This window comes from Streptomyces sp. TAA204, from assembly GCF_000424965.1.
Window position 1 is genome coordinate 288,358 of the sequence record NZ_AUKW01000001.1, and the last position, 57,671, is coordinate 346,028.

Annotated in this window: 48 protein-coding genes, 1 tRNA gene and 3 riboswitches (2 of these 52 only partly in view); of the genes, 36 read left to right on the plus strand and 13 right to left on the minus strand. The window is 72.0% G+C overall.

Annotated features, from left to right (window positions below):
• From H343_RS0101240 to H343_RS0101280, 9 genes are all read left to right on the plus strand, one after another.
• Window positions 1-926, plus strand: partial view of a universal stress protein gene (locus H343_RS0101240; RefSeq protein ID WP_028429655.1) — the 3' portion only. It extends 28 nt beyond the left edge of the window; 926 of the gene's 954 nt are visible here — the last part of the coding sequence; the start codon falls outside the window, past its left edge; the stop codon is at window positions 924-926.
• Between the two features lie 59 nt (window positions 927-985).
• Window positions 986-2,335: a nicotinate phosphoribosyltransferase gene (locus tag H343_RS0101245; protein ID WP_028429656.1), complete on the plus strand. Its 1,350-nt coding sequence runs from the start codon at window positions 986-988 to the stop codon at window positions 2,333-2,335.
• 75 nt (window positions 2,336-2,410) lie between these two features.
• A complete protein-coding gene (locus tag H343_RS0101250) occupies window positions 2,411-2,710 on the plus strand; it encodes a DUF1876 domain-containing protein (protein WP_028429657.1) in 300 nt (99 codons plus the stop codon).
• A gap of 189 nt (window positions 2,711-2,899) precedes the next feature.
• The gene (locus tag H343_RS0101255; RefSeq protein ID WP_028429658.1) at window positions 2,900-4,789 is read left to right on the plus strand and encodes a methylmalonyl-CoA mutase subunit beta; all 1,890 of its coding nucleotides are present in this window, start codon (window positions 2,900-2,902) and stop codon (window positions 4,787-4,789) included.
• Window positions 4,789-7,038, plus strand: coding sequence for a methylmalonyl-CoA mutase (gene scpA, locus H343_RS0101260; RefSeq protein WP_028429659.1), 2,250 nt, complete (start codon window positions 4,789-4,791; stop codon window positions 7,036-7,038). The genes H343_RS0101255 and scpA overlap by 1 nt, the downstream gene beginning before the upstream one ends.
• A 4-nt stretch (window positions 7,039-7,042) precedes the next feature.
• Window positions 7,043-8,044: a methylmalonyl Co-A mutase-associated GTPase MeaB gene (gene meaB / locus H343_RS0101265; protein WP_028429660.1), complete on the plus strand. Its 1,002-nt coding sequence runs from the start codon at window positions 7,043-7,045 to the stop codon at window positions 8,042-8,044.
• Window positions 8,045-8,279: 235 nt separating this feature from the next.
• Window positions 8,280-9,251, plus strand: coding sequence for a universal stress protein (locus tag H343_RS0101270; RefSeq protein WP_486586740.1), 972 nt, complete (start codon window positions 8,280-8,282; stop codon window positions 9,249-9,251).
• 162 nt (window positions 9,252-9,413) lie between these two features.
• Window positions 9,414-9,926 (plus strand): flavodoxin domain-containing protein, encoded by a 513-nt coding sequence (locus H343_RS0101275; protein ID WP_028429662.1) that lies wholly within the window; start codon window positions 9,414-9,416, stop codon window positions 9,924-9,926.
• Entirely contained in the window at window positions 9,923-10,594 is a 672-nt protein-coding gene (locus tag H343_RS0101280) for a CBS domain-containing protein (protein ID WP_028429663.1), read from the plus strand. Before H343_RS0101275 ends, H343_RS0101280 begins: the two co-directional genes overlap by 4 nt.
• A gap of 15 nt (window positions 10,595-10,609) precedes the next feature.
• Here the strand turns inward: H343_RS0101280 and H343_RS0101285 are convergent, their stop codons facing one another.
• Window positions 10,610-11,464 carry a (2Fe-2S)-binding protein gene (locus H343_RS0101285; RefSeq protein WP_028429664.1) on the minus strand — a complete coding sequence of 285 codons (855 nt, stop codon included), beginning with the start codon at window positions 11,462-11,464 and terminating at the stop codon, window positions 10,610-10,612.
• A gap of 190 nt (window positions 11,465-11,654) precedes the next feature.
• Between H343_RS0101285 and H343_RS0101290 the strand changes: the two genes are divergently transcribed.
• From H343_RS0101290 to H343_RS0101305, 4 genes are read left to right on the plus strand one after another with little or no spacing between them, the layout of a single operon-like run.
• Window positions 11,655-12,866 carry an ATP-grasp domain-containing protein gene (locus H343_RS0101290; RefSeq protein WP_028429665.1) on the plus strand — a complete coding sequence of 404 codons (1,212 nt, stop codon included), beginning with the start codon at window positions 11,655-11,657 and terminating at the stop codon, window positions 12,864-12,866.
• Complete coding sequence (locus tag H343_RS0101295; protein WP_037901816.1) at window positions 12,863-14,701, plus strand: IucA/IucC family protein; 1,839 nt, start codon at window positions 12,863-12,865, stop codon at window positions 14,699-14,701. Before H343_RS0101290 ends, H343_RS0101295 begins: the two co-directional genes overlap by 4 nt.
• Window positions 14,702-14,707: 6 nt before the next feature.
• Window positions 14,708-16,450: an IucA/IucC family protein gene (locus H343_RS0101300; protein WP_028429667.1), complete on the plus strand. Its 1,743-nt coding sequence runs from the start codon at window positions 14,708-14,710 to the stop codon at window positions 16,448-16,450.
• Window positions 16,447-17,673, plus strand: coding sequence for a type III PLP-dependent enzyme (locus tag H343_RS0101305; protein ID WP_028429668.1), 1,227 nt, complete (start codon window positions 16,447-16,449; stop codon window positions 17,671-17,673). Before H343_RS0101300 ends, H343_RS0101305 begins: the two co-directional genes overlap by 4 nt.
• On the opposite strand, the gene H343_RS28205 is transcribed toward H343_RS0101305, so the two are convergent.
• Entirely contained in the window at window positions 17,649-19,094 is a 1,446-nt protein-coding gene (locus H343_RS28205) for a PepSY-associated TM helix domain-containing protein (protein ID WP_037901819.1), read from the minus strand. The two genes, H343_RS0101305 and H343_RS28205, sit on opposite strands and share 25 nt — an antisense overlap.
• A gap of 245 nt (window positions 19,095-19,339) precedes the next feature.
• Window positions 19,340-19,524: riboswitch (cobalamin riboswitch) on the plus strand.
• Window positions 19,525-19,614: 90 nt separating this feature from the next.
• Between H343_RS28205 and H343_RS0101315 the strand changes: the two genes are divergently transcribed.
• From H343_RS0101315 to H343_RS0101335, 5 genes are all read left to right on the plus strand, one after another.
• Window positions 19,615-21,105: an ABC transporter substrate-binding protein gene (locus H343_RS0101315; RefSeq protein WP_028429669.1), complete on the plus strand. Its 1,491-nt coding sequence runs from the start codon at window positions 19,615-19,617 to the stop codon at window positions 21,103-21,105.
• 17 nt (window positions 21,106-21,122) lie between these two features.
• On the plus strand, window positions 21,123-22,055 hold the full coding sequence (locus H343_RS0101320; RefSeq protein ID WP_486586741.1) for an ABC transporter permease: 933 nt from the start codon (window positions 21,123-21,125) through the stop codon (window positions 22,053-22,055).
• A complete protein-coding gene (locus H343_RS0101325; RefSeq protein WP_078504907.1) occupies window positions 22,052-22,912 on the plus strand; it encodes an ABC transporter permease subunit in 861 nt (286 codons plus the stop codon). Before H343_RS0101320 ends, H343_RS0101325 begins: the two co-directional genes overlap by 4 nt.
• Complete coding sequence (locus tag H343_RS28210) at window positions 22,909-24,534, plus strand: ATP-binding cassette domain-containing protein (RefSeq protein WP_051264438.1); 1,626 nt, start codon at window positions 22,909-22,911, stop codon at window positions 24,532-24,534. The genes H343_RS0101325 and H343_RS28210 overlap by 4 nt, the downstream gene beginning before the upstream one ends.
• A 151-nt stretch (window positions 24,535-24,685) precedes the next feature.
• The gene (locus H343_RS0101335; RefSeq protein WP_028429672.1) at window positions 24,686-25,387 is read left to right on the plus strand and encodes a DUF2470 domain-containing protein; all 702 of its coding nucleotides are present in this window, start codon (window positions 24,686-24,688) and stop codon (window positions 25,385-25,387) included.
• 110 nt (window positions 25,388-25,497) lie between these two features.
• Here the strand turns inward: H343_RS0101335 and H343_RS28215 are convergent, their stop codons facing one another.
• A complete protein-coding gene (locus H343_RS28215) occupies window positions 25,498-25,866 on the minus strand; it encodes a hypothetical protein (RefSeq protein WP_051264500.1) in 369 nt (122 codons plus the stop codon).
• A gap of 114 nt (window positions 25,867-25,980) precedes the next feature.
• Window positions 25,981-26,168: riboswitch (cobalamin riboswitch) on the minus strand.
• Between the two features lie 91 nt (window positions 26,169-26,259).
• Window positions 26,260-26,478, plus strand: a riboswitch (cobalamin riboswitch).
• A 169-nt stretch (window positions 26,479-26,647) separates the two neighbouring features.
• Here H343_RS28215 and metE point away from each other — a divergent pair.
• The 4 genes from metE to H343_RS0101365 all read left to right on the plus strand — a co-directional run bounded on the left by metE (window position 26,648) and on the right by H343_RS0101365 (window position 30,373).
• Window positions 26,648-28,966 (plus strand): 5-methyltetrahydropteroyltriglutamate--homocysteine S-methyltransferase, encoded by a 2,319-nt coding sequence (gene metE / locus H343_RS0101345; RefSeq protein ID WP_028429673.1) that lies wholly within the window; start codon window positions 26,648-26,650, stop codon window positions 28,964-28,966.
• A 166-nt stretch (window positions 28,967-29,132) separates the two neighbouring features.
• On the plus strand, window positions 29,133-29,315 hold the full coding sequence (locus H343_RS0101350; RefSeq protein WP_158679492.1) for a hypothetical protein: 183 nt from the start codon (window positions 29,133-29,135) through the stop codon (window positions 29,313-29,315).
• 389 nt (window positions 29,316-29,704) lie between these two features.
• Window positions 29,705-29,780 (plus strand) — tRNA-Arg (locus tag H343_RS0101360).
• An 80-nt stretch (window positions 29,781-29,860) separates the two neighbouring features.
• On the plus strand, window positions 29,861-30,373 hold the full coding sequence (locus tag H343_RS0101365) for a hypothetical protein (RefSeq protein WP_028429675.1): 513 nt from the start codon (window positions 29,861-29,863) through the stop codon (window positions 30,371-30,373).
• Window positions 30,374-31,081: 708 nt separating this feature from the next.
• Here H343_RS0101365 and H343_RS0101370 read toward each other — a convergent pair.
• Entirely contained in the window at window positions 31,082-32,056 is a 975-nt protein-coding gene (locus tag H343_RS0101370; protein WP_028429676.1) for an aldo/keto reductase, read from the minus strand.
• Window positions 32,057-32,365: 309 nt separating this feature from the next.
• On the opposite strand from H343_RS0101370, the gene H343_RS35165 reads away from it, so the two are divergent.
• Together H343_RS35165 and H343_RS0101380 are read left to right on the plus strand one after the other, a co-directional pair.
• Window positions 32,366-32,554 carry a hypothetical protein gene (locus H343_RS35165; protein WP_158679493.1) on the plus strand — a complete coding sequence of 63 codons (189 nt, stop codon included), beginning with the start codon at window positions 32,366-32,368 and terminating at the stop codon, window positions 32,552-32,554.
• Between the two features lie 14 nt (window positions 32,555-32,568).
• Entirely contained in the window at window positions 32,569-33,654 is a 1,086-nt protein-coding gene (locus H343_RS0101380; RefSeq protein WP_028429677.1) for a substrate-binding domain-containing protein, read from the plus strand.
• Window positions 33,655-33,687: 33 nt separating this feature from the next.
• Here H343_RS0101380 and H343_RS0101385 read toward each other — a convergent pair whose 3' ends face one another.
• Window positions 33,688-34,557, minus strand: a complete 870-nt coding sequence (locus H343_RS0101385) for an alpha/beta fold hydrolase (RefSeq protein ID WP_028429678.1) — start codon at window positions 34,555-34,557, stop codon at window positions 33,688-33,690.
• Window positions 34,558-35,045: 488 nt separating this feature from the next.
• On the opposite strand from H343_RS0101385, the gene H343_RS0101390 reads away from it, so the two are divergent.
• Entirely contained in the window at window positions 35,046-38,072 is a 3,027-nt protein-coding gene (locus tag H343_RS0101390; protein ID WP_028429679.1) for a BTAD domain-containing putative transcriptional regulator, read from the plus strand.
• A 100-nt stretch (window positions 38,073-38,172) separates the two neighbouring features.
• On the opposite strand, the gene H343_RS35430 is transcribed toward H343_RS0101390, so the two are convergent.
• The 3 genes from H343_RS35430 to H343_RS0101405 all read right to left on the minus strand — a co-directional run bounded on the left by H343_RS35430 (window position 38,173) and on the right by H343_RS0101405 (window position 40,412).
• On the minus strand, window positions 38,173-38,622 hold the full coding sequence (locus H343_RS35430; RefSeq protein WP_051264440.1) for a hypothetical protein: 450 nt from the start codon (window positions 38,620-38,622) through the stop codon (window positions 38,173-38,175).
• Between the two features lie 253 nt (window positions 38,623-38,875).
• On the minus strand, window positions 38,876-40,117 hold the full coding sequence (locus H343_RS0101400) for a hypothetical protein (RefSeq protein ID WP_486586742.1): 1,242 nt from the start codon (window positions 40,115-40,117) through the stop codon (window positions 38,876-38,878).
• Entirely contained in the window at window positions 40,098-40,412 is a 315-nt protein-coding gene (locus H343_RS0101405; RefSeq protein ID WP_028429681.1) for a tautomerase family protein, read from the minus strand. Before H343_RS0101405 ends, H343_RS0101400 begins: the two co-directional genes overlap by 20 nt.
• A 474-nt stretch (window positions 40,413-40,886) precedes the next feature.
• Between H343_RS0101405 and epsC the strand changes: the two genes are divergently transcribed.
• From epsC to H343_RS0101460, 11 genes are all read left to right on the plus strand, one after another.
• Entirely contained in the window at window positions 40,887-41,477 is a 591-nt protein-coding gene (gene epsC / locus H343_RS0101410; protein ID WP_028429682.1) for a serine O-acetyltransferase EpsC, read from the plus strand.
• Window positions 41,478-41,620: 143 nt separating this feature from the next.
• The gene (locus H343_RS0101415) at window positions 41,621-42,604 is read left to right on the plus strand and encodes a cysteine synthase family protein (RefSeq protein ID WP_037901822.1); all 984 of its coding nucleotides are present in this window, start codon (window positions 41,621-41,623) and stop codon (window positions 42,602-42,604) included.
• Between the two features lie 87 nt (window positions 42,605-42,691).
• On the plus strand, window positions 42,692-43,225 hold the full coding sequence (locus H343_RS0101420; protein ID WP_028429684.1) for a cupin domain-containing protein: 534 nt from the start codon (window positions 42,692-42,694) through the stop codon (window positions 43,223-43,225).
• A 3-nt stretch (window positions 43,226-43,228) separates the two neighbouring features.
• Window positions 43,229-44,278: an EamA family transporter gene (locus H343_RS28225; protein ID WP_078504909.1), complete on the plus strand. Its 1,050-nt coding sequence runs from the start codon at window positions 43,229-43,231 to the stop codon at window positions 44,276-44,278.
• Window positions 44,279-44,720: 442 nt separating this feature from the next.
• Window positions 44,721-45,551: a cupin domain-containing protein gene (locus H343_RS0101430; protein WP_028429685.1), complete on the plus strand. Its 831-nt coding sequence runs from the start codon at window positions 44,721-44,723 to the stop codon at window positions 45,549-45,551.
• Window positions 45,552-45,556: 5 nt separating this feature from the next.
• Window positions 45,557-47,431, plus strand: coding sequence for an asparagine synthase (glutamine-hydrolyzing) (gene asnB, locus H343_RS0101435; protein ID WP_028429686.1), 1,875 nt, complete (start codon window positions 45,557-45,559; stop codon window positions 47,429-47,431).
• On the plus strand, window positions 47,428-48,621 hold the full coding sequence (locus H343_RS28230; RefSeq protein ID WP_078504910.1) for a PrpF domain-containing protein: 1,194 nt from the start codon (window positions 47,428-47,430) through the stop codon (window positions 48,619-48,621). The genes asnB and H343_RS28230 overlap by 4 nt, the downstream gene beginning before the upstream one ends.
• Window positions 48,600-49,889 (plus strand): acyl-CoA dehydrogenase family protein, encoded by a 1,290-nt coding sequence (locus H343_RS28235; RefSeq protein WP_486586743.1) that lies wholly within the window; start codon window positions 48,600-48,602, stop codon window positions 49,887-49,889. Before H343_RS28230 ends, H343_RS28235 begins: the two co-directional genes overlap by 22 nt.
• A complete protein-coding gene (locus tag H343_RS28240; protein ID WP_037901829.1) occupies window positions 49,877-51,307 on the plus strand; it encodes a dihydroorotase in 1,431 nt (476 codons plus the stop codon). The genes H343_RS28235 and H343_RS28240 overlap by 13 nt, the downstream gene beginning before the upstream one ends.
• On the plus strand, window positions 51,304-51,867 hold the full coding sequence (locus H343_RS0101455) for a flavin reductase (protein ID WP_028429687.1): 564 nt from the start codon (window positions 51,304-51,306) through the stop codon (window positions 51,865-51,867). The genes H343_RS28240 and H343_RS0101455 overlap by 4 nt, the downstream gene beginning before the upstream one ends.
• Before the next feature lie 234 nt (window positions 51,868-52,101).
• Window positions 52,102-52,638 carry a hypothetical protein gene (locus H343_RS0101460; protein WP_028429688.1) on the plus strand — a complete coding sequence of 179 codons (537 nt, stop codon included), beginning with the start codon at window positions 52,102-52,104 and terminating at the stop codon, window positions 52,636-52,638.
• A 164-nt stretch (window positions 52,639-52,802) separates the two neighbouring features.
• Here H343_RS0101460 and H343_RS0101465 read toward each other — a convergent pair whose 3' ends face one another.
• The 5 genes from H343_RS0101465 to H343_RS0101485 form a co-directional block, all read right to left on the minus strand.
• Window positions 52,803-53,675 carry an oxygenase MpaB family protein gene (locus tag H343_RS0101465; protein ID WP_028429689.1) on the minus strand — a complete coding sequence of 291 codons (873 nt, stop codon included), beginning with the start codon at window positions 53,673-53,675 and terminating at the stop codon, window positions 52,803-52,805.
• A 12-nt stretch (window positions 53,676-53,687) separates the two neighbouring features.
• Window positions 53,688-54,581 (minus strand): UbiA family prenyltransferase, encoded by an 894-nt coding sequence (locus H343_RS0101470; protein ID WP_028429690.1) that lies wholly within the window; start codon window positions 54,579-54,581, stop codon window positions 53,688-53,690.
• A gap of 345 nt (window positions 54,582-54,926) precedes the next feature.
• Entirely contained in the window at window positions 54,927-56,177 is a 1,251-nt protein-coding gene (locus tag H343_RS0101475; RefSeq protein WP_028429691.1) for a cytochrome P450, read from the minus strand.
• Window positions 56,174-57,430 (minus strand): cytochrome P450, encoded by a 1,257-nt coding sequence (locus H343_RS28245; RefSeq protein WP_051264442.1) that lies wholly within the window; start codon window positions 57,428-57,430, stop codon window positions 56,174-56,176. Before H343_RS28245 ends, H343_RS0101475 begins: the two co-directional genes overlap by 4 nt.
• Before the next feature lie 20 nt (window positions 57,431-57,450).
• A protein-coding gene (locus H343_RS0101485; protein WP_028429692.1) for an ATP/GTP-binding protein crosses the window boundary here: on the minus strand, window positions 57,451-57,671 show its final stretch. The gene runs 388 nt beyond the window's last position; 221 of the gene's 609 nt are visible here — the last part of the coding sequence; the start codon falls outside the window, past its right edge; its stop codon occupies window positions 57,451-57,453.

Here is a 57,671-nt window from a genome sequence, read left to right on the forward strand (position 1 = left end):
ACGGCACACGCGAAAGCTTCGCCGCCGTCGCCTGGGCGGCTCGTGAGGCGCTGGCACGCGGCGTCCCGCTGCAGCTGGTCCAGGTCCGTGACACCGGCTCCTACCCCTACTCGCCGCTCGCCGACGAGGACGTCGAACGCGAGTGGGCGCGGACAGTCACCGAGCAGGCCCTCGACGAACTCAACCGGCGTGCCCCGGACCTGCACACCGACGTGGAGCTGACCTCGGGACGGCCCGCGCATGTGCTGGCCGACCTCTCCTCCGGGACGGACCTGCTCGTGCTCGGCTCCCGCGGTCTGAGCCCCCTCCTCGGCTTCATCGTCGGTTCCACGGCCATGCCCACCGTGGCCCACTCCGCGTGCCCCGTCGTCCTCGTACGCGCCCGTCCCGCCGACGGACAGGGGCCGGGCCAGGGGCCGGCAGGAGAGCCCCTCGCCGCCTCGGATGCCGCCTCGAAGGCCGCCATGGAAGCGGCCATGGAGACCGCCACGGGCCCGGAGGGCGACATCGTCCTCGGCCTCGACCTGGAGCGGCCGTGCGACGAACTCATCGGCTTCGCCTTCGACTCCGCCGCACGCCATTCGTCGGCGCTGCGCGTCCTGCACGCCTGGGACCTCCCCCCGACCTACGGTGTACGGCCCTTCCCCGTCCCCCCGTCCATGACCCGCGAGATGCTCGCCGCGCAGAACAAGGCGCTGGCCGACGCCCTTCGCCCGTGGCAGGAGCGCCACCCCGACATCAAGGTGCACGCGGAGGCGGAGATCGGGCATCCCTCCAGGCTGCTGGTGGAGGCCGCGGCACAGGCGTCGCTGCTCGTGATCGGACGACGCAACCGGCACTCCCGCATCGGTACGCATCTGGGCCCCGTGGACCACGCCGTCCTCCATCACGCACGCACACCCGTCGCCGTCGTTCCGTACGGCTGACCCCCGCCGGGGCCGGGCCGTGAACCGTCCGGCACCCGGGACTCAGGAGGTGCACTTCGATGTCCGAAGCGAGGACGACAGACCTGTACGAGCTGACGATGGCGATGTCGTACGTGCGCGAGGGGATGACCGGCCCGGCGACCTTCAGCCTCTTCGTACGGGATCTGCCGCCAGGCCGGGGCTTCCTCGTCGCCGCGGGGCTCGAACCGGCCCTGGACTACCTGGCGGACTACCGCGTCGGCCCGGAGGACGTCGACGCCTTCGCGTCGGTGCTCGGGCGGCCTCCGCGCGATCTGGTGCCGCTGCTGGGCACGGAGTTCCACGGTGAGGTACGCGCCGTTCCCGAGGGCAGCCTCGTCTTCGCGGGCGAACCGCTGCTGGAGATCACCGCGCCGATGCCGGTGGCGCAGCTGGTGGAGACCTACGTACTGAATCTGCTCAGCCATCACACGGCGGTCGCCTCGAAGGCGGCACGGTGTGTGCTGGCGGCGGCGGGCCACCCCGTCGTGGACTTCTCGCTGCGCCGCACGCACGGGCCGCAGGCCGGGTACGACGCGGCCCGTCTCGGCGCGCTCGTGGGGTTCTCGGGGACGAGCAACGTGGCGGCGGCAGCAGCACTCGGCCTGCCCGCCGTGGGGACGATGGCCCACTCCTACGTGGAGGCCTTCGGGTCCGAGGAAGCGGCCTTCAACGCGTTCGCCCGTGCGCACCCGGGCCCGGTGACGTTCCTGGTGGACACCTACGACACGGAGGAAGGCGTCCGCACGGCGGCGCGCGTACTGAACTCCCTGCGGCTGGGCCACGGTTCGGCGATCCGCCTGGACAGCGGGGACCTGGGGGAGCTGGCGGTGCGCTCTCGCGGCATCCTGGACGCGGCCGGCCTGCCGGACGTGCAGATCGTCGCGAGCGGCGGACTCGACGAGACGGGCGTCGACCGGCTCGTACGCGCCGGAGCCCCGATCGACGTCTACGCCGTGGGCACCCGGGTCGGGGTCTCCGCCGACGCCCCCTACCTGGACTCCGCGTACAAGCTGGTCGCCTACGACGGCCGCCCCGTGATGAAGCTCTCCTCGAAGAAGGTCACCGCTCCCGGCCAGAAGCAGGTCTTCCGCAGCCACGGCGCGTACGGGGACACCGACGTGATCGCGCTCAAGGACGAACCGCCAGGGACGGGGCAACGGCCCCTGCTGCGGCCCGTGATGCGCGACGGCGTGCGCGTGAGCCCGCGTCCGCCGCTGCGCCAGGCGCGGGAGCGGTTCGCCGCAGAAGTGGCTCAACTGCCGCCCGCGGCACGGCGCGTCAGCGATCCGGTGGCTCCCCGTCCGCGGTTCTCCGAGCAGTTGAGGGCACTGAGCGAGCAGGTCCGCCACCGCATCGAACAGGAGGTTCTCCCCAAGGAGAAGGTCTGAGCGCACACCGCGGGCACACCCGCGCACCCGCACACCCGCACACCCGCACACCCGCACACGACCGAGGAGGACACCATGGCGACCACACGCGACTGGAACGTACGGATCTTCATCCAGGAGGAGGAGGGCACCACGACCGCACGCGCGGTCCTGGACACCGACTCCACCACGCTCACGGCCAGAGGAATCGCCCGCTGCAACCCTCAGGACGTGGACATACCGACGATCGGCGACGAGCTCGCCGCCAGCCGGGCGATGGCCGAACTGGGCCGGCAGCTGATGCGGGTGGCCGACCGGGACCTGCAGGGCGTGGGCGCCGGGCCGCTGCCCCGGAAGACGCAGGCGGCGTTCGGCTGGCCCGACGCCACACTGTGACAACTCCCCCGCGGAACCCGGCTCGAAGAGCCCGGCTCGCAGGGCTCTGCTCGCGGAAACTCCTGCTCGAAGGGCTCTGCGACACGCCCGCCGTCCGGGCCGCGGGGGCCTGCGGGCAGGGCGCCTACGCGTCCAAGGTCACAGTCGGCGGCGCTGCCGACCAAGCGGCCGCTCGCCTAGCCTTGGGTCATGACGGTCCTGCCTGACGACGAGTTCTCCCTCGCCGCCGACTTCCCCGACGCGAGCCGCGAGGAGTGGCAGCGCCTCGTGGAAGGCGTGCTGCGCAAGACCGGCGCGCCGGAGGCCTCGGGCGCCGCGGCCGAGGAGGCGCTCTCCACCGCGCTGGAGGACGGGCTCACCGCCCGGCCCCTCTACACGGCCTCCGACAGCACCGGCGACCCCGGCTTCCCGGGCGCTCCGCCGTTCGTGCGCGGTGCTAAGCCGGAGGGGAACACGCTCACCGGCTGGGACGTACGCCAGCGCCACCGGCAGCCGGACGCGAAGCGGTGCAACGAGGAGATCCTCGCGGACCTCGAGAACGGCGTCACCTCCGTATGGCTGACGGCCGGAGCCGCGGGCGTGCCCGTGCGGGACCTTCCCGCGGCCCTCGAAGGCGTCCATCTCGACCTCGCCCCGGTCGTACTCGACGCGGGTGCCGAATTCGACGCCGCCGCCGCGGAGTTGATGCGCCTGTACGAGCGGCGTTCCGTCCCGCCCGACGCCGCTCTCGGCAACCTCGGTGCCGACCCGCTCGGACATCTCGCCCGTACCGGCGACGACTCGGACCTGGACGGGCAGTGGGCCCGCGCGGCCCGCCTGGCCGTCACCTGCGACCGTGACCACCCGCACCTGCGCGCGCTCACCGTCGACGCGCTCCCCCACCATGAGGCAGGCGCCTCCCCCGCGCAGGAGCTGGGCTGCTCACTCGCCGCCGGCGTCGCCGCTCTCCGCGAGCTGACGGACGCGGGGCTGAGCCCCGAAGCGGCCTGCGCCCAGCTGGAGTTCCGGTACGCGGCCACCGCCGACCAGTTCCTCACGATCGCGAAGCTGCGTGCCGCGCGCCGCCTCTGGGCCCGCGTCGCCCAGGTCTGCTCCGTCACCTCCGGCGCCGCCGCGCAGCGCCAGCACGCGGTGACCTCGCCGGTGATGATGGCCCGCCGCGATCCCTGGGTGAACATGCTGCGCACCACGGTCGCCGCCCTGGCGGCGGGAGTCGGCGGAGCGGACGCCGTGACCGTCCTGCCCTTCGACGACGCTCTCGGCCTCCCCGACGCCTTCGCGCGGCGCATCGCCCGCAACACCTCCTCCGTCCTGCTGGAGGAGTCCCATCTCGCCCAGGTGACCGACCCCGCGGGCGGCTCCTGGTACGTCGAGCGGCTGACGGACGAACTGGCCCACGCGGCCTGGGACTTCTTCCAGGAGATCGAACGCTCCGGCGGCCATGCCGCCGCGCTGCGCTCCGGCCTGGTGGCCGGGCGGATCGCCTCGTCCTGGGAGCGGCGCAGCGCCGACCTGGCGCACCGGCGCGAACCCGTCACGGGGGTCAGCGAGTTCCCCGACCTGGCGGAGGAACCGGTCGAGCGCGAGGCGGCGCCGGAGCCGCCCGGCGGCGGTCTGCCCAGGGTGCGGCGTGACGAGGCGTTCGAGAGACTGAGGGCGCGCTCCGACGCGCATCTGGCCGCGACGGGTGCCCGTCCGCGCGTCTTCCTCGCCGCCCTCGGCCCCGCGGCGGCGCACACGGCCCGGGTGGGCTTCGCCTCCAACCTCTTCCAGGCCGGAGGCATCGAGCCGGTGCACGAGCCGGTCTCCGTGGACGAGACGTCGGCCGCCGGGGCGTTCACGCGCAGCGGGGCGCAGGTGGCCTGCCTGTGCTCCAGCGACAAGCTGTACGCCGAGCAGGCCGAGGGCGTCGCGGAGGCCCTGAGGGCGGCCGGGGCGAACCGGGTCCTCCTCGCGGGGAACCCCGGCACTGAAGAACGGGAAGCCTACGAACGGGCCGGAGTCGGGGAGTTCGTCCACGGGGGCGGCGACGTGGCCGCCCAGCTCTCCTTCGTCCTCGACCATTTGGGAGTGGCGTGATGCAGGGCGGTGCACAGCGGCAGGGTGCTGTCCCGGATTTCTCGGACATCGCACTGGAGGGGCCGGGAGAGCCGGAGACCCGCGAAGGGGCGTACGCGGCCTGGCAGTCGGCCGTCCAGGAGAGCACCGGCAAGGGCGACGAGGATCTGGTGTGGGAGACGCCCGAGGGCATCGCGGTCAAACCGCTCTACGCCTCCCGTGACCTGGAGGGGCTGGACTTCCTGGGGACCTACCCGGGCATCGCGCCGTACCTGCGGGGCCCCTACCCCACGATGTACGTCAACCAGCCCTGGACGATCCGCCAGTACGCGGGCTTCTCCACGGCCGAGGAGTCCAACGCCTTCTACCGGCGCAACCTGGCGGCCGGGCAGAAGGGCCTCTCCGTCGCCTTCGACCTGCCCACGCACCGCGGCTACGACAGCGATCACCCGCGCGTGACCGGCGATGTGGGCATGGCGGGCGTCGCCATCGACTCGATCTACGACATGCGGCAGCTCTTCGACGGCATCCCGCTGGAGAAGATGAGCGTGTCGATGACGATGAACGGCGCGGTGCTGCCCGTGCTGGCGCTGTACATCGTGGCCGCCGAGGAGCAGGGCGTACCGCCCGAGAAGCTGGCCGGGACCATTCAGAACGACATCCTCAAGGAGTTCATGGTCCGCAACACCTACATCTATCCGCCGCAGCCCTCGATGCGGATCATCTCCGACATCTTCGCGTACACCTCGCAGAGGATGCCGCGCTACAACTCCATCTCCATCTCCGGCTACCACATACAGGAAGCGGGAGCCACGGCCGACCTGGAGCTGGCCTACACCCTCGCCGACGGCGTGGAGTACCTGCGGGCCGGGCTGGACGCCGGTCTCGACGTGGACGCCTTCGCACCGCGCCTGTCGTTCTTCTGGGCGATCGGCATGAACTTCTTCATGGAGATCGCGAAGCTGCGCGCGGGACGGCTGCTGTGGGCGAAGCTGGTGCGCGGGTTCGACCCGAAGAACGCCAAGTCGCTCTCGCTGCGCACCCACTGCCAGACCTCCGGCTGGTCGCTGACGGCACAGGACGTCTACAACAACGTCGCCCGCACCTGCGTGGAGGCCATGGCGGCGACCCAGGGGCACACGCAGTCCCTGCACACCAACGCGCTCGACGAGGCCCTGGCGCTGCCCACCGACTTCTCGGCCCGCATCGCCCGCAACACCCAGCTGCTGCTCCAGCAGGAGTCCGGCACCGGCCGCGTCATCGACCCGTGGGGCGGCAGCGCGTACGTCGAGCGCCTCACGCACGACCTGGCGCGCCGCGCCTGGCAGCACATCGAGGAGGTCGAGGCTGCCGGCGGCATGGCCAAGGCCATCGACGCGGGCATCCCGAAGCTGCGCGTCGAGGAGGCCGCGGCCCGCACCCAGGCGCGCATCGACTCCGGACGCCAGTCCCTCATCGGCGTGAACAAGTACCGGGTCGCCGCCGACGAGAAGATCGATGTGCTGAAGGTCGACAACTCCTCCGTCCGCGCCCAGCAGGCCGAGAAGCTGCGGCGGCTGCGCGAGGAACGCGACGAGGACGCCTGCCAGGACGCTCTGCGTGCCCTGAGCGGCGCCGCCGAGAGGGGCCACCGCGCGGGCGGCGGCTCCGCGGGGACGGAGGGCAACCTGCTGGCGCTCGCCGTGGACGCGGCCCGCGCGAAGGCCACCGTGGGCGAGATCTCCGACGCCCTGGAGCGGGTGTACGGCCGGCACGCCGGTCAGATCCGTACGATCTCCGGCGTGTACCGAGACGAGGCAGGAACCTCACCCGGCGTGGAGCGCACGCGGGAACTGGTCGAGGCGTTCGAGGAGGCCGAGGGCCGCCGTCCGCGCATCCTGGTGGCGAAGATGGGCCAGGACGGGCACGACCGGGGCCAGAAGGTCATCGCCACCGCCTTCGCCGACCTCGGCTTCGACGTCGATGTGGGCGCCCTCTTCCAGACACCCGCCGAGGTCGCCCGTCAGGCTGTCGAGGCGGACGTCCACATCGTGGGCGTCTCGTCGCTGGCGGCCGGGCACCTCACGCTCGTACCGGCGCTGCGCGAAGCGCTCGCCGAGGAGGGCCGGGGGGACATCACGGTCGTCGTGGGCGGCGTCATCCCGCCGCAGGACGTGGACGCGCTGCACGAGATGGGCGCCACCGCCGTCTTCCCGCCCGGCACTGTCATCCCCGACGCCGCCGGCGAACTGCTGAAGAAGCTCGCCGGCCTCCTCGGCCACGAGTTGTGAGGCCATGCCACCGAAGATCGACACCGACGGCTACACCAAGGGCGTCCTGGACGGCTCGCGGGCGCAGATCGCCCGCGCGATCACTCTCGTGGAGTCGACCCGGCCCGCACACCGCGAACTCGCCCAGCGGCTCCTGACCGACCTGCTGCCGCACGCGGGCAGGGCCTGCCGTATCGGCATCAGCGGCGTACCGGGCGTGGGCAAGTCCACCTTCATCGACGCGCTCGGCAGCATGCTCACGGGCCTGGGCCATCGTGTCGCCGTCCTGGCGGTCGACCCCTCCTCCAGCCGCACCGGCGGCTCGATCCTGGGGGACAAGACCCGTATGGAGCGGCTGGCCGCCGACCCGTCGGCGTTCGTACGGCCGTCGCCGACGTCGGGCACGCTGGGCGGGGTGGCCAGGGCGACGCGCGAGACCATGGTCGTCATGGAGGCCGCCGGGTACGACGTGGTGCTGGTGGAGACCGTCGGAGTGGGGCAGTCGGAGACCGCCGTGGCGAACATGGTCGACTCCTTCCTGCTGCTGACGCTCGCCCGTACGGGCGACCAGCTCCAGGGCATCAAGAAGGGCGTGCTGGAACTCGCGGACGTCGTCGCCGTCAACAAGGCCGACGGACCGCACGAGCGCGACGCCCGCTCGGCCGCCCGCGAACTCGCTGGTGCGCTGCGGATGCTGCAACCGCCCGAGGCGCTGTGGACACCGCCGGTGCTCACGTGCAGCGCCCGGGAACAGACGGGCCTGGAGACCGTGTGGGAACGGCTGGAGGCACACCGGCACGTCCTGGACTCCCACGGCCGGCTGGAGAGCAAGAGGCGCGAGCAGCAGGTGGACTGGACGTGGTCCATGGTCCGCGACCAGTTGCTGGCGGGCCTTCGCGGCCACCCCCGCGTCCAGGAGATCGCCCCGGACCTCGAAGCGCAGGTCCGTGAGGGGACGCTGCCGGCTTCGCTGGCCGCCGAGCGGCTGCTGCTGGCGTTCCGGGAGAGCCCCGGCACGGCGTCCTGACGCGCGCCGCACGGCCCGGGGCCGCCGCCCGTGGGCCGAGTTGCGGCCCGCTCCGGGCCGCCCCACCGTAAGGAGGAGGACCTTCCGCTTCTCCGTGCCCCGAAACGCGGTGATGCCCCATGGACGCACAGACCGGTGACCGGAGCACCCGCGGCAGCCGGGCGGCGCGCAGCACGGCATACCCGGCACGGGCAGCACGTGAGAGGCGCGCACGGCGACGGCCGTGGTCGTGGTCATGACCACGACCATGACGGACGGCGTGGTCGTGGGCGTCGACGGATCGCCGTCCAGCCTGATCGCGACGGACCTGGCCGCCGAGGAAGCACGGCTGCGCGGCGTCGCACTGTCCGTCGTGCACGTGCTGTCCCCACCGCCCGCCGCACCCGTCGGGCCGGGGGCCCCGGCAGCGACAGCGACAGCGACAGCGGGGACAGCACCAGCACCGGAAGGGGCACGGGCAGGGCCGGGCACGCTCCCGCCCGGGGCCGCCGCCCCGCGCGACCGGGCGGAGAAGCTCGTGGCCGAGGCCGTCTCACGTGTGCGGGCCCTCGCCCCGGAAGTCGCGGTCTCGGGCGAAGTCGTCGCGGGTGAGACGCTCCCGGTCCTGGTGGAGCACTCGCGGACGGCAGCACTGGTCGTCGTCGGCGGCAGGGGGACGGGCGGCTTCACGGAGCTGCTCCTCGGCTCCGTCGCAGAGCACCTCGCCGCACACGCGCACTGCCCTCTCCTGGTCTCCCGCGGCGGCCTGCAGCCGCCGCCCGGCCCGGTCGTGCTGGGCGTCGACGGCTCCCCGTCCGGCAGCGGCGCCACCGGGTTCGCGTTCGGCCAGGCCTCGCTGCACGGGTGCGGACTCGTGGCCGCGCACATGTGGTCCGAGTGGACCGCCCCTCTCTCCGCCCCGGAGAAGAGATCCATGCCCTTCACCTACGAGCCGGACATGCTGCGTGAAGGTGAGGAGCGTCTGCTGGCCGAGGCCCTGGCCGGATGGCGCGAGAGATTCCCCGACGTGGGTGTTGAGCACCGGGTGCTGCGCGGACGTACGCGCGAAGGGCTCATCGAGGCGAGCAAGGAGGCGCGGCTGCTGGTCGTCGGGCGACGGGGGCGGGGCGGGTTCGCCGGCATGCTGCTGGGGTCCGTCAGTCACGCCGCCCTGCACCACGCGCACTGCCCCGTCGTCGTCGTTCCGCAGGGAGAGCGCCGGGGGTAGCGCCGGCGGGGGTAGCCGGGCGGGCGGACGGAGGAGGGGGCGAGCGGCAGCGTCCTCCGTACTGCTCGCACGGGACCTTCGGCCCCCACGCGGGGGCCTGTCGGCACAGGCAGCAGTGTGGTCCGCGTCCGACTCTGGAGGGGGACAAGGGAAGGCGTAGCGATGGCCGGACAGCGCGTACTCGTCGTCTACAGCAGCAGGAGCGGCTCCACGGCCGGCATCGCCGGCTGGATCGGCGACGGTCTCCGCGACGGAGGGCTGGAAGCGGACGTGGCCCCCGCCGACGAGGTGCGGGAGCTCACCCCGTACGACGCCGTCGTGCTGGGCTCCGCCCTCTACTTCGGCCTCTGGCGCCCGGACGCGCGGCGCTTCGCCCGACGTCACAAGCGTCAGCTGGCCCGTGTGCCCGTCTGGCTCTTCAGCAGTGGTCCCCTCGACACCTCCGCCATGGAGGGTCAGGCGGCCCCCGCTCCCCAGGCTGCCCGGGTCGCGAGACGCCTCGGCGCCGAGGAGCACCGCACGTTCGGGGGGCGGCTCGCGTCGGGAGCGCGGGGAGTGATCGCCGGGCAGATGCTCGGGGAGGACATGGGCGGAGACTTCCGGGACCGCGAAGCGGTACGGGAATGGGGCCGCGACATCGCCTCCCGTCTGCGCTCGCGGCAGGAGCTGCTATGAGTGACCTCTCGCCGAGAGTGACCGCGAACACGGTCAGCGACGTGATGACCCGTACCGTCGTCGCGGTGGGACGGCTCGCCACCTTCAAGGAGATCGTCCACAGCATGCAGGAGTGGCGTGTGAGCGCCCTGCCCGTCCTGGAGGGCGACGCGAGGGTCGTCGGCGTGGTCTCCGAGGGCGACCTGCTGCCCAAGGAGGAGTACCGCGAGCACCGGCCGCGCCTCTTCGAGCCGCGTGAGCGGATGGAGGAGCTGTTCAAGTCGGGCGGGCGCACCGCGGACGAACTGATGTCGAGCCCCGCCATCTGTGTCCACGAGGACGCGCAGGTGGCCGAGGCGGCCCGCATCATGGCGCGGAAGCACGTGAAGCGGCTGCCGGTCGTGGACGGCGACAGCAGGCTGGCCGGAGTCGTCAGCCGTGGTGATCTGCTGAAGGTCTTCCTGCGGCCGGACGGGGAGATCGCCGAGGAGATACGGCACGATGTGCTGCGCCTGCTCCCTCACGACGCCGCCGTCTCGCTCCGGGTCACCGTCGACAAGGGAGTGGCCACCGTCGGCGGCTTCCTGGCCGACACCGCCCTCGTACCGGTCACCGCGCGGCTCGTGCGTTCGGTCGAAGGCGTGGTGGACGTGCGGTTCGAGCTGGACGGCGGACAGCAGGCGGCTTAGAGGGTCACTCCGTGGCTATCCGGCGGTGATGCGCGCCAGTCTGTCCGCGTCCACGGTGCGTGGGCAGGTGACACATGCCTCGCCGGGAGGGACGGTGTAGATGAGGCAGCATCCGGCGCGGGTGCGGGTCGGGTACGAGGTTCCGTCGGCGCCGGACAGCCGCCGGAATCCGGCACCCGCAGGGAACGGCGGGAGCGGGGCGGGCAGCAGTTCACCGGCGGCGGAGACGGCCTTCTCCTCATCTCCTGTGGCACGGCCGAGGTGCCAGATGCCGGCGACGAGGTCGTCCTCGACCATGCCCCACAGAGCCCTCGGACCACGCCGCAGGCGGGGGCCGAGAGCAGCTATCAGGGGACGAGCCCGGTCGGCTACGGCGGTGCGGAGTTCCTGGCGAAGCGCCTCCTCACCCGGCAGGACGGCTGCCCCGGGGAGACCGGCCGCGGGATCGTCGGGCAGGCACGCGAAGCCTCCGGGTACGGCCTGCCAGGCTTCGTCCCGGCGGCTGACCCGCACGTCCTGAGGGCGCTGGCGCGGCACTCGGCGGTCGAGGTACCAGGGCCCGCTGAGCAGCAGGCTGGTGGACCACAGGAAGCGATGGAGCATGCGGGAGGCCACCACGTCCGGACGGGGAACGGTCGCGTAGCGGTCGGTGTGGCGTGCCGTCTCGGTCTCCAGCAGGGTCTCCAGGACCTGCGGCAGACGGGTCAGTTCGCCGAGATCGGCCCAGCCCTGGCCGGCCCCGGAAGCGGGGGGAGCGATGTGGAGGTCCAGGTTCGGAGTCAGAGCGCTCAGACGCCTGTACGTCGAGCGGAGAAGCGCGGAGCAGCTCTTGGCGCCTCGCGCGGAGGCCGACGCCGGGGCCAGGTTCAACGGGACTCCTTGCGGGTGTTGCGGTCTTGACAGCAGCGGGAGGGCCGCACGCGCCCCACCGGGTAAGGCGAACCTTACTCATATGGTTCCGCGTCAGCCGCGCTCCCCTGCCGACCGGTTGGCGCAATTAGGATTACCTAACCTAAGCTCAGCTCCGGCTCCCGTAGAACAGCGCCGGAAGGGTTCCGACATGCAGCTGTACCTGCTCGCTCTGAACCCGACAGCATCGGTCACCGAGGGCTTCCTGCCCGCCGCTCTGCGACGGGGCCTCGACGTCACCCTGCTCACCGACCGCCCGCAGGAGCACGCCGATACGCTCTCGGACGACGCCCGCGGCGCCGCCGTCGAAGTGCTCGGGTGCGACGTGCGGAACGTCGGCTCGGTGGTCGCCCGGATCTCCGGTCACCGCCCGCCCGACGCGGTCTTCACCAACAGCGACCATCTGCAGATGCAAGCCGCGCTGGCCGCGGACTACTTCGCGCTGCCGGCCAAGGACTGGCGCGCGGCGTTACGCACCAAGGACAAGGCGGAGATGCGCCGGCGCCTCGCCGCGGCGGGCGCCGGCACCGTACGGGCCGCCGAGATCACCTCCGAGGACGGCCTCCCGTCCCGTCTGCGGACGCTGGAGGTTCCCTTCCCCTGCGTCGTCAAGCCGCGCGAGGGCGTGGCCAGCGAGGACGTCTTCCTCGCCGAGGACAGCGGGGAACTGGCCCGGCGGTGCGCGAGCATCCGGGAACGGCGCCCGGGCGCGGCACTCGTGGTGGAGGAATACCTCCCCGGTGAGCTGCACACTCTCGAGACCCTGGGAGACGGGAGCCGTCTCCACGACCTCGGCGGCTTCCGTACGAGCCTGTCCCCACCGCCCCACTTCATCGAGCGGGGGATGGTCTACACCCACGAGCACCCCGCCCCGGTGAGGGACGCCGTCCTCGCCCAGCTCGGCGCGCTCGGTGTCGGACTCGGGGCCTGCCACACCGAATTCGTGGTCGACGGCGGTCGCGCCCGGATCATCGAGGTCAACTACCGCGCCGTGGGCGACCAGGGCGATCTGCTGCTCGCCGACCTGCTCGGCATACCGCTCTTCGAGTACATCCTCGGTGTCCACCTCGGCGACCCCCTGCCGGCCCGGCTTCGTCCGCGCCGCCGCGGGGCGGCACGGATCGACTACCCGTGCGCCGACCGGGCGGGCACCCTCACCTCCGCCCCCGGCGCCTGCGACATGGACGCGGCAGAAGTCCACCTGGCCTACCGGCCGCTGCGCGCCGTGGGCGAACGTCACGACCTCCACCACACCAACCGCGACTATCTCGGCGCCCTGCGGACCACCGGCCCCGATCAACGGTCCGTGGACCGGGCCGCCGAGGACTTCCTCGCCGCGCAGCGGTGGGAGATCGCCCCGTGACCACCCCTCACGGGCCCGTGGCTCCGGGACGCGCTCCGGCGGACAGCGCGGCGAGCGCCCCCACACTCAGCGAGAGCCCGGCCGAACGGGAACTTCTGCTGCGGGTGCTCAGCGCGCTGTTGCGCGAGGACGTCGCCGGCCTGCGCACCCGTTCCACCGAGATCGCCGCTCCGGACGGCCGCTGGCTCCGGCTCGCCGACGGCCGCGACCGCGACCGCGCCCTGCTCCTGCCCGTGCGCGACGACGGCTTCCAGTGCACGACGGCGGCCCGTCTCCCGCTGCTGCGCCGGGAGCCGGAGGGCGTGGACCTGACATCCGTCACCGAGGTCCTCTCCGCACTCTCCGCAGTGGCCCACCCCGCCGACCGGCGCGGATTCGACGCCTTCGCCGCCGAGTGCCACGCGGACCTTCTGGCCCGCCGGCTGCACGCCGCGACCCGCGACGAGCTGTACGCACGCCTCACGGCCCGCCACGGCACGGACCCCGCCCGCTGGGAGGGCCTCGCGGCGTCACTCGCCTTCGACAGCCTCGCGGCCCGTACCGATCACCCGGTGTACCCCTCCTCGCGTGCCAGGCTCGGCATGACGGAGCAGCAACTGCGTTCCTGGGCACCGGAGTTCCACCCGCGCTTCCGACTGCGGTGGCTCGCCCTGCCGGCCGGGGACGTCACCGTCTCCGGAGCCGGAGCCGGAGCCGGGGCCGGGACCGACACGGGTCTGCCGCTCCCGGCCGCAGCGGGACTCCCCGAAGCGTGGCGGGGAACCCACATGCTGCTGCCCGTCCACCCGCTCACCGCCGGACCGGCGCTGACGGCGGCTCTGGAGACCGCCGGCCTGAACGGGCGGGCGGCGCTGCTGGAGGAGCCGTATCTGGACGCCGTACCGACCCTGTCGATGCGGACCGTCGCCCTGGCCGGCCACCCCGGCACCCACCTCAAACTGCCCCTGCCCACATCCACGCTGGGCCTGCTGAACCGGCGCTCGATACGGCCGGGCACGCTGCGCGACGGGGCCGCCTGCCAGAGGCTGCTGGAGCGGGTGATCGAGCGCGAGCCACGGTTCCGCCACCGGGTGCTGCTCGCCGACGAGACCTTCCACGCCTCGGCCGGGCACGAGCTGACCAGCGTGCTCGTCCGTCGTCAGCCGCCGGGCCTGGACGACTGCGTCGTCGTCCCCCTGGCCGCGCTGGCGGCCACCGCTCCGGACGGCCGCCCGGTGATCCGCTCGCTGGCCGACCGCTTCCACGGCGGAGAGATCACCGCCCTCCTCGACGGTCTTCTGACGCTGCTGCTGGACTGGCAGACCACGCTCTTCGGCTACGGGATCGCCCTGGAGTCCCACCAGCAGAACGTCTCCCTCGTGCTGGGAGGCCACGACGGCCCCGCCCCTCGTCTGCTGCTCAAGGACAACGACGGGCCGCGTATCAACACCGTCCGTCTGCACCGGGCGCTCGGCGGACCGGACGCCGAGAGCCTCGGCTTCGACGATCCGCGCATCCGCGTCGCCGAGGACGGCCCGGTCGCCGACCTGTTCACCACCGTCACCGTGCACCTGTGCGCGGGCGCGTGGGCGTTCATCCTCGGCAGGGACGGCTCCACGGCACGCGCGTCGCTGACCGGGCTGGTGCGCAGGCGGCTGGAGGAAGCAGTGGACCGGCTCGCCGTCCGGCACCCCGCGGCTGCCGACGTGCTGCGCGCCCATGTGCTGCGGGCGCCCGAACTGCCCGTCAAAGCGATGGTGACGGCCGGGACTCTGCTGACGAAAGCCCGCTCCGGCGCCGCCGACGTCAACAAGCACTACACCACCGGCCCCAACTACCTGTTGCGGAAGGCTTGACCACCCATGCCCGGCACCACCACGGCCCATCCGCACTCCCCCGTCCCCGTGGCGTCGCCGACCGCCGACGAAGCGGTCGCCCACACCCTCCTCAACTGCGTGCTGCGTGAGGTCACGGACGAGGAGACCCGCCGCGTCACGAACGGCCGCCTCCTTCTGCGGCTGCCGCTCTCAGGTGTCGAACTGCGGGTGGCCCTGCGGCGGACGTCCCTGATCGGTGCCCACCGCTTCACCGGCCCCGTCGACGAACACACCCCCGAGTGCGGCTGGACGCGGATCGACTGGCGCCGGCTCGCCACCCGCGTGCACGCCGAGCTCTCCCTGCGCACCGGCACCCGCAACGACGAGTTCCTCGGACAGGTCGCGGCCAGCCACCGGGCCGTCAGCAGCGCGCTGCGCCGCCCCCGTCCCCCGCACCGCGGCCTCCCCGGCGGCCCGCTCGACACCTGCCTCGACGCCTACCTCGACAGCGAGCAGTCCCTCCTGCTCGGCCACCGGTTCCACCCCACCCCCAAAGCGCACGGTGCGGACTCCGCGACCTGGGCGGCGTACGCGCCCGAGGAAGGCGCCCGTTTCCCGCTGCGGCTGCTCGCCGTGCGTGAGGACCTGATCGCCGAGGACTCCTCGGAATATGACGCGCTCGCGGCGCTGGACAGGCTCGGCGAGGCCCCCGCCGGTTTCCGGCTGCTGCCCGCGCACCCCTGGCAGTTCCAGCTGCTGCACCGGCACACCGCCTTCGCCGCCCTGCTCTCGCGGGGCGCGGTGCACGACCTGGGCACCTCCGACGCCGCGGTCACCCCGACCGCCTCGGTCCGCACCGTGTACGACGGCACGACGTTCCTGAAGTTCAGCCTCGACGTGCGCATCACCAACTGCCTGCGCAAGAACGCACACTACGAACTCACCGGAGCGGTGGCCCTCACCCGGCTGCTGCGGCCCGTGCTCGAGGATCTGACCGTGCGCCACCCCGGCGCGGCGGTGCTCCGCGAGCCCGCGTACCGCAGCCTCGCGGTGCGCGGCCCCGACGGCCGCACGGACCGGACGCTGCTGGAGGGCTTCGGAGTGATCGTCCGGGAAGGTCTCGGACCTTACGTCCCCGTCGGAACCACACCGCTGCTGGCGGCCGCCCTCGCGGACGAATACCCCACCGGTCCGGGACGGGTCGCCGCCCTGCTGGACGGCGCGGGTCCGTCCGCCGCCGCCGCGTGGTGGGGCAGCTACGTGGACCTCATCGTTCCGCCGGTGCTGTCCGCCTTCTTCCTGCACGGGCTGATCCTCGAACCGCACCTGCAGAACGTCGTGGTCTGCGTCGACGGGGACGGCGCACCGGTGCGGGTGGTCTTCCGCGACCTCGAGGGCACCAAGCTGGTGTCCGGAACGCACCGCGACGCTCTGTCCGGGCTGCCCGGAGAGGTCGCCCGTTCCCTCACCTACGACATCCGCCGCGGCTGGGACCGCGTCGTCTACTGCCTGCTCGTCAACCATCTCTCCGAGATGCTGTCGGCCGTCGCCGACCTGCACCCCGGTACGGAGCCGGCACTGTGGCGACGCGTCCGCCACACGCTCGCCCGGTGCGCCGGAAACCTGGGCGACCCACCGCCGCTGCGGGCACTGCTCGCCGGGGAGGCGCTGCCCGCCAAGGCCAACCTCCTCACGCGCTGGCAACGCGTGCCGGACCGGGAAGCCGACTACGTCCGGCTGCCTTCCCCGCTGACCCACCCGGCCGTGACGAACGGAGCTGTCGGTTGAACCTGCTCACCCGGGCCGTGCGGGAGACCGCACTCGCCCTCGGCCCCCACGAACTGCCCTGCTACATCTACGATCTCGACGCGCTGCGGCAACACGCCGCCACCGTCCGCGCGGCCCTTCCCGAGTCCGTGGAGCTGTACTACGCGGCCAAGGCCAACCCGGACACGGAGATCCTGCGGACGCTGGCGCCGTTCACGGATGGATTCGAGGTCTCCTCCGGCGGGGAACTCGCCCACGCAGCCGCTACTGTTCACGGTCAGCCTCTCGCCTTCGGCGGCCCCGGCAAGACACCCGAGGAGATCGCGGCAGCCCTCACCGCCGGCGTGCGGCGCTTCCACGTCGAGAGCCTTCACGAACTGCGGCTGCTGGCCCGGCTGGCTTCCCGTCACCACCGGGAGCCTGCGGCGACGCCCCGTGTCCTGCTGCGCTTCAACCCGCCCCTCTCCGCGGACGCCCTGGCCGGCAGCGCACTGGCCATGGGAGGCCGGCCCACGCCCTTCGGGATGAACACGGCCGAAGTGGCCGAAGCCATGGGGATGTTCGCCCGTCACGAGCTGCAAGGACTCGAACTGGCAGGTCTGCACGCCCACTTGGCGAGCGGTCTGGGTGCCGGCGCCCAACTCGCGCTCACCGGGGAGGTCGCCGCCGGGGCCACGGAACTCGCCGCCCGGTGCGGCGTCCGGCTGCGCGAACTCACGGTCGGCGGCGGCATGGCCGTCGACTACTCCCGCCCGGCGTCGCGCTTCGACTGGCCCTCCTTCGGGGCCGGGCTGGCCCGACTCGCAGAGCGGCATCCCGGACCCGTACTGCGGATCGAGCCGGGGCGTGCGCTGACGGCGTACTGCGGCTGGTACGCGACGGAGGTGCTGGACGTGAAGAGCAGCCACGGCGAGGAGTTCGCCGTCGTCCGCGGCGGCACCCACCATCTGCGCACGCCGGCGGCCAAGGGGCACGACCAGCCGGCCGAGGTCCTCCCGGTGGAGCGCTGGCCCCATCCTCTGCCCCGTCCGGCCGCGCGGGGCGGCCACGTCAGCTTCACCGGGCAGTTGTGCACCCCCAAGGACGTCCTGGCCCGCGGCGTGCCGGCACCGGGACTCCGGGCGGGCGACAGGGTCGTCTTCGCACTGGCGGGCGCATACGCGTGGAACATCTCCCACCACGACTTCCTGATGCACCCCCGCCCCGGATGCCGCTACCTTCACCCGCCCGAGCCGGCGCTCTGAGCGCGAGGACGGCCGTCCGGCTCTTGGTTCCGGCGAATCCGGCCCGTCACGAGATCCACGACGAGGAACAGCAGCAGCGGTATGCCGAACCATGGCAGCCAGTACCCGACCAGCGCCGTCACCACAGCCCCCGGAGCCAGCACCTTCCCGGGGATGCGCCGCCACGCGCCGCGCGCCGGAGCGCGTCCCGGCCGCGGCAGCCACCCGGTCGGGGCGTCACCGCGCGTGGGGCGGCGCAGCCACCACATCCGGTATCCCCAGAAGATCATTCCGATCAGCGCAAGGGCGAGAAGGGCCAGCACGATCTGGTTGACCAGGCCGAACAGCAGGCCCATGTGCGCGTCCACGCCCCAGCGCGACAGCTTCGCCAGCAGGGGGTAGTCGTCGAAACGGAGGGTCGCGGTGATCTCTCCGGAGTCCGGTGCGACCGCGACGGAGTCCTGCCGCTCGGGCCAGGAACGGGTGTTCTCCTTCACGACGTACGCACTGCCGCTGTCGGCGGGGGGCGTGATGTCCAGGACGCCTCCGAGTCCGGCCTCCCTCGCCTCGCGGACGGCTCCGTCGAAGCCGATGTCCCGGCCGTCCGGCTTCCCCGGTCCGTCAGTGTGCGAAACGGTGGCGGCGACCTCCGGCGTGGGACTGTTCAACTGCTCCCGCAACTGAGTGATGTTGGCCCCCGCGTAGGCGGACCACGTCAGCCCCGTGGCGGACAGGCCCAACAGGCCCGCGGCCGCCCACAGCCCGACCGCGCCGTGCCAGGACCTCACCCGCCGGCGCCCGGGAGGAGCCGACTGCTCCGGCAGCAAGGTGCGGCGCAGCCTGCGGCGCGAGCGACGAAGCCCGACCCACAGCACCAGTCCCCCGGCGACCTCCACCCACAGCCAACTCGCCGCGATCTCACTGTAGTTGCGACCGAACTCGCCCAGGTGCAGGTTGCGGTGCAAATCGTCGAACCACGCCCGGACCGGCAGCCACTGGCCGAAGGTCTCCAGCGTGCCCAGCACCGAGTGGTCGTACGGGTCGACGAAGGCTGTCCGCGTGTACCCCTCCTTCAGCCCCGGCTCCTCGAAAACGACACGGGTGCTGTCCTCGCGGCCGGGCCCGGTCGTCACCGAGACCAGGGAGCCGTCCGGCGCAGCCTTCTTCGCCGCCGCCACCTGAACCGCCAGCGAGTCCGGCTCGCCCCGGGGGCTCACCTTCAACTCGTCCTGGTAGAGCGTCTTCTCCACCTGAGGCATCGCCGTATAGAAGAGACCGGTCACGGCCGCGACGAGCAGGAACGGCGCGATGAAGACGCCGGCGTAGAAGTGCAGGCGCAGCAGCAGCGCCCGTGTTCCGGACCGCGTGTCCGCCGTCCCGGACGCCGGAGTCCCGGAGGGTGGCTCCTCCAACTGCGTCGTGGCCGCCGTCGTGTTCGCCATGGTGTTCCTCTCCGTGCTCCCATCGGTCCCCACTCGTGGGGTGCCGGCAGGTAGTCGGGCTGAGAGAGGGCGGAGTTCCAACCGGGCGACATGCGGCAGCATGACGTACGTCACATCCGACGAACGCGGCCCCGTTACCGGGCGCCGTCCCGGCCTTGCCGTCAGCCGGTTCGTGACGGTGCCCACGGCGGGCGTGTTCGCGGAAGACGCCGCGTGCACCCATGCCACCGGCCGGTGCGTACTTGTCCTGAGCCACAATGGCGGGGCAGGGCGACGGGGATCAGGAAGCCGGTGTGATTCCGGCACGGTCCCGCCACTGTGACCGGGGAGCGGACCCCAGCAAGGCCACGGCCTGTGGTTGCACGGGCTGGAAGGCAGGGGCGAGCGGTGATCCGGGAGTCAGGAGACTGACCCGTCGCCGTCCACCGACTGGGGCGAGGACACCCCGGGAAGGATCGCGATGCCGAGTCGTGCCGAGATACGCGCAGCCAGTGGCCCAGCACCGAGCAGGCGCACCGTGATGACAAGCGCCGGAGCAGTGGCGGCCGCGGGGCTGCTCACCGGCTGCCCGCCGGAGGACGGTGGGAAGTCCGGCCGCTTCCGTGCCGCGTTCACCGCCGGCGGCTCGCAGGAGACGCTCGATCCGCACGTCGCGCCGAACTTCGTCGATCAGGCGCGTGCGAAGGCGCTGTTCGACACGCTCGCCACGTACGACGACGACATGTCGGTGCGGGCACGCCTCGCGGAGTCGTGGGAGAGCGACTCATCGGGCCGGCGCTGGCACATACGCCTCCGCAAGGCCTCCTTCCACGACGGCGAACCGGTGACGGCGAAGGACGTGCTCTACAGCTACCGCCGCGCCGCGGACCCGGGAACCGGTTCACCGTCCCAACAGCTGCTGTCCGCCATCGACTTCGACGACAGCCGCGCCACCGGCACCCGCGAGGTGACACTGGTCCTGAAGCGTCCGGACTTCGAGTTCCCCACCGCGTTCGCCGGGCCCGGCACGGAGATCATCCCGGCGGGCACCACCAGCTTCCGCCGGCCTGTGGGTTCGGGACCCTTCCGCTATGCCGGGTTCAGGCCCGGAGGCATAGCGCACTTCGTGCGGTGGAAGGGGCACTGGGCCGGACCTCCCCGGATCAACGACCTGGAGATCGTCCCCGTCAACGAGGAGTCGGCGCGCGTGAACGCGCTGCTGTCCGGACAGGTGCAGTACGCGGCCGACATCTCCGGGGCTTTCATCGACCGCCTCGAACGGACCGACGGTGTGCGCGTGTTGACGTCCCGGCAGGCCACTGCTCAACAGGTGCTGCTGCGTACCGGCCGTGCCCCCTTCGACGACCCGAAGCTCGTGGAGGCACTGCTGCTGGGCGTCGACAGGGAGGCGCTGGTTCGGGTGGCGCTGGCGGGCCGGGGCACCGCAGGCAACGACCTGTTCGGCAAGGGCCTGCGGGGCTACCCGCCGGAACTGCCCCAGCGTGAGCGGGATGTGGAGCGCGCGAAGGGCCTGGTGCGCGAGGCCGGTGCCAAGGGGCTCTCCTTCACGCTGGAGACCAGCACGGTCGACGCCTCGTGGGATTCGGCCTCCACCCTCATCGCGCGACAACTGGAGGACATCGGCCTGCACGTCACGCCCCGCAAGCGTGCCTCCACGACCTACTTCAGCGAGATCAAGGAGAAGGGGGTCGCTGCCCTCAACACGACCTCCACGCTGCCCGTTTCGGACTTCCTCCAGCAGCGGATGCGCAGCGGCGCCGCCCGGAACCTCACCGGATTCGATTCCGGGCGTTTCGACGAGCTGATGGACCGTGCGCGCTCCACGCGGGACGAGAAGGAACGGCTGGGGCTCCTGCACCGGGCGCAGCGCATCGCGCATGACGACTCCGGCATGCTCGTGTGGGGGTTCTCGGACGCGCACGACGGAGTCTCCGCGTCGGTCAAGGGCTTGCGTTCGGCCGTCCCGAACTCCCATTTCTGGGCCCGTTTCGACGACGTCGAACTGGGCTGACGTTGCACCGGTATGCCGTGCGCAGGAGCGCGCTGGCTCTCGGGCAGTGCTTCTTCGCGCTCGTGGTGGTCTTCGCGCTGGATTCCCTGGTGCCCGGTGACACGGCCGACGTGCTCCAGGGGGATCACGGAAGCCCGCAGCAGGCGGCGGCGCTGCGGGAGCGGCTCGGCCTGGACGAGCCGGCGTGGCAGCGGTTCTGGCACTGGCTCGGCTCGCTGCTCGCGGGTGATCCGGGCCGTTCGCTGGTGACGGGCCTTCCGGTGGGGGACGAGATCGGACGGCGTCTTTCGGTCTCGGTCGTACTCGCCCTGCCGGCCCTCGCGCTGGTGACGGTCCTGGCGCCGCTGCTGGGCGTCATCTCGGGGCTGCGGGAGGGCACCCGTCTGGACCGGGCTCTCAACACGGCGACGCTGCTGCTGCATTCCGTACCGGAGTTCGTCCTGGCGATGCTGCTGATCGCCTCGCTGTCCGTGGCCGCGGGTCTGCTGCCCGCGACTGCCGCCGGCCTTGACGGGGTGGGCCTGCTGGCACAGCCGAGTGTGCTGGTACTGCCCGTGCTCGTGCTGACCGCCCGCCAACTGTGTGATCTGGCACGGCAGATACGCGTCGGCGTCGCCGAGCAGCGGGGCAGTCCCCCTGCCGAGCATCTGCGGCTGCTGGGGCTGCCGGAGCGGCGGGTCGTGCTGCGCCACGTGCTGCCCAACGCGCTGGCGGCCGCGAGCCAGCAGTTCGCCCGCTGTGTCGAGGGGCTTCTGGGCGGAGCGCTGATCGTCGAGTCCCTCTTCAGCGTCCAGGGCGTCGGCACGGGTTTCATCCAGGCCGTGCAGAATCGTGACACGCCTCAAGTGCAGTCCTACGCCCTGCTGTTCGCGGGCACCGTCGTCGTGGTCAATCTCGCCGGCGACCTCGTCTCCCAACGGCTGGCGCCTCGCAAGGAGGCGTTGGCATGACCCAACCGGAAGCCGCCTCCTCCCTGCGGAGAAACCGTCCCCGCATCCGCCAGGGACTCACGACGGCCGACCTCCTGGCCGGCGTGTTGCTCAGCCTGCCGTTGCTTTTGGCCCTGATCGGCCCGTTCATGGCGGGCTCCGGTGACCCGCCACCGGGTTCTGTCGCGCTGCCATCCCAACCTCCCGGCCCCGGGCACCCGTTGGGCACCGACGTGCTGGACCGCGACGTGCTCTCGCTGGTGCTCCACGGCGGTTCCTCGGTCATCGGCGGGACGCTGGCGGCCTTGTTGCTGAGTTACGTGATCGCGGTACCGCTCGGGCTGCTGGCCGCGGGGACGCGGCGCTGGCTGGACGAGACGGTCATGCGCGCCCTCGACCTGGCGCTGGCGCTGCCCGGCCTGATGATCCTTCTGACACTGGCGGCCACCGGACGCTCCAGCTGGGCCTGGCTGATCGCGGTCACGGCGGCGCTTCAGGTTCCCTCCGTCGCCAGGCTGGTGCGAGCCGCGGCGCTGGACCCCGGATGCCGCACCGTCGTCGAGGCACTGCGGATGCAAGGACGCGGCTGGGTGTACGTCCATCTGCGCCACCTCACCCGCGAGTTGACCGGGCCGCTCGCCACCGACGCAGGTGCCCGCTTCTCCGGTGTGCTCTATCTGATGGCGTCCGCGAACTTCCTCGGCCTGGGACTGCCTTCATCCTCACCCGACTGGTCTGTGCTCATCGAGCGCAACAGCGATGCCCTCTTCGCCCAGCCCGCTGCCGTGCTCGTACCCGCCGGACTCCTGATGTCGCTGTGCGTCGGCGGAAACCTCTGCGTCGACCGGGCACTGGCCCGCAGGAGGAGGGCCGGATGACGCAGCACGCACCGCTCCTTGAGGTCCGCCGTCTCTCCGCGCACGCCGCGACGGCGGCCCGTCCGCTGCTGCACGACGTCTCACTCACCGTCCCGGCGGGACGCGTGACCGCAGTCGTCGGCCCTTCCGGCAGCGGCAAGACCACTCTCGGGCTGGGCGCGCTCGGCGCCTCGCGGCCCGGGACACGGCTCCAGGGCGAAGTGCTTCTGGAGGGTGAGGACCTGCTGGCGCTCGACGAGCCGTGCCGCCGGGCACTGCGGTCCGGAAGCGCCGGACACCTCGCGCAGCACCCGGAGACCGTGCTCGACCCGCTGCGACGCGTCGGCCGCGCCCTCAGGGAGCTCGCTGCACTGCGCCGCAGTGCGCCCGGCACCCGTGCGGAATCGGTCCGGGCAGCGTTGGAGACGGCGGGTCTGCCGGGCGCGGAGATGCAACGGAGGCTCCCGCACCAGCTGTCGGGCGGTGAGCAGCAGCGGGTGGCGCTCGCCTCGGCCCTCGTCACCGGAGCGCGGACACTGGTGCTGGACGAGCCCACGAGCGGCCTCGACCCGGCCACGGCCTCCGCGCTCACGGCACGGCTCCGGACGCTTGTGAACGGCGGCGCCGGCATCCTGCTGCTCAGCCACGACCTGGCACTCGTACGTGAGTTGGCCACCCACGTGACGGTGCTGGAGCAGGGGCGTGCCGTGGAGGCAGGCCGGGTGCGTGAGGTTCTCGGTGCCGCGGAGCGCTCCGTACATCCGCTGACCCGCGGGCTCCTCTCGGCGGAGCGTGGCACCCGAACAGGCGACGTACCGCCGGCCAACCCGCCGGAATCCCTCACGAGCGAGGGCGTCACCGCCCATGACGTGGCCGTCCGACGGCGGGGAGGCCGGGATCTGCTGACCGGGCCGGTCACCATGTCCTTCCCGCCGGGCAGCACGACCGCCCTCATCGGGCCGTCCGGCTCCGGAAAGACGACCTTCGCACGGCTGCTGGCCGGGCTCACTCCTGCGACCGACGGCGAACTGGGACGGGACGGCAACGCCGTGCCCCGCCGCATCGAAGCGCGAAGTCCCCAGCAGCGCCGGGCCGTTCAGTACGTGCACCAGAGCAGCTCCGAGTCGTTCGAGGCCGGCCGGCCGCTCCTCGGACAACTCGCCGCGACGGGGCGGCTCCTGCGCTCGATGACTCCGGTGGCCGCCGAAGCAGAAACGCGAAGTACCGCGGATCTGCTGGGTTTGGAGGAGGAGTTGCTGGACCGGGTACCCGGCCGACTCTCCGGCGGTCAGCTGCAGCGCTGCGCGCTCGTGCGGGCCCTGCTGGCACGCCCGGCGCTCCTCGTGTGCGACGAGGCGACCTCGGCGCTGGATGTCATCTCGCGCGAGCGCGTGCTGGGTGCCCTGCCCGGCCTGCTGGCACCCGCCCGCACCGCCCTGCTGTTCATCAGCCACGACCTCGACTCCGTACACCGACTGACCCACAGGGTGGCGGTCTTCGAGGCCGGACGCTGCGTTCAGCAGGGCACGGTCGCGGATTTCTTCCACGCCCCGTCCTCCGGGGCTCCCGCAGACATGGTGCGTGCAGCCGGGGGACGCAGCTGCGCGGTACGCGGTCGATCGGGTCGGGCGGAAAGCAGCTGACAACCAGTCACAACGCACCTGGCCGGAACGGAGTTCGAGCACTCCGAAGACACCGGATCACGGCTCCACTCATTATTAGGTTAGCCTAACCTAATTAATTCAATCCCCGGGTGGCCGTACGCCTCTCCGACCGTGCAACTGGAGAACTTGGATGCGCCCCTTCCGCACCCGCGCCACAGAGCCCACGCCCGCCGAACACGTCCGGTCGATCTTGGCTTCGTCCCATTCGATGACGGTGATGAGCGACGGCTCCCATGCCGAGGTGCACCGCATCGACGACGCGGAGGCGACCGGCGGCATCCACCTTCACGCACCGCCGGAGAGTCCTGCCGCCAGGGGTGAGATGCGCATCCCCGCGAGGCTCGAACTCACCGATATCGCGCCCACACCGGTGCGGGACCGGCTGCGGGCCCGTGTCACCGTCACCGGACTGCTGGCAGCCGCGTTCGACAGCGAAGCCAGGAGCACATGCATGGAGTTCGGCCAGGCGGTGCTCGAAGACTCCCGCGCACGCTCGTACGTGACGCTCGACGCGCTCCAGGAGACAACCCCCGACCCCTTGGCCGCCCGCGAAGCCGCCACGCTGACGCACCTTCTGGACGGCCACGGCGAATCCGTTCCCCTGCTGCTGCGTCTCGTGCGACCGCGGCCCGAGCGGGGCATTCTGCGTGCTGTTCCTGTGGCCCTGGACCGCTACGGCCTGACGCTGCGCCTCGAATATCCGAACGCCCATCGCGACGCCCGGCTGCCGTTCACTGCTCCCGTGACCGACCCCGAGCAGGCCGACTCCCGGATTCAAGCCCTCCTGGACGCCGCCCGCCGCGCCTCCCACTCCGACCATCTGCTGGCCTGATCACCAACGGCCGGAGCCCGTCGCGTCCCGATCCACACGTGGCGTTGAAGACCCGCCCGGACGGACCGGAGCCTCGGTTCGCGGGTCTTCGAGCCGGTGACGAAAGTGGCTCATCGCCCCCGATCACGGGGCGGCGAAGCGCCGCGGCGGTTCCCGGCAAGCCCCCGGCGAGGCGGCGTGATGAGGTGCAGGCCGAGGATCTCCGGCCGCGGGGCGACGCCGGGGCCGCCCGCCCGCACCCAGGCGGAGACGTCCTCGGTCGCGTCCGGGCTGTTGACCAGCCCCAGCCAGACGGGTCGGGCGCCGGCAGCACGGCCCTCGGCGGAAGGCTGTACGACGATGACGTTGGCCTGGTCGCACACGTCCAGACAGTCGGAGACCCGGACAGGCGCCTCCTCACGCAGGCGAGCCGTCTGCGCCGTGTGATCCAGTCCGGTCACCTTGGGGCTGCCGCAGCAGCAGTCCCGGCACACGACGATCCGGCACGGAGCAGGGTTGAACGTCTGCGCTGCCTCCGCTTCGCCGGATGCCTCATCGACCGCTGCCTCGGGCACGTCGAACCGTCCCTCTCTCCGGGGAGATCCGCCCCGGTACGTCGAGGAGGCGACCGCGTGAGTCTCCTGGCTCTCGGGTCATTGCTCGTCCCCGCCTTCCCACCCGCCTGGGCAGTGGCCTGTCGGGGATCCGCTCACCGATCACAGTGGCGGGACCGCGCCGGATTCACACCGGCTTCCTCGGACCGCCGTCGCCATGTCAACGGTCATCATTCCATCCGGATGTGGTCCACTCCAGTGGGCCCGGGCGGCACCGCTGAGCACCCGGTCGTTCCGGGGCCCGCGAGGGGCGGTGTTCCGTCCTGGCTCTCTGCGCCATACTCTGAAACAGCAGCTGGTTCGTCCTGCCCGCCAGGCAGGCACGTCGTAAGAGGGAACCCGGTGGGAATCCGGGACTGCCCCGCAGCGGTGAGTGGGAACGACCGCCGTCATGAGCACTGGGCCCCCAGGGCCCGGGAAGCGACGGCCAGTAGGAATCCGCCTTCGAAAGCGGACGTGCCCGCAAGTCCGAAGACCTGCCCGTTGCCCGCGCGTGACCCATCACGTGCGGTTGTCCCAGTGGCCTCGAGGGCGGGTCGGCGACCACAACGTCAGACGGACAACTGCGTGCATGCGCAGGTGGACTGTTCAACCCTCCGTCTGGTGCGGCTTCCTTCGCGCTCTCCTGTCACAGGGACTCGTCCGAATCGTTCGCGAAGGAGAATTCGTGACAGCGAAGTCCGCAGCCGCGGCAGCACGGCCCACCGTGTACGGCTTCCCCCGTCAGGGCCAGAACCGGGAACTGAAGAAGGCCATCGAGGGCTACTGGAAGGGCCGCGTCACCGCGGACTCCCTCCGGGATACCGCAGCGGGCCTGCGCCGCTCCAACTGGCAGTTGCTGGCCGGCGCCGGCATCGACGAGGTCCCGACCGGGGACTTCTCCTACTACGACCACGTCCTGGACACCAGCGTCATGGTCGGCGCCGTCCCCGAGCGCCACCGCTCCGCCGTCACCGCGGACACCCTCGACGGGTACTTCGCCATGGCCCGCGGCACGCAGGAAGTGGCACCGCTGGAGATGACCAAGTGGTTCGACACCAACTACCACTACCTGGTCCCCGAGCTCGGCCCCGACACCGAATTCACCGCCGACAGCACCAAGCAGGTCGCCGAGTTCAAGGAAGCCCTCGCCCTCGGTCACACGCCGCGGCCCGTCCTGGTCGGCCCCGTCACGTACCTGCTGCTGTCCAAGCCCGCGCCGGGTGTCGCCGCCGACTTCGACCCCCTGACACTCCTTGACCGGCTGCTGCCCGTCTACGCGGAGGTCCTCGCGGATCTGCGTGCGGCCGGAGCGGGATGGGTGCAGCTGGACGAGCCGGCCCTCGTCCAGGACCGCACCGCCGCCGAACTGAACGCGGCGTCCCGCGCCTACCGTGACCTCGGCGCCCTTGCGGACCGTCCGAAGCTGCTGGTCGCCTCGTACTTCGACCGCCTGGGAGAGGCCCTGCCGGTCCTGGCCAAGGCACCGGTGGAGGGTCTGGCGATCGACTTCACCGAGGCCGCCGCCGCGAACCTCGACGATCTGGCCTCCGCCGGCGGACTGTCCGGCAAGCGCCTGGTCGCCGGCGTCGTCAACGGACGCAACATCTGGATCAACAACCTCGAGAAGTCGCTCTCCACCCTCGGCACCCTGCTCGGACTCGCCGACCGGGTCGATGTGGCCGCGTCCTGCTCGCTGCTGCACGTCCCGATCGACACGGGCGCCGAGCGGGACATCGACCCGCAGGTCCTGCGCTGGCTCGCCTTCGCACGGCAGAAGGCGAACGAGGTCGCCGTCCTCGCCAAGGGCCTCGCCGGCGGCACCGACTCCATCACAGCGGACCTGACCGCCAACCGGGCCGACCTGGCGTCCCGTGCGGGCTCGGCCATCACCCACGATCCCGCGGTGCGGGCCAGGGCAGGGGCGATCACCGACGCCGACGGACGCCGTTCCCAGCCCTACACCCAACGCGCGAAGGCCCAGCGGGACCACCTGAAGCTGCCGCTGCTGCCGACGACCACGATCGGATCGTTCCCGCAGACGTCCGAACTGCGCACCGCACGCGCCGACTTGCGGAAGGGCAGGATCGACACCGCGGGTTACGAGGACCGCATCAAGGAAGAGATCCAGCAGGTGCTCTCCTTCCAGGAGAACGCCGGGATCGACGTCCTGGTGCACGGCGAGCCCGAACGCAACGACATGGTGCAGTACTTCGCCGAGCAGCTCACCGGCTACCTCGCCACGCAGCAGGGATGGGTGCAGTCGTACGGCACCCGCTACGTGCGGCCTCCGATCCTGGCCGGTGACATCTCCCGTCCGGAGCCGATGACGGTGCCGTGGACGACGTACGCCCAGTCACTCACGCAGCGCCCCGTCAAGGGGATGCTCACCGGTCCCGTCACCATGCTGGCCTGGTCGTTCGTCCGCGACGACCAGCCGCTGGGTGACACCGCACGGCAGGTCGCCCTCGCTCTGCGCGACGAGGTCCAGGACCTCGAAGCGGCGGGGACGTCGGTCATCCAGGTCGACGAGCCCGCGCTGCGCGAGACCCTGCCGCTGCGCGCCGCGAACCGTCCGGCCTACCTGGAGTGGGCGACGGAGTCCTTCCGGCTCAGCACCAGCGGGGTGCGTCCGGCCACGCAGATCCACACGCACATGTGCTACGCCGAGTTCGGCGACATCATTCAGGCCATCGACGACATCGATGCCGACGTCATCAGCCTGGAGGCAGCCCGGTCGCACATGCAGGTGGCCCGCGAACTCGCAGCACACGGCTACCCCCGCGAAGCCGGTCCCGGCGTCTACGACATCCACTCGCCCCGCGTCCCCGGCGCGGAGGAGGCAGCAACACTGCTGCGCAAGGGACTTGAAGCCATTCCGGCCGAGCGGCTGTGGGTGAATCCGGACTGCGGGCTCAAGACCCGCGGGTGGCCGGAGACCCGGTCCTCCCTGGAGAGCCTCGTCGAAGCAGCACGGACAGTGAGGGCGGAGCTTCCGGGCTCCTGACGCGTGCACCCGGGCCGGGAGGGCGGAAGCCGCCGTCCTCCCGGCTCATCGTCTTCGACAGCAGCTCGTGCACCCCCGGTCCAAGGCTCCGGGGGTGCACGGCAGGGCAGGGGAAGGCCCGATGTGAAGGCCGGCGCCGCGACAGGTGGCTCTCGACGGTGAGCCGATGGTGGCTGTGACCCACCGCGAGCGAGTACGGGAATCTCGCGGCGATGCGCAGGCAACTCGACAGCCGGGGCGCCAGGGCGCCAGGTTGCGCAACAGCGGGGACCTGCTCGCCGGCATGGCCGGCCTCCTCGGCTCGCTGGACGCGGCCCTGCGGGAGCACGGGGAATCGTCCCCGCAGTGACTGACACGAACCGAAAAAAGACAGCGCCGGCCTGGGCCTCTACCGAGTCATCCGCGAAGTGCGGAAACCCTCGCAGTCCGGACCGGAGCCTGCCCGTGGCCGGCCGCGGGCCTCATGCCCGGGCAGAACGCCACCTCTGCTGCCGGCCACGCGGAGGACCCCACGTACTCGGACGGGGAGGAAGAGGATGGCTGAGCAACCCGAGAGCTCCCCCACGCCTGAGTCGAGGGCCCTGCCCGGCTGCTGACACAGGCTGCGCGTCATCGCGTGCATCATCACACCGAGCCATCAGCTAACCTGTCCAGGGTCGTCCCTTGTGGGCGGCACTGGCGCCTGTGTGGCCTGGTGCGTCCCCGGCTGGGGTTTCACCAAGGATTTCACCAGGCCGCGCCTCCGTAGCTCAGGGGATAGAGCACCGCTCTCCTAAAGCGGGTGTCGCAGGTTCGAATCCTGCCGGGGGCACCAGCGAAAAGGCCCCGGACCGATCAAGGTCCGGGGCCTTTGACATCCAAGTCCGACATCAACGGGGACGGGATGCGTCAGAGGTGACCAGGGACGAGGCACTGAAGCAGCTGAGAACGCTGGCACAGGCCCGAGCACTCGGACGGCACGTCGGTTCCGATCGCCTCATCCAGTCTGCCGTCGACGCGGTGCTTGCCGAAGTCGACGCTCCGTCGCTTCCGCTGCTGGCCGGCCTGGGGCGTCACGAGGAGCCCGAAGCACAAGAGCTGTTCGGCCACGTAGCAGAAGAGCTGGGCATCAGCTTCGAAGCCCCCGCATCTCCGACAGCCGCAAAGTGGGCTCTGGCGCACTGGCTGGCTACCCAGATCGTGGACGGCTCGCTCGACCCGGCGAAGGGCGCCGATCTGATCTGGGCCGAAGCGGCGACAGACCTCGGTTACCCCGACGAATTGCAGCCGATCGTCGAGTGCGCCATCCAGCTGGCTGACTGGGATGAACGTTGGGACATTCCGATAGAGCGGCTCAAGGAAGACGCTCTGTCTGCCGCTCGCGCACTGATTGCACGCCGAGGTCCAGACACTTCGACGCTCGAATGACGTAGCCCCGTAACCGACCACGGTCCGGGGCTGCGTCTCCTGACAACAGCGATCAGCCGGGCGATGCGGCGGCGTCCGCACCGGGTGCCCTGGTTGTTCAGGACGGAGCTGCGGACCAGGTAGTCCAGTCCCTTCTCCGCGACGATGCGGCCCGCGAAGCCGACGTGCAGTCCACCCGTCTCGCGGTAGACGGGCTCGCCGCCGCGCCGGTCCTGGCAGGGCGCGGGGATGGAGTGCACCGCGCGCTCGCTGCATCGTCGGCCACAGCCGGGAGTAGCGGGCCTGGTCGTCACTGTTGGCCACAACGGCTGCCGACCGGGACATCGCCGAACGGGCGGCGGCGTCCACGGCCTTGCCGGCCATGTTGCCGACCAGGCCGGGGTTCAGCCAAAGGTCGATGTGTATGGAGGTTGACCACGGAGGACGCACGACCGATGCGGCCTGCCAGGAACGGGAAGGCAGGGCTGACCGGTCCGCGGCTGATGTGAGTCAGGACGGGGGCGCGGAAGACCTCGACGCCGTTGCGGCCCCTGACGGCTGGTCACGTACGGGTACAGGTCGTGCGGCTGGTCGCCGTGTAACTCTTCGGCGCAGCTTCGCCGAGCCATGGCGGACCTCCTTGTCGGTGTCGGTGGCTGTGTCGGTCTCCGGTGTTCACGTGGCCGGGTTGAGGTCGTGGTGTTTACACGCCCGTCGCAGGGCGCACGGTCACCTGCCGAGGAGCTTGTCGATCTCGGCGAGCTGGGATTCGCCGAGGGGCCCGGCCCCGACGGCCGCGACGTTCTCGCGCACCTGCTCGGCCGTACGGAACCCGGGGATCGGGACGGTGATCCCGCTGCGCGCCCACACCCAGGCCAGGGCGCCCTGCGCGAGCGAACGCCCTTCGCTGGTGAGGATCTCGCGCACGCACGCGATCCGGTCCAGCCACTCGTCCATCGCGCCGTCCTTGAAGTAGTCCCAGTGCGGGGTCACCCGCCGCACGTCGCGTTCCTCCAGGTCGCCGGGAGAGCTGTACTTCCCCGTCAGCAGGCCCATGGCCAGGGGGCTGCGGCCCAGACTCGCCACGCCCGACGCCCGGCAGACCTCCAGGAGCCGGTCGTCCACCCCGAAGACGTTGCACTGGTGCTGCACGGTGGCGCAGTGCTCCCCCGCGGCGAACACCTCGACGATCGCGGGGTCGTCGATGCTCGTGCCGTAGGCGCGGATCACCCCCTCGGCGACCAGTTCCTCGAAGACCGCGACCACGTCCTCGGCCTGCTGCGGGGTGTCCGCCCCCGCGTGGAGCTGGTACACGTCCACGCGGTCGGTGCCCAGCCGCCGGAGGCTGGCGCGCACCGCCTCGCGCAGGTGCCGGGGAGTCGCGTCCGCGCCGCTCCCCGAGCGCGACTCCTCGTCGAAGAGCAGTCCGCCCTTGGTGGCGATCAGTACGTCGTCCCGCACGGAGGCGAGCGCCCTTCCGAGGACACGTTCGCTGTGTCCGCAGCCGTAGACGTCCGCGGTGTCGAACAGGGTCACGCCCGACTCGGCGGCGGTGCGTACGGCGCGTACGGACTCCTCGTCGTCCACCTCTCCCCAGCCCGCGGCGGCGCCGTCGAAGGTCCATGGGCCGCCGATCGCCCAGCAGCCCATGCCCAGGGGCAGCAGCTCACTGTCGAGACGGCCGAGCTCGCGCGTCCACGTCATCGGGAACATTCCTCTCTCCGCTGCCGCAGCAGGTGTACTCCACTTAATCGATCTACTAAATTGATATAGTAAATCTCGCCGGAGCGTCAAGAGGCGATGCACGAAGGGAACTTGCCGCTCCTGGTCACCCCTCGCCACCCTCCTCCGTGACCAGTTGAAAAGCTGCGGGGACAAGCCCAACTCTCCGCGCCCCGGCGGCGATCGGCGCACACGGACGGTTGACAGGGCCACCTCGCGGGCGTAGAAGTATATTGATCTAGTGAATCGATTTATACGACTCGACTGAAAGGGATGGCTGTGTTCGAATGCATGGCTGGTTCTTTCGCACGGAGCGCCGTGGAGGGTGTCGCGAACTCGGCACTGCCGCACGCCCCGACGCAGGAGGACCCACCTCCCAGCAGCCCCGCGCCGGTCGCCCGCAGGGAGTCAGGGACCATGCGGTTCCGGCTCTCCTGCGCCCTGCGCTCGCTGGCCGACCGGCTCGCTCCCACCTCGTAGTAAGCACTCAGGACATGCGCACAAGAGGAGCCGGTGGCGGCTCACGAGTAACACTTCAGACGGTCGCGGACATGATCGGGGTCTCCCGCGCCACGGTTTCCAACGCCTACAACCGGCCCGACAGACTCAGCCCCGAGCTGCGCGAGCAGATCCTCGACGCGGCGCGCCGAATCGGCTACCCGGGCCCCGACCCGGCGGCACGGCGGCTCCGGCTGGGCCGGTCGGGCGTGGTCGGCCTGCTGTTCACCGAGCCGCTGTCCTACGCGTTCTCGGACCCGGCCGCGGTGCTCTTCCTCAGCGCCGTCGCCCGCGAGTGCGAGACAGCGAACGCGGGCCTGCTGCTGGTGCCGTCACCGCCGAACGCCGACATCGCCCGTACGCTGCGGCAGGCGGTGGTCGACTCGATGTGCATCTACTCGATGCCGGAGGACCACGAGGCGGTGAACGCCGTGCTGGAACGGCAGTTGCCGACCGTCTTCGTGGACCAGCCGCGCATCCGCGGCACCGCGTTCGTGGGCGTCGACGACCGGCACGGCGGGCGTCTCATCGGTGAGCACATCACCGCGCTCGGACACCACCACGTCGGCATCCTGACCCCGCGGCTCCTCCCGGACGACTACGTGGGCCCGGTCAGCGAAGACCGGCTCGCGGCCAGCACGTTCCGCATCTTCAAGGAGCGCTTCAGCGGTATCCGCGACGCGCTGCACCAAAGCCACCTCCCCGACGTCTCGGTCACCACACAGGAACGCGGCAACACCCCGGAGGAAGGGGAGGCCGGCGCACAAGTGCTGCTGGACAGCGAGCCCCGGCCCACCGCCCTCCTCGGCCTCACCGACCAACTGGCGCTCGGCGCACTGCGTGCCGCCCGGGCACGGGGGCTTTCCGTGCCCGGCGATCTGACGGTGACCGGCTTCGACGACATCCCGGAGGCGGCGGTCTCGGACCCGCCGCTCACGACTGTTCAGCAGCCGCTGGTGGAGAAGGGCACGGCAGCCGGGCGGCAACTGCTCGCCCTCGTGCAAGGAGGGCCCGCCAAGGAGGAGATGCTCAGCATCCGGCTGATCACCAGGGAGTCGAGCGGACCCGTGCGGAAGGGCTGAACCGACCCGCGTGCGGAGGAGAGGGAACGGCCGTCAGCCGGTGTCGCCGAGGACCTCGCGCAGCCTGCGTGCGAAGGCCTCGGGCTGCCCGGCGTAGCCGTACTCGCCGCCGAGGAAGCCGCCGTGGTGGCTCGGGAAGACCGTCGCCCGGCGGCCGAGCAGCTTCGCCGTCGCCTCGGCGGTGCGGCCGGTGAAGGTACCCAGGGACTCCTCTCCCACCGCGATCACGATGCGCGTCGGAGCCGCGGCGAGCGCCTCGGCGTCGGGGCGGTAGTCACTGACCGCCCAGGACCGGTCGGAGAGCAGCGGGTCGTCACGGGAGCCGTCGTCCTCGGTCGGCAGCCCGAACGCGGCGGGGTCGGGGGCCGGTTGGGCGAAGTAGTCGTCGGTGAATTCGCCCTGCCACGAGGTCATCACGATGAAGGCCGCCATGCCCGCGCCCGGTCCCTTCTCCTCGTACGCGTCCCGGACGGCGGCCCGTGCGCGCTCGGCGGCCCGGGCGTCGGGGAGGGGCGGGATGAGCGGCGGTTCGTGCGCGACGAGGGTGGCCACATCATCGGGGTGGGCGGCCACGAGGGCGAGCGCGGTCACCGCGCCGCCGCTGCTCGCGAACATCTCGACCGGGCCCGCGCCGAGCGCCTCGAGGACGGCGTGCACGTCGACGGCCTGGCTTCGGGGCGCGTGGTCGGTCCGGCCGTCCTTGCGTGTGCTGCGGCCGAGGCCGCGCGGGTCGTAGGTGACCACGGTGCGGTCGGGGAACTGTGAGACAAGCGCGGCGAAGCCGCCGGCGTCCATCGGCTGGCCGATCATGACCAGCGGTGGGGACCCGTCGGCCGTCGGCAGCGGACCGTGGACGTCGTAGGCGAGGTCGGCGCCGGGAGTGTCGAGCATCTGTGCAGTCATGAGGTTCCGACCCGTGTCGCGCCGGGAACTCATCGGCGCAGGCCGGGAAGGGAGGGGGAAGAAGGGGAAGGCGGGACGTCCGGCGTCCGTCCCCCGGATCGGCGAGGCCACGGATTCCGGATGCGCGAGGGGGACGGGCCCTGTGGTGGCCGCACCGTACCGTCCGCGGGACGGTCCGCTGCCTCCCTGCCGTCGCCCGTTCAGGGCCCCGCCGGCGTGCGTACGGCCGGACGGTCACCGTCGTTGCCCGACTCCCCCCAGGCTGGGCTGCGTTGCTCCCCGTGCCCGCATTGTCACGGGGGCCAGCGGCATGCAATACGGGGTGCGCGGTGGACTCGGCGCGACGACGCGGATCAGACTTGACCGATCACTTGGAAGGAACTGATTCCGCACGACTGAACGGGGCAGTGCTCACTCGGAGTTCGTAAGTCGAGGTCTGTGTGGGAGAGCTCGGCGACTGCCCGAGTGACCACGGAGGGACGTGTTCCATGGGGGACGACAGGCAAGTGCGCTTCCGGATACTCGGCTCGTTCGAGTGCTGGGACGGTCCGGAAAGGGTGCGGATCGGCGGCCCGGTGCATGAACGCGTACTCGTCACCCTCCTCCTCGACCCCGGACACGTACTGCCGGTGCCGCGGCTGGTCGAGGCCGTCTGGGGCCCCGACTCCCCCGCCACAGCCGCCCATCAGGTACGCAAGGCCGTCGCTGAGCTGCGTCAGCGCATCCCCGGCGGCCGGGCGCTGATCGTGACCGAGGGGCCCGGCTACCGCGCGGTCGTTGAGGCCGGGCAGCTGGATCTGAGCCAGTTCACCGACGGACTCGCACGGGCCCGCACGACCATGGCCGCCGGCAGGCCCGCCGAGGCGCGGGAGGCGTTGAGCACGGCGTTGGCGCTGTGGCGCGGCCCTGTGCTCTCCGGTGGTGGCGGCCCGGTGATCGTCGCCGCGTCCGAAGCGGTCGGGGAGAGGCGTCTGGCTGCTTCGGAGCAGCTTTTCGAGTTGCGCCTTGCCGCCGGGGAGAGCGCCGAACTCATCGGGGACCTGCGGGAGTTGATCAGCGCCTATCCGCTGCGGGAGACGTTCCGCGGGCAGCTCATGCTGGCGCTGTACCGCTCGGGGAGGCAGGCGGACGCGCTGCAGGAGTTCGCCGACGTGCGCGAGCTGCTCGTCGAGGAGCTGGGCATCGCCCCAGGTGAACAGCTCCAGGACCTGCACCAGCGCATCCTGCGCACCAGTCCCGAACTCGCCGCGCCGGCCCCGTCCGAGGAACCGCCCGGCCAGCCGCCGCTGCTGGAGGAACCGCGCTCCACCCTGCCGTACGACCTTCGCGATTTCACGGGCCGTGAGGAGGAGCTGGGGCGGCTTCTCGGCTTCGTCGAGGAGGCGCGGGGGGCGGGTCCGCTGATCGTCGCCATCGACGGCATGGGGGGCAGCGGCAAGACGTCCCTCGCGGTGCGGGCGGCCCACCAGCTCGCCGAGCAGTACGGCGACGCACAGCTCTACCTCGACTTACGTGGATACACGCCCGGCGAGCATCCGCTGTCGTCCTTCGCCGCCACCGAGGCGCTGCTGCGCATGCTGGGTTCGCCGGCGGAGCGTATACCGGAGGAGGCGGACGCGCGCGTGGCCATGTGGCGCGCGACCATGGCCCGGCAGCGGATGGTGCTGCTGCTCGACAACGCGGTGGACGAGGCTCAGGTCAGGCCCCTGCTCTCCTCCTCGACGGACGCGCTGGTGCTGATCACCAGCCGTTCCCTGCTCGTGGGCCTCGACGCGGCCCACAGCGTCTCCCTCGGCACCATGCCTCCCGAGGACAGCGCCGCCCTCGTCGTCGGGGTCCTCGGTGCCGAACGCGCGGAGGCCGAACCGGAAGCGGTGGCCGAACTGGCGGAGCTGTGCGGCCACTTGCCCCTCGCGTTGCGTATCGCGGCGGCGCGGCTGCGCAAACGCCCCCGCTGGACGGTGCGTTACCTCGTCGACAGGCTCCGCGACAACACCCACCGGCTGGCCGAACTGAACGCCGGGGAACGCAGCGTGGAGGTGACGCTCCGGCTCTCCTACGAGGGCCTGGAAGCAGGACACCGGCGGGGGTTCCGCATGCTGAGCCAGTACCCGGGCAGCGAACTGGACGTGTACGCGGCCGCGGCGGTGCTGAACACGCCGGTCCGCGAGGCGGAGGACATTCTCGAGTACCTGCTCGACATGCATCTGATGCAGCAGCACGAGACGGGCCGCTACGCCTTCCACGACCTCGTACGCAGCTTCGCCCATGGACTCACCGGCTCCGTGCCGGACGAGGGGGACGGGGACGAGGAGGCCGACGGCACCGTGTGCCGTCTCCTCGACTTCTTCCAGGCCGCCACCGAGGCCGCCTGCGATCTGCTCTTCCCCGGACGGGTACGGACCGAGAGCCCCGCGTCCGCCCTCACCCCCGAGCTGCCCCCCCTCGGCACACCCGCCGAGGCACACGACTGGCTGGACCGGGAGCAGGACGGGCTGCTCGCCGCGGTCGCGCTCGCCTACCGCCGGGGCATGGACAGGCACGTGGCCTCGCTCGCCGCCAACGTGGTCTTCCAGCTCGACAAACGGGGACGTCTGGAGGAGTTCCAGGAGCTGTGCGGTACGGCTGTGGCCGCCTCGCGCAGGCTCGGCGACCGGGCCCTGCTGCGTCTGAGTCTGTCCAACCTGGCGGTCGCCCACTGGAAGCTGGGGCGTCTGAAGGAGGGCATCGAGGCGGCCGAGGAGGCTTTGGAACTGGCGGTCCACCTCGGTGACCAGCGCGGCAAGGCCAAGGACACCGGGGTTCTGGGGCTGCTGCTCACGGCGCTGGGCCGGTTCGACGAGGCGCTGTCGTGCCTGGAGCAGTCGATCGCGCTGAAGCGGGAGTTGGGCGCGGTACGTGCCGAGGCTGAGTCGCTGACCAATCTCAGCGGCCTGTACGCGCAGCGGGGTCGATTCGAGGAGGCCACGCGGGCTGCCGAGCGCGCGGTGGAGCTCGACCGGAGCATCGGGGCCGCGGACAAGGAGGTCGAGGCGCTGACTGATCTGGCCCTTGCCAAGCTGGGTCTGGGCGAGGTCCGGGAGGCGGCACAAGTGCTGGAGCAGGCCCGGGAGTTGGCCTCGGGAGCGGTCTCGCCCGCCGAGGTCTCGCTGCTGCTGGCGCTCTCCGCCGAGGCGAGTGACCGGCTCGGGGAGCCCGAGGGGGCCCTGGAGCGGGCGGAGGCGGCGCTGAAGCACGCGGCGCTGAGCCGGGCTCCGATCCGGGAGGCTGCCGTCGGCAACATCGTCGGACGGCTGCACCGCCGACGGGGCGAGTACGCACGGGCGTTGGAGCTGCACGGGCAGGCGCACCGGTCCGCCGCGGAGGCCGGCTACCGGGTGGAGGAGGCCCACGCGCTGGACGGCCTCGCGTCGGCGCTGGAGGGCATGGACGACCACGAGCAGGCGCGGGAGTACCGGACGAGGGCCGACGAGGCCTTCGCCGCCATGGAGGTTCCGCAGGCATGCCGTTGGTGACGGGCGCTGCCCGGGGCCACGGCGTGCGAGTGCCCCGCAACGGATGATCCGTTACGGGGCACTCTGCGCGGGTCGGAGGGCGGTGCGGTGGTGGACACGGTCACGCGGTGAGCACGCCGGGGTGCCGGCCGCCATTCGCCGTGGCTCCGGTGTCCTCGCCCGACGGGGCCACGTTGGGGCCCTCGCCCTCCAGCGCTCCCGCGAACGGGCCGGCCACGTTGGGGCCCTCGCCCTCCAGCGCTCCCGCGAACGGGCCGGCCACGTTGGGGCCCTCGCCCTCCAGCGCTCCCGCGAACGGGCTGGGGACGTTGGGGCCTTCGCCCGAGGCCGCTCTGTTCGGGCCCTCGCCCGCGACGATGACGTTGGGACCTTCGCCGGACGGCAGGCTCACCGGGCCGTTCGGGCCCTCGCCCGCCGGCGACGTCCGAGGGACGGAGGAGGCCCCCGTGACCGGCGCCGGGACGGACTGTGGGGCCGCGGACTGGACACCGATGCCGAAGGTGAGGACGCCCGCTGTCAGAAGCCCGGCTGCTGCCGCCTTGATTCCCATGTTTCCTGCCTTGTCTGTAGTGGCCGTTGCCGACATCACGAATATCGCGGGAGCCGGTCCCCGGACGTTCCGCATCCGCTACCCGCCGCTCCCGCCGGACGGGAACCAGCCGGGAAGCGGCGGGACGGGCACACGGCGTTGCGTACGGAAGCCGGGGGCCGGAGCTCGCCGGGGCCCGAGAACCAGGGCCTGAGAACCAGGGCCCGAGAACGGGGGCCCGCCGGGCCCGCCGGGTCGACCGGGTCGACCGGGGTCAGCTCGCCGCCTTGCTGACCTCGGCCCGGAAGAGCCGGCGAGCCGTGGCCGCACGTCGCGCGGCCTCCTCGGCGGAGCCGGCGGTGAGCAGCACATACCCCTGCCAGTCCGCCTCGCCGCCTCCGCCTCCCCCCGGCACCCGGTCCCCGGCCGCGTACGGGAAGGAGACCTCGTGCACACCGGGCAGGCCGGCGATCTCCGCCAGGCCCGACACCGACGTCAGCCTGCCGGCCCGGAGCCGCAACGGAGCGGCCGTCGCCCAGCGCCGGGGCTCGGGGGCGCCCACGGGCGACCCGGACAGCGCGCGGAAGAGTTCCCTCTCCCGGGGGACGTCCGTGGCCAGCTCGACGAGCCTCCCCGCCGCTCCCTCCGCATGTCTCGCCTGGGAGCGGACGATGCGGGGCCCGTCCGCGGTCAGGACGACCACCGTGTACCCGAACCCGAACTCGTAGCCCGCGAGGTCGAGCAGTCCGGTGGCGGCGGCACGTGTCTCGGCCTCCTCCCGCTCCCCGAGGACCGCGGGGAAGAGGTGGTCGCTCGCCGCCGGGCCGGCGTGGTGCAGGGCGGTGATGCCCAGCACCCGGTGCATGCCGTCCACGGTCAGCGTCTCCACCCCGAACCGGGGGCCGTCCAGGGGTTCTTCGACCAGATACGGACCCGATGTGCCGTCCCGCCACATCGGTGCGGGCGTGCTCTCGCCGGCCGCCACGCACCCCCCGTCCGCCGTCTCGCGGAGCTGCCTGATCGTGGCCCGGGTGCCGACCTGCTGTACCGCGGCGCTGAGTTCCCCCGCGGTACGGGCGTGGGCGAAGGTGACGTGCGAGTGCCCGTTCCCGTTGAGCAGGCGGCGCATCCCGAGCGGGTCGCTGAGCAACTGCGCCGAGTCGGCCCGGTTCGGGGAGAGTCCCAGATGCTCGGCCGTCTCCAGGAGCACGGGCAGAGCGCTCGCCTCTCCGAACGCGAGCAGCCGGGAGATGCGATGCCGGCGTGCGGTGTCGGTGACCAGACGGCGCAGCTCCGGGGAGTTGCCGAAGTCGGCCCGCAGAAGCTCGGCTTCGCGGCCGGCGGCCTCCCGGAGCCCCTGCTGGTCAGGGGTCCGGGAGTCGGCCACCGCCCATGCCGAGAATCCTGCCGCCACGGCCTCGCGCAGAAGCCGTGGCGACGGGGCGACGAGCAGCACGTTCCGGGAGTCACGCCGGCCGGGGATCTCCTCGGGACAACTAGACGCGGCTGACGTCACGACCGTGCTCCGACGTGCTCCCCGTGGGCGCGGCGGGGGCGGCGGAGGCGGCTGCGGACGTGCGGCCCTCCGAAGAGCCTGCGGGCGGCTCACCGCCGGCCTGCGCGGGAACGAGGGTGTCGGCGAGCGCGCCGCCCTTCCCCCAGTGCCCGGGCTCCACGTCGCGGATGACGACGGTGACGGCGTCCTCGGGGCAGCCCGCGATCCGCGAGAGGGTCGAGGTCACCTCCGAGACGAGTTCGGCCCGCTGGGCGCGGTCGTTCCCTTTCCACCAGTCCACGGTGACAACAGGCATGGCGTTTCCTTTCGCTGGATCGCCCGGGGCGGATCTGCGCCGCGCGGGCGGGGTCGGTTGCGGCGGCGGGCCCCTCGTTGCCGGGGGATTCCTCCGCTGCGCCGATCGTGCGGTGCCGCGTTCCCTTCCTCGTCCCGCGCCGTTCCCGTCCGCCCGCCGGCGTGGCCGTCCGCCCGGGACCGGGCCGTGGGGAACCGGCCGGGAAGCGATCGGGAACCCGCACCGGCACGGTTGTCCTGTCACGGTCCGGCGCCCGAGGTGCCGGCGCGTTGGAGCAGCCGACCTTGCTGGAGCGTTCTGATGAGAAGCACGACGCTGGAGAAGCGGGCACCCTCCTCCTTGTGCGCACGGGGTTCCGTCGAGAGGGCGGAAGGCGGTGCGCCGCCGCGCGAGGCGGAGACGCAGAGTGCGGCGTCCGCGTCCGGGGCCGCCGGGTCCGGACGACGGCCGGAGCCGGCACGTCCGCGCCCCGGGGTGCTGCGGACGATGAGCGAGGACCTGCGGGTCGTCGTCGAGCGCGACCCCTCGGTGAGCGGGCTCGTGGAGGCGGCGCTGCACCCGGCGCTGACCGCGCTGTGGACGCACCGCGTCGCACACCGGCTGCACCGGGCGGGTCTGCGTGTCGTCGCGAAGCTGCTGGCCAGGTGGGCACGCAAGGTCACGGCGGTGGAGATCCATCCGGGGGCGGCGCTCGGCCGGCGGGTGTTCATCGACCACGGTGCGGCCGTGGTGATCGGTGAGACCTGCACCGTCGGCGACGATGTGACGATCTATCACCAGGTGACGCTCGGCGCGGTCGGCTGGTGGAGCGACAACGACCGGCCGGAGGGCGCGCGCCGCCACCCCGTCGTGGGTGACGGCGTGGTGCTCGGAACCAACGCCACCGTGCTGGGCCCCGTGACGGTCGGCGACCACGCCGTCATCGGTGCTCAGGCGCTGGTGAACAAGGACGTTCCGGCCGGCTCGCGGGTGCTCGCACAGACTGCCGTCGTCAAGGAGCCGGGCCGCGAACCGGAGTTGATGACGGACGTCTTCGCGACCATCGCCTCGGCCGGCTCCTGGTGAGCCGTACCGCTCCCACCGCGGACACCGCCGGCCGCCCCTGTTCCCCCGGGGAGGACGTGGCCACGGCCGGTACCGCGGCGTGTCCCCCTTTCCCTGACGACGTTACGCCCAGCCATCCCGTTCACGACCGTGAGGACGAGCCCATGCAGACCATGAGTCCCCCGCAGACAGCCGCTGCCGCCCGCTCGGACGCGGCCCGGCTCGTCGTGGCCGACAGCATCGAGCACCTCGTCGGCTCCACCCCGCTGCTGCGGCTGCGCCTCGACGGCGCGGCGGCGGGCGCCGAGGTGCTGGCCAAGCTGGAGTCCGCCAACCCGATGTCCAGCACCAAGGACAGGGCGGCGCTCCGCATGATCCAGGGTGCCGAGGAGCGGGGTGAACTCGCGCCCGGCGGCACGATCGTCGAGGCCACCTCCGGCAACACCGGCATCTCGCTCGCCGCCTTCGCCGCGGCGCGCGGCTACCGCTGCGTGATCGTGCTGCCCGACAACGCCACCCCCGAACGGGTCCGCCTGCTCACGGCGTTCGGCGCCGAGGTCGTACAGACGCCCAGTGAGTCGGGCTACCCCGGTGCGATCGAGAAGGCGGAGGAGATCCACGCGGCCACCCCGGGCTCCTGGTTCCCCTGCCAGCACGAGAACCCCGACAACGTGCGGGCGCACTACGAGACGACCGGACCGGAGATCCAGGCGGCCGTGGCCGCCACCGGCCGCAGGATCGACGTGCTGGTCTGCGGCGTGGGCACGGGCGGCACGCTCACCGGTGTCGCCCGGTACCTCAAGGAGGCCGATCCCTCGGTCCGTGTGATCGCGGTCGAGCCGGAGAACTCCCCCGTGCTGTCGAAGGGTTACGCCGGTCAGCACCGCATCCCCGGCCTGAACGGCGGATTCGTCGCCGAGACGACCGATGTGGAGCTGATCGACGAGGTGGTGACCGTCGCCGACGACGACGCTCTGGCGACGGCCCGCCATCTGGCCCGCAGCCAGGGCCTGTTCGCGGGGGTGTCCTCGGGTGCGGCGGCGCACGCGTGCGCCGCCCTGGTGGCCGGTGCCGAGTACGCCGGCCGCACCGTCGTCACCGTTCTGCCGGACACCGGCGAGCGCTACCTCAGCATGTGGGGCGTGTGAGGCCGTGTCCGCGCAGCTGACGAACCGCATCCCCCACGGGGCCCGACGGCTCCGCCCCTCCGGCGGCACGAGAGGACGTGAGACGCGATGAGCCTGGCCGCACTCCACTCCTTCGACGACGCCGCGAAGGTCCGCATCGGCGAGACGACCACGACGAGGTTCATCGCTCCGGCCAAGGTCACCGACGGCCGGCTCGGGATCTTCCACCACAGCATGCTGCCCGGCGCGGCCGGCGCGGCACCGCACTACCACACCCGGATCGCGGAGTCGTTCTACATCCTGACCGGCGAGGTCTCGCTGAACGACGGAACGGGCTGGCACACCGCGCGCGCCGGGGACTTCATGCACGTACCGGAGAACGCCGTGCACGGCTTCCGGAACGACAGTTCCGAACTGGCGGAGATGCTCATCATCTTCACGCCCGCCGAGTACCGGGAGGGCTTCTTCGAGGGCCTCTCCCGGCTGCTGGCGAACGGCAACAGACCCAGCAGGGAGGAAATGGTCGCGCTGATGGAGGAGTTCGACCAGTACGAGGTCGAGCTTCCCGAGAACACCTCCTCCACCGGCCACCACGACCCGGGCCATGACCACGGCCACCACCACCGAACACCGGGAGAGTAAGTCATGAACAACGCAAGCCTGGGCCGCTTCCTGCTGCTCGCAGGGCTGTGGGGATGCAGCTTCGCCTTCATCAAGGTCTCGCTGGAAGCCTTCGAGCCCCTGCAACTCGCCTCCGGGCGGCTGCTCGTGGGCGCCCTCGTCATCGGCGCCATCATCGCCGTGAAGCGCATCGCGCTGCCCGCACGGAAGGTGTGGGGACACATCGTGGTGGCCTCCGTGTTCGGCAACGCGGTTCCCTTCACGCTGTTCGCGATCGGCGAGCAGCACACGACCGCCAGCATCGCCGGTGTGATCCAGGGTGCGACGCCGCTGGTGACCATGGCCGTCGCCGCGCTGGCGATCTCCGAGGAGAAGCCGACGGCGCGCAAGATCACCGGGCTGGTCGCCGGGTTCCTCGGTCTGGTCATGGTCGTCGGGCCGTGGGCCGCCGAGGGATTCGGCTCGATCGGCGGCCAGTTGGCGTGCGTCGGCGCCGCCGCCAGCTACGCGGTCAGCTTCGTCTACCTCCGCAAGTTCATCGCCCCGCACAAGATCCCCGCGCTGGCGGTCACGGCGACCCAGCTCGGCTTCGGCACTGTGATCACCGCGGTCGTCACCACCTTCGTCGCGGGCTGGACCCCGGCCGGTGACCTCGCGCCCAAGCCGCTGCTCGCCCTGTTCCTGCTCGGCGCGGCCTCGACCGGCCTCGCCTTCGTGCTGCTCAACCGCCTGATCGCCGACGCCGGGCCGACAACGGCCTCCGGCGTCAACTACCTGGTGCCGGTCTTCTCCGTGATCGTGGGCGCCGTGGCGCTCAGCGAGCCCGTGAGCTGGAACGTTCCCGTCGGCGGGCTCATCGTGATCGCCTCCCTCGCGCTGGCCGAGGGCCGGCTGCCGGCGCTGGCCGAGCGGCTGCGCAAGGGCGGTGCCGCCGCCCCGGCGACCTCACCGGAGGCGGAGACCGCCACGCCGGAAGCGGAGACCGCCACGCCGGAAGCGGAGACCACCGCTCCCGACGGACAGGCCACCGCACCCGACTCGGCGCGGCCCGTCCCCCAGGAGGCGTGCCGGTAACCGGGAGCCGGGAGGCGCGCGGGACGCGCGGACCGATCTGCGCACAAGTCCGGGCCGGGGCCCGGTGCGGAGCACCCTTGGGGTGTACCGCACCGGGCCCCGGCCTTCTGCGCGTGTGCGGCACGTCTGCGTGCGCGGGCGGCGGGGGCGAGCGACCGCCGGTGGTGCACACAGCCCGGTGTGCACACAGCGCGGAACGCACGGCACGTGCGAGCGCACGGCCCGGTGCGCCTCAGCCCAGGAAGCCGGCCCGGGCGGGCGGACAGGCGAACGGCCCGTACCGCAGGGCGAGTTAGGCCGGTGGTACGGGCCGCACCCGTTCCCGTCCGCTCCCCCGCCCCTCCCGTGCGGGGGTACCGGGGAGGGAGGTGACCGGGAAGCGCCCGCCGGAGCCTGTGGGGACCAGAGAGAACCCCACAGCCCCCGAGGAGTGACCACAACCGTGCAGACCTCTACTTCGCTGGGCGACGGCCGGATCATCGGCATGTCCGAGCTGGTATTCGAACCGCTTCCGGACGACCTCCTCGCCGGCTCCGCGGCGACCGCCCGTACGACAGTCGCCACGCCCGTGAGCCCCGCCGCAGGGGCGACACACGTCACGCTGCACGTCGTACGCGTGGCCCCCGGCGAGTCCTTCACCCCCGAGTCGAGCGCCGAGGAGGAGAACACCACCGTCGTCTTCAGCGGTTCCGGCACGGCCCAGGTCGGTGCCGAGATCCGCGCCGTCGGACGCGCCGACGCCGCCTACGCCCCCACGGGCAGCGCCCTCACCCTCCGGGCCGACGACGAGGGCCTGGTCGCCTACGTGTGGCGCACCCCGCTCACACAGGGGCGCACCCCGGGAACGCAGCCGGCCGTCTTCTCCTCACTGTGGAACGAGACCACCCAGCTGAGCGGCTTCGGCGGCACCGGGCAGGTCACCTCGGACGCGGACCCGGCCACCATGAACTTCGTCTTCTGGCCCGGTACCGGAAGCAGCCAGCTGTGCCTGCACTGCGGCATCCAGCAGCCCGGGCAGACCTTCAACGTCCACCTCCACCCGGACAGCGACGAGGCGTTCATCGCCTTCGAAGGCACCGGCCAGATGTATCTGCGCGACCGGTGGATCGACGTCTCGGCCGGCGACGTCCTCTACGCGGCCCCGGGCGTGCTGCACGGTGCGCGCCACCCGCACACCGGCCCGGACGCCGTCAGGTTCGTCACGTGCGGCGGTCCCAGCCCCTTCGACCCGGCGCTCTACGCCGCCGCGGGCGTCTCCTCCGAGGTCAGGTGATTGCGATGTGCCGCATCTACGGTTCCTTCAACCTCCATACCGCGGACCAGGAACTGCGCGCCGTGGCCGCCCTGTTGCACCACGGCGGTCCCGACGCCCAGTCCTTCACGCGCGGGGCCGACTGGGCCCTGGGCAACAACCGCCTCTCGATCATGGACCCCGAGGGCGGCGCCCAGCCGTACCACCACGACGGCGTCGTCGTCGTCTTCAACGGCGAGCTCTACAACCACGACGAGCTGCGCGCCCGTCTCGTCCGGCGTGGCTTCCGCTTCACCGACCGCTGCGACGGCTCGATCCTGCCTGCGCTGTACCTGACCTACGGTGACGGCTTCGCCGAGCACCTGGACGGCATGTTCGCCGTCGCCGTGCTGGATCTGCGCGAGGACCCACGGCTGGTGCTGGCCACGGACGCGTCGGGCATGAAGTCCCTCTACTACCACTGGGACGCCGCCGCGGGGAGTCTGCGCTTCGCCTCCGAGATTCCGGCGCTGCTGAGCTTCCCCGGCATGACGGCGACGGAGGACCAGCTCGGACTCGACGCGTACCTGACCTCCAAGACGCCCTTCGGCGACCGCACCATGTTCGAGGGCATCAGTGTCCTGCCGCCCGCCTGCACGGCCACGGTGAGCCGGGCGAACGGCCTGCGCGTGGTCAACCGCCCGATGGGGCACGAGACTTCGACCGCCGCCGACGAGGAGCGGTCCCTCACGGACGCCGGCTGTGAACTGCGAGACCTGCTGCGCCGCGAGGTCTCCCGCCTGCTGACGGCGGACGTTCCCGTCGCCGCGATCACCTCCGGCGGTCTCGACTCCAGCCTCGTGACCGCTCTGGCGGCGGGAGTCTCCGACGGCGCCCGCGTCCCGTCCGCGACGGGAGCGCTGCACACCTTCAACATCGCCTACACCGGGAGCTGGCCGAGCGACGAACGGGCGTACGCGGCGGAGGTCGCCGGCTTCGCGGGAACCTCCCACCATCAGGTGGAGATCGACCCGGCGACCTTCCCCGACCTGCTCTCCGACGTCGTGTGGCACCTGGGGCAGCCCAACGCCGACCCCATCACGCTCAGCACCTTCTGCCTCTTCCGCGCCGTACGGGACGCCGGGTTCAAGGTCGCCCTCACCGGTGACGCCGCCGACGAACTCTTCGGCGGGTACTCGCGCATGAGCCAGGCGCTCGCCGCGCCGCCGCAGTCCGACTGGGCCGGTTCCTATCTCGACCACCTGGCGGCGGTGCCCCGGGCGCTGCGCGAGCGCCTGTACACCGGCGAGTTCACCGCCGCCGTACGTGCGCACGGCCCGGCCCTGCCCGCCGGGCTGACCGAGACGCTGGAGCACGGCGAGGGCAGCCGTCTCCGGCGCATCTGCGAGGTCGAGCAGCGCTTCCGGCTGCCCTCCTACCATCTGCGGCGGGTCGACCATCTGTCGATGGCCAGTTCCGTGGAGGCACGGCTGCCGTTCTGTCAGCCCTCCGTGGTGCGGTATGCGGCGACCCTGGCGGACCGGCACCGCATCACGGGAGCCGGGGGCGTCAAGCGGGCGCTGTACGAGGCGGCCCGCGGCCTGGTCCCGCACAGCGTCCTGAACCGCCCCAAGCAGCCGTTCACCCTGCCCGTCACCGCCATGCTCGCCCCCGGGCAGCGGCTGTGGGAGATGGCCCGGGACGTGCTCTGCGGGGACTCGCTCCGCGCCGACGGCCGTCTCCGGCCCGACGCCGTGGAGGCCCTGTTCACCGAGCAGGCCGAGCGGCCCGGCGACCAGGTCTCGCTCGCGCTGTGGTCCTTGATGTCGCACCAGATGTGGCGCCATCAGTTCTTCGGTCCGCCGGCGGGCAGGGGCACCACGGGGCAGCAGCCGGTGACGCTTGCGGGAGCCGCCCTGTGACCGCCTCCTCCGCTGCTGCCGCTGCCGCCGCCCCCTCCGTCCTGCCCTCCGCCGGGTTCGCCAGGGCGCACGGCGCGCCCTGCCCGACCGTCGTCCTGGACGGACGCGCCCTGCCCGGCACCGATTCCCAGCTCCTGCCTGTCCTGGCCGCCCTGCGCGCCGAGATGACGGCGCGGGGCGCCGGGCACGTCCTGAAGAACGCCATCATCAGCCCGTCCCGTCATCCGCTCTTCGATCTCGACTACCGCTTCGTCCAGTCCCTCCCGGGAGCGATGGACAGCTTCGACCTGCGCGGCTCCTGCGGGCATTCCATCCTCGCCGCCGTGGAGGCGGCGGCCAGGTCGGGCATGATCCAGCCGCTCGTCCCCGGCTGCCGGGTACGGGTGAACGTCCTCAACAACGGCGACAACGTGGTCTGCGAGACCGAGGAGACCTCCGACGGGGGCACCCGCTTCACCGCCCACTTCCTGTGCTCCCCGCCCAAGCCCCTCCCCGGGCTGCTGAGCGTCGGCGAGCCCGTCTCGCACATCGCCTTCGACGGGCGCACGGTGCCGGTGTCGCTGGTCTCCATGGGCAATCCGTACATCTTCGTGCACGCGGCGGAGCTGGGCGCCGGGAGCACCGAGGCACTGTTCGCCGACGACCCCGCGCTCTTCGAGCGGATGCTCCGGCTGCGGCTGGCCGTGTGCGAGACCTACGGCTGGGACTCCGCGGGCGCCTTCCCCAAGATCGCCGCACTGCTGCCCGACGGGCCGGAGGCGCTGGCCGTACGGGCGGTCTCCGTGCCGTCCTGGCATCCGACGGTCGCTCTGACCGGCGCGGTCTGCCTCGGTTCCGCCGCGGAGATCGAAGGGACGGTGCCCTGGCGGCTGGCGTCCGGAGCCGACCGGGCGGAGGGGCTGCTGTGCCTGCGCACCACCCGCGGTCCGCTGCGGGTGGCGGCCTCCATCGCCGGGAGCGGCGGCGACCAGCGGCTGAGCTGGGTGTCCGTCGCCGAGAAGCAGGTCGACTACCAGGGCCGGTTCTCCGCGTGGGAGTCGGCGCCGGAATCGGCGCCGGAGTCGGCGCCGGAATCAGCGCCGCCCGGCACCGTCCCCGCGGCTTCCGGGGCTTCCGCCGCTCCGTGCTCCGGCCCACCGATGACTTCGAGCCCCCCTGAGGAGACACCGTGGCTATCGCTGACAGTCTGACGGCCGCTCACCACGGCCCGGCCCGCACGTCACCGCCCCGGACGGACGGCCCGCCGGCGGCCGGGAGCGCGAACGGCGCCGACCGGGCGGCGTCCTCCCCGCCCGTGCGTGGGGGCGGCCCAGCCGTGCCCGCGTCCGCCGTCCCTTCGTCCGCCGGGGTCGAGCCGGAGACACGGGAGCGGCTCGCTGCCTGTGCCGAGACCGCGTACCGCACCGGTGAACCGGACCGGGAGGCCGTCTCGGTGCTGCGGGAGAGCCGGCTGCTGGGGGCCGCCGTCCCGCGTGAGCACGGTGGCGCCGGCGCGGACGCGGCGACGCTCAACACCCTGGTGGAGCAGGTCGCCTCGGCCAACGCCTCCGCCGCCATCATGCTCTTCCAGCACTACGCGGTCAGTGCGCGCATCGTCGAGCACGGCACCCCGTCGCAGTGCCGCGACCTCCTGCCCAGGCTGGCGGCCGGGACGTGGCTGGCGGCGTCGGCGTGGAGCGAGACCGGCGCGGGAGCGGACAAGAAGAAGCTGTCCACCAGCGCTCGCCGGACCGACGGCGGCGGCTGGGTGCTGGAGGGGGCCAAGTCCTTCACGACCAGTGCGGGAGTGGCCGACGTCTACCTCGTCCTCGCCCAGACCGAGGTCGCGGAGAGGGACGGGGAGGGGGACGGAGACGGGGACGCGGCGTACGGCGCGGCGGGACAGACGTTCTTCCTCGTCCCCGGTGACAACCCCGGGCTGCTGCCCGACACTTCGATGCGTCTGAGCGGCATGCGCGGCTCCGCGACCGGGTTCGTCTCCCTGAGCGGCTGCCACGTCCCGGACGAGGCCCGGCTCGGCCCTCAGGGGGCCGCCGCCTCGATCATCGCCGGAGTGCGGGAGAGCGGCGCCTCGCTCGGGGCGGTGGCCGTCGGCATCGCCCGGGCAGCCGTCGACTCGGCGCACCGGCACGCCGAACGCCGGGGGCTGCTCACCCATCAGGCCGTGCGTCACCGCCTGGTCGAGATGGACGCCCAGGTCGAGGCGGGCCGGGCGATCGTCGAACGGGCCGGGCTGCGCCGCGCCCCGGACCCCGGGACGACGACGCTGTTCTCCAAGCTGTTCGCCTCCGCCACCGCCGAGAACGTGATCGCCGAGGTGGGCCGCATGCTCGGCTCGGCGGGATATGTCGAGAGCCACCCGCTCAACCGCTACAGCCACGACGTGCGCGCCGTGGCCCTCATGGGACCGACCAACGACCTGTGCAAGGAACTGGTGAGCCTGCCGTGGACACGTTGAACTCCAGCCACAAGCGTGCGGAACGAGACGCCGACCTCGTCGTGGAGGGTGGCCGGCTGGTCACCCCCGACGGCGTGCGTGAGGGCGCCGTCGTCATCCGCAACGGCCGCATCGACGCTCTCCTCGCGGAGGGGGAGCCCCTGCCCTCCGGAGCACGCCTGAACGCGCGGGGGCGTTACGTACTGCCCGGACTCATCGACTCCCACGTCCACTTCCGCACCCCCGGCCTGGAGCACAAGGAGACCTGGGAGCACGCCGGCCGCGCCGCTCTCGCCGGCGGGGTCACGACGGTCATGGACATGCCCAACACCCGTCCGCCGTCGCTGTCCGCGCCCGACGTACGGGCCAAGGCCGCCCTGATCGAGGGGCGCTCCCGCGTCGACCACCGCTTCCACATCGGCGCCGACCCCGACCGTCCCGAACTGCTGGCCGACCTCGACCCGGACATCGCCACCTCCGCCAAGATCTTCATGGCGGGGCATCACACGGCGCCGGTCGTCTTCCGTGAGGCACACCAGCTCGAGGCGGCCTTCGACGCCGCCGCACGCGGCGGCGTACGGCTCGTCCTGCACGCCGAGGACCAGCACGTCTTCGACCTGCTCGACGCACGGCGCGGCGAGCCCGGCTCGTACGGCGAGTACGAGCCCCACCGGCCCCGGTCGGGCGGCATCGTCGCCGTGGCCAAGGTGATCCATCTGGTGCGCACGTACGGCACACCGGTCCACGTCCTGCACGTCTCCTCGGCGGAGGAGACGGAGTTGCTGGTGGCCGCCGCCGACGAGGGACTGCCCGTCACCTTCGAGGTGACCGGCCATCACCTGTCCTTCACCGACGCCGACACGGCCCGGCGGGGTCCACGCACGCGGCTGTCGCCCGCCATCCGCAGCACACGCGATCAGGACCGGCTGTGGCAGGCCGTGACGGACGGGCACGCCACCACGGTCGGCAGCGACCACGCGCCGCACAGCGTCGCGGAGAAGAACCTTCCCCCGGCCGAGGCGCCCCCCGGACTGCCCGGCGTCCAGGAACTCGCCACCGCGCTGTGGACGGGGCTGCTCTCCCGCGGCGTCGCACCGGACACGGCGGCGGGCCACCTCGCACGTCTGATGGGTGAGGGCCCGGCACGCCTCTTCGGGCTGCCGGGCAAGGGCCGCCTCGCGGTCGGTGCCGACGCGGACCTGGCGCTGCTCGACCCGTCCGAGCGGTGGCAGCTCTCGGCACGCCACGTGGAGTCGCTGTGCGGCTGGTCGGCGTACGAGGGGTGGCTGTTCACGGGCAGGTTCACCACCGTGCTCACCTCGGGCCGGGTCGCATGGGACCTCACGGAGGGATTCACGGGCGAGCCTGACGGCAGGTGGCTGCCGTCGGCCTCCGGCGGCCGTACGGCGCTGCCCGAACCGGCGGAGGTGAGCCGATGAGTGCGGCGGTGCTGAGCACGGCGTCCGGTCCTGCTTCCGTGTCGGCGGAGTGCTTCTCCGCCTCCCCCGAGGACTTCCGTGCCGCCATGGCGGCACTCGCCGCACCGGTGACGGTGGTGACGTGCTACGACGAGCACGGCGTGCCGCGAGGGCTGACGGCCAGTGCCGTCTCGTCGCTGTCGCTCGATCCACCGCTGTTCCTCGTCTGCGTCGACCGGGGCTCCCGCACGCACGGCGCGCTGAGCCGTGCCCCGGCGTTCTGCGTCAACCTGCTGGGGCCCGAGAACGAGTCCCTGGCACTGCAGTTCGCGGGGGCCTCGGAGCACCGCTTCTCGGGCGTCCGGCTCGCGCCGGCCGAAGGTTCCTCCGCCGCGCCGCCGGCTCCCGCGCTGGCCGATTCGGCGCTGCGGCTCAACTGCGTACGCCACGACGCGCTGGACGGCGGCGACCACACGATCCTGCTCGGCCGTGTCACCTCAGTGGAGGGGACGTCCCTCACCGCGGGCGGACTCCTCTGGCACCGGCGCGGGTTCGCCCACGCCGTCCCGTCACGGCCCTGACCCGGCGGCGCCGGCGCGGCGCCCGCCCGGCGGACGGCGGACGAGCCCCTCCCCCACCACGGGAGGGGCTCGTCGGGCGTGGTGCGGAACGTGCGCCGCTCCGTGCGGCTCCGCTCCGCCCGGTGTCCGGCCGCCGGGCACAGGGCCGCGCACCGCGTGTTGTCGCCGTGCCCGCGGGGCGGGCCGCGCGAGCATGGGGCGTCCCCCTGACCCGGCCCCCACCGAGGCGATGCGATGCCCGACCACGCGACTTCCCCGCCGTCCTTCCGTGGCGTGGGGCTCGGCCGGTTCCGGCGGGGGCCGTCCGAGGAGGACCTGTTCGGCGTCACCTACGGCCTCGTGCTGGCGAGCGCTCTCGTCGCCGCGCTGGAGGGGCCGGGGGAAGCGTCCGACCCGGGGGCGGACTCCCTGTGGGTCCTGCTGACGGCGGTGGCCGCGGCGGCCGCCCACGGCTACGCCCGTGTGATCGCCCGGCGTGCCGCCTCCGGCGGAATCTCCGTCACGAAGCGGCTGAGATCGGTGCTGGACGAGTGGCCGCTCGTCGCCGCCGCGCTCCCCACCGCGGGGATGCTGGCCGCGGCCGTCGCCGGGTGGTGGCCGGAGCCCACCGCCGTGGACGCGGCTCTCGCCTTCAACACCGCCGCGCTCTTCGGATGGGGTACGTGGACCGCCCGTATCGCCGGGTGGGGCCGGGCCGCTTCGTTGCGTTCGGGGTGCGTGGACATGGTGATCGGGCTCGTCATCGTCGGCGCGAACGCCGTGATCAAGTAGCCGCCGACGGGGCCGGCGTGCCCGGACCGGCCCCGCGCGGTACTCGGCTGGCCCGGGCGGGCGACCCTCCGTCGGAGCCCTTACGACCGGCCTCCCGCCGTCCGGTACAGCCGTCCGGTACAGCCATCCGTCCCCCATCCGTCCCCCCGGACGGCCGCCGCGCCTCACCCGGTTCCCGGGCGCTCCGGAAAAGTACCCAGCCCGGCGATGCCGTGGTCACCCGAACTCGCCCCGGGGCAGGTCTTGATCAGCGGGTTCTGCCGTCCGTAGCGCGGTGTGCGGCGGGGCGGTAACAGCCGCACGATCCGCCCCCGCGCCCTGAGCGCGCCGCGCACCAGGGCACGCAGCGCCGGTGGGGGCGGGGGGTAACGGAACGCGCGGAGCAGGGAGTCGTCCATCAGGGCAGTGGCCGCGCGCCGTGTGACACGTGCCGGCACAGGCCGATACCACGAGGCCATCAGGGCGAGGGTCGCGTCGGAGACGGCGCGGCCGCCCTCGTCCCAGCCGAAGTGCGCCGCCTCGTGACGGTCGAGGAGATCCTCGAACTCCTCGTAGGTGCCGGGGATCTCCTTGATCCCCATACGCTCGCCGAGGCGGCGGTAGTAGGCCGCGCACGCGCGCTTCTCGTGCGCGGTCAGCCGGCGCCACCCGTAGAGGTCGAGCCAGCGGGCGGGCATCACCACGAACGTGCTCAGCACGTAGCGCATGTCGTCGTCGGAGATGTCGTAGGCGCGGTGCATCTGGTTGATGCGGCGGATCGCCGTCCTGCCCCGCTCGGCGTCGAATCCGTGCTCCAGCACGGCGTCCAGGAGCAGCGCGGTGTCGTCGTAGCGCTTCTGCGGACGTTCGGTCAGCTCGGCGGTACGGGCGAGCAGCCGCCCGATGGCGGGCACCGCATACGTGCGGTAGAGCGCCAGTTCCAGGGAGCGGGTGAAGTCCCAGGGGAACTCCAGCGTCACCAACTGCCGGTGGATCTCCGCGCAGTCGGCCTCGGCGTCCAGCCGCAGAATGTGGTCGAGCCGTTCATGACGTCGCACGGTGCCTCCCGGTCACAGCAGGACGATGGCGGTGGCGAGGACAAAGGTGTACCACCACTCCACGAAGCGCTGGGTGAGGTGATCCTGCCCCGGCGTCCGCAGCAGCAGAACCCGGGCGGCGAGCAGCAGGCTCAGACCGGCCAGGGCGGCGTCGATGGCGAGCGTCCACCAGTGGAGCCCGGCGGGCGCGACCATCACGAAGTGCGTGACGGGCAGGAGGGCCACACAGCTCACGCTCAGCAGGACACGGCAGCGGCCGTCCCCCAGCACGATCGGCATCGTGCGGCGGCCCAGGGCGCGGTCCCCCTCCACGTCCCGCAGGTCCTGGACGCCGATGACGAGGAACGTCATGACGGCCATGGTGAGTATCCAGTGCAGGACAGGCGTGGTGATGGGTGTGACCATCTGCCAGGCCGCCGCCAGCTGGGAGATGACGCCCAGCGCGATCAGCAGGTTCTTGGCGGCCCAGTGGCGGTGGCCTCCCCACGCGTAGTGGAGCATGTACAGCAGCTGCCACAGCAGCGCCCAGACCAGTACGCCCAGCACCCAGCCCAGGGCGGGGAAGAGGACGCTGACGGCGGCCAGGCGCAGCTTCGCCGCCCGTAAGCTGCTGTCGCCGGTCACCAGAGGGCGGAAGGGCTTGTTGAGCCGGTCCTCCTCGACGCCCGTGATCTGGTTGATCAGGCTCGATCCGTAGATGAAGAGCCAGAAGTAGAGCAGGCCGCCCGCGACGGTGACCGCGGCCTCCGCAGGGCCGAGTCCCGCGTGCCGGACGGCGGCGGCGACGAAGCAGGAGGCCGGCGCCACGGTCGACCACAGATCGTTGCTGATGAACCGCCAGCTCACGAAGAACTCCCGCCACAGGTGGCGTGGCAGCCGGGCGGTGACGGCGACGCCCGCGCTCATCGCGGCACCACCCCGCCCGTGTGCTGGCCGGCCGGCGTGGCCGTCCGGTCACGGTGAGGGCCGCGACCGGACGGTGGCTCGGGCGGTGGCTCGGGCGGTGGTTCGGGCGGTGGTTCGGGCTGGGCGAGCGGATCCGGGTACTCCTGTGCATCGAGCATGGGTCGTCGCGCCTTTCGTGAAGCCGGGGTGGTGCTTCTGAAAACCGCCATGTGCACGATTCACCTGTGTGCGGGTGGGTGACCGTCGCCCCGGGTCCGGTTGGAGGGCACGGTCCGCCCGCCGCGAGCCTGCGGCGGCGGGACAGTGCTCCCCCGACCGCCGCCGCCACAGCTCGCGCGTCTCACCTCATACGGCCCTCCCGAGCCGGACGGGCAGCGAGGTGACGCTGTTGGAGAACATCGACGGCACGGGCTCCAGGGAGGCGGAGTCCGCGCCCAGACTCAGATCGGGGTAGCGGGCGAACAGCTTCCGCAGCGCGATGTCGGCTTCGAGGCGGGCCAGCGGCGCACCGAGGCAGGCGTGGGCGCCGTGGCCGAAGGCGAGGTGACGCGACTGCTCGCGGGTGATGTTGAAGCTTCCCGCGTACGGGCCGTGCTGGTTGCTGTCCCTTCCGACGGCGCTGTAAGGGGCCATGATGGGTTCGCCCGCGGGGATGGTGACCCCGGCGACGTCGATGTCCTCCGTCGGGTAGCGGAAGGGGAAGTTGCCGATGGGGGCGTCCCAGCGCAGCGTCTCCTCGACGACGGCGGGCCACAACTCCTCACGGTCCTTGACGAGTTCCAGCTGTGCGGGGTGGGTGAGCAGTGCGCGGACCGCGTTGACGATGAGGCTGAGGGTCGTCTCGTGACCCGCGGAGAGCATCACGAGGAGCGTGCCGACGAGTTCGTCCTGGCTCAGCGCGTCCGGCTCCGCCTCCCGGGCGGTGATCAGGGCGCTGGTGAGGTCGTCCCCCCGCTCCTGGCCGCGGAGTTCGACGACGCGGGCCAGCAGCTGGTAGACGGCGATCTGGTTGGCCAGGACGTCCTCGGGGGCGAGGTCGGAGCGGAAGATCTTGTCCACCGCGTCGCGCAGCTCGGGCCGTTCGTGATCGGGGATGCCGAAGAGGTCGCTGATCACCTGCATCGGCACGGGGTAGGCCAGGTGCCGGCGCAGGTCGACGGTGCCGTCGGGTCCGGTGTGGGAGGGCAGGGCGTCCAGCAGGCCGTCGACGATCTGCGTGGTGCGGGGCCGCAGTTCCTCCACGCGGCGCGCGGTGAAGGTCTGGCTGACCAGCTTGCGCAGACGCCGGTGCTCCGCGCCGTCGGCGGTGACCATGTTGGTGACCTTGACCATGCCGATCAGCGGCCAGTCCTCGGGGATCTCACCACGCTGCATGGCGCCCCAGTTGTGCCAGTCCTTGGAGATGCGCGGGTCCATCACCAGCTGGCTGAGCAGGTCGTGGCGGGCGATGCTCCACGCTTCCACGCCGCCGGGCAGCGTGACGCGCACCACCGGCCCCTGTTCGCGCAGTCTCGCGCCCTCTCCGTGGTGGTCCCGGCCGTGCGGGTCGAGGACCACATTGGGGACGCCGGACGTGGATGCCTGGTCGGCGGTCATGCTGTCTCTCCAACGGTGCGAAGGGGGGCTGGCACGGGTTCACGGTCGTGCGGGACGACGGGGAAGCTGACGGGCAGTCGGGTCGGGCATCGGGTCCAGGGCGAGGGGTTCCAGGTGACGTCGTCCGGGGAGACGGCGAGGCGCAGACCCGGCAGCAGGTGCAGCGCCGTCTCCACGGCGCTGCGGGTGATCACGCGTGCCGTGTCCTGTGCGGGGCACATGTGCGGTCCCGCCGAATAGGCCATGTGAGCACGGTTGTTGCTGAACTGACGGTGTCCGTCCGGTGCGAGCGCGGTGTCCGAGTTGGCCGCGGAGAGGCCGAGGATGAGCACGTCGCCGTGCTTGACGGGCTGGCCGCCCAGATCGATGTCGCGCAGGGCGTAGCGGGCGGGCATGTGCGTCATGGGAGGCTCGCGCCACAGCACCAGGTCCAGGGCGTCGTCCACACCGAGCTGACCGCCGCGCAGCCGGTCGTCGAACGAGGTGTCGGTGATCATCCGGTAGAGGGTGTGCGAGATCCAGCAGGTGGTGGTCTCGTTGCCCGCGGAGATCATCACCACCATGGACTGCAGGACTTCGGGGTCGTCCTGCAGGTTGGGATGGTTCATCAGGGCGGTGGTCAGGTCCCCGGTGGGGTTCTGCTGCCGCTCCGTCAGGGTGTCGAAGAGGATCTGCTCGAAGCTGCGGTTGCCGACCTGTGAGTCGGTCTGGCTGCTGAACAGCGCGATCAGCGCGGCGCGCAGCTCGTGTCCCTGGCGGGTGTCGAGGCCGAAGAGGCTGGCGACGGCCAGCATGGGGACGTAGGCCGCGTAGTCGTTGACGAGGTCGGCCCTCCCGGACTGGGAGAAGCTGTCGATGAGTTCGCGGCAGATCTGCTGCACCTGACGGCGCAGCGCGCGGTGGTTGATCCGGCCGATCCCGTCGTCCAGGGGCTGTCGCAGCCGCCGGTGCTCCTGCTGGTCGGCTCCGATGACGTTGGGCCGGTAGGCCATCATCGGGAGCAGTCCGGAGTCGGGTGAGACGGTGCCCTCGTTGAGGTCGCGCCAGTTGCGGGCGTCACGCGAGAAGAACGCCTCGCGTTCGGTGATGACGCGGAGTTCCTCGACCCCCATCACCAGCCATCCGCGCACGCCCGGTTCCAGCTCCACGGGGGCGACCGGTCCGTAGTGGGACCGGAGCCGGTCGTAGATCTCGTGCGGGTCTCTCGACTGAGTGATGTCCGTCAGCGAGACGAGTGATTCGGCCGGGTGCATATCCAGTGGGACCGGGGTGGTCACGCAACCTTCTCCTGAGCCTTGAGGCGGGCGGCGTACTCGACCAGGGCGATCAGTGCCTGTGTCGACGAGGCGTGGCTACGGGCGTCGAGGTGGATCATCGGGGTCTCGGGAAGCAGGTCGAGGGCTTCACGCAGATCCGCGTCGTCGTAGCCGACGGAGTCCGGGAAGTGGTTGATGGCGACGGCGAAGGGCAGCCCCCGCAGGTCGAGTTGGTCGA

Bases quoted from the DNA above. Each gene is read 5' to 3' on its own strand.
- H343_RS0101455 (WP_028429687.1), top strand. From the start codon at position 51,304: ATGAGTGCGGCGGTGCTGAGCACGGCGTCCGGTCCTGCTTCCGTGTCG.
- scpA (WP_028429659.1), top strand. From the start codon at position 4,789: ATGCAGGGCGGTGCACAGCGGCAGGGTGCTGTCCCGGATTTCTCGGAC.
- H343_RS35165 (WP_158679493.1), top strand. From the start codon at position 32,366: ATGGCTGGTTCTTTCGCACGGAGCGCCGTGGAGGGTGTCGCGAACTCG.
- H343_RS0101385 (WP_028429678.1), bottom strand. From the start codon at position 34,557: ATGACTGCACAGATGCTCGACACTCCCGGCGCCGACCTCGCCTACGAC.
- asnB (WP_028429686.1), top strand. From the start codon at position 45,557: ATGTGCCGCATCTACGGTTCCTTCAACCTCCATACCGCGGACCAGGAA.
- H343_RS28225 (WP_078504909.1), top strand. From the start codon at position 43,229: ATGAACAACGCAAGCCTGGGCCGCTTCCTGCTGCTCGCAGGGCTGTGG.
- H343_RS35430 (WP_051264440.1), bottom strand. From the start codon at position 38,622: ATGGGAATCAAGGCGGCAGCAGCCGGGCTTCTGACAGCGGGCGTCCTC.
- H343_RS0101275 (WP_028429662.1), top strand. From the start codon at position 9,414: ATGGCCGGACAGCGCGTACTCGTCGTCTACAGCAGCAGGAGCGGCTCC.
- H343_RS0101380 (WP_028429677.1), top strand. From the start codon at position 32,569: ATGCGCACAAGAGGAGCCGGTGGCGGCTCACGAGTAACACTTCAGACG.
- H343_RS0101255 (WP_028429658.1), top strand. From the start codon at position 2,900: ATGACGGTCCTGCCTGACGACGAGTTCTCCCTCGCCGCCGACTTCCCC.
- H343_RS0101420 (WP_028429684.1), top strand. From the start codon at position 42,692: ATGAGCCTGGCCGCACTCCACTCCTTCGACGACGCCGCGAAGGTCCGC.
- H343_RS0101300 (WP_028429667.1), top strand. From the start codon at position 14,708: ATGCCCGGCACCACCACGGCCCATCCGCACTCCCCCGTCCCCGTGGCG.
- H343_RS0101460 (WP_028429688.1), top strand. From the start codon at position 52,102: ATGCCCGACCACGCGACTTCCCCGCCGTCCTTCCGTGGCGTGGGGCTC.
- H343_RS0101245 (WP_028429656.1), top strand. From the start codon at position 986: ATGTCCGAAGCGAGGACGACAGACCTGTACGAGCTGACGATGGCGATG.
- H343_RS0101350 (WP_158679492.1), top strand. From the start codon at position 29,133: ATGGTGGCTGTGACCCACCGCGAGCGAGTACGGGAATCTCGCGGCGAT.
- H343_RS0101250 (WP_028429657.1), top strand. From the start codon at position 2,411: ATGGCGACCACACGCGACTGGAACGTACGGATCTTCATCCAGGAGGAG.
- H343_RS0101315 (WP_028429669.1), top strand. From the start codon at position 19,615: ATGACAAGCGCCGGAGCAGTGGCGGCCGCGGGGCTGCTCACCGGCTGC.
- H343_RS28210 (WP_051264438.1), top strand. From the start codon at position 22,909: ATGACGCAGCACGCACCGCTCCTTGAGGTCCGCCGTCTCTCCGCGCAC.
- H343_RS0101290 (WP_028429665.1), top strand. From the start codon at position 11,655: ATGCAGCTGTACCTGCTCGCTCTGAACCCGACAGCATCGGTCACCGAG.
- H343_RS0101415 (WP_037901822.1), top strand. From the start codon at position 41,621: ATGCAGACCATGAGTCCCCCGCAGACAGCCGCTGCCGCCCGCTCGGAC.
- H343_RS0101325 (WP_078504907.1), top strand. From the start codon at position 22,052: ATGACCCAACCGGAAGCCGCCTCCTCCCTGCGGAGAAACCGTCCCCGC.
- H343_RS0101405 (WP_028429681.1), bottom strand. From the start codon at position 40,412: ATGCCTGTTGTCACCGTGGACTGGTGGAAAGGGAACGACCGCGCCCAG.
- H343_RS0101335 (WP_028429672.1), top strand. From the start codon at position 24,686: ATGCGCCCCTTCCGCACCCGCGCCACAGAGCCCACGCCCGCCGAACAC.
- H343_RS28245 (WP_051264442.1), bottom strand. From the start codon at position 57,430: ATGCACCCGGCCGAATCACTCGTCTCGCTGACGGACATCACTCAGTCG.
- H343_RS0101470 (WP_028429690.1), bottom strand. From the start codon at position 54,581: ATGAGCGCGGGCGTCGCCGTCACCGCCCGGCTGCCACGCCACCTGTGG.
- meaB (WP_028429660.1), top strand. From the start codon at position 7,043: ATGCCACCGAAGATCGACACCGACGGCTACACCAAGGGCGTCCTGGAC.
- H343_RS0101475 (WP_028429691.1), bottom strand. From the start codon at position 56,177: ATGACCGCCGACCAGGCATCCACGTCCGGCGTCCCCAATGTGGTCCTC.
- H343_RS0101390 (WP_028429679.1), top strand. From the start codon at position 35,046: ATGGGGGACGACAGGCAAGTGCGCTTCCGGATACTCGGCTCGTTCGAG.
- H343_RS0101280 (WP_028429663.1), top strand. From the start codon at position 9,923: ATGAGTGACCTCTCGCCGAGAGTGACCGCGAACACGGTCAGCGACGTG.
- H343_RS0101270 (WP_486586740.1), top strand. From the start codon at position 8,280: ATGACCACGACCATGACGGACGGCGTGGTCGTGGGCGTCGACGGATCG.
- H343_RS28205 (WP_037901819.1), bottom strand. From the start codon at position 19,094: ATGGCGAACACGACGGCGGCCACGACGCAGTTGGAGGAGCCACCCTCC.
- H343_RS0101370 (WP_028429676.1), bottom strand. From the start codon at position 32,056: ATGACGTGGACGCGCGAGCTCGGCCGTCTCGACAGTGAGCTGCTGCCC.